This is a genomic window from Actinokineospora lacus, assembly GCF_053813445.1.
In genome coordinates, this window is sequence record NZ_JBQERA010000012.1 from 115344 (window position 1) to 170156 (window position 54813).

59 protein-coding genes (1 of these 59 cut by a window edge) are annotated in these 54813 nt (G+C 72.7%); 21 read left to right on the forward strand and 38 right to left on the reverse strand.

The window, feature by feature from the left end:
• From ACTG9Q_RS26485 to ACTG9Q_RS26520, 8 genes are all read right to left on the reverse strand, one after another.
• Positions 1-1726, reverse strand: the 5' portion of a protein-coding gene (locus ACTG9Q_RS26485) for a glycoside hydrolase family 48 protein (RefSeq protein ID WP_455575622.1). 1214 nt of this gene lie to the left of the window's left edge; only the first 1726 of its 2940 coding nucleotides appear in the window; the start codon lies at positions 1724-1726; its stop codon lies beyond the left edge, outside the window.
• A 127-nt stretch (positions 1727-1853) separates the two neighbouring features.
• Positions 1854-4532: a glycoside hydrolase family 9 protein gene (locus ACTG9Q_RS26490; protein ID WP_455575623.1), complete on the reverse strand. Its 2679-nt coding sequence runs from the start codon at positions 4530-4532 to the stop codon at positions 1854-1856.
• A gap of 248 nt (positions 4533-4780) precedes the next feature.
• On the reverse strand, positions 4781-5356 hold the full coding sequence (locus ACTG9Q_RS26495) for a hypothetical protein (protein ID WP_455575624.1): 576 nt from the start codon (positions 5354-5356) through the stop codon (positions 4781-4783).
• A 61-nt stretch (positions 5357-5417) separates the two neighbouring features.
• Positions 5418-6734 (reverse strand): lytic polysaccharide monooxygenase, encoded by a 1317-nt coding sequence (locus ACTG9Q_RS26500; protein WP_455575625.1) that lies wholly within the window; start codon positions 6732-6734, stop codon positions 5418-5420.
• 188 nt (positions 6735-6922) lie between these two features.
• Positions 6923-8011, reverse strand: coding sequence for a GDSL-type esterase/lipase family protein (locus ACTG9Q_RS26505; protein ID WP_455575626.1), 1089 nt, complete (start codon positions 8009-8011; stop codon positions 6923-6925).
• Between the two features lie 93 nt (positions 8012-8104).
• A complete protein-coding gene (locus ACTG9Q_RS26510) occupies positions 8105-9724 on the reverse strand; it encodes a cellulase family glycosylhydrolase (protein WP_455575627.1) in 1620 nt (539 codons plus the stop codon).
• A 278-nt stretch (positions 9725-10002) separates the two neighbouring features.
• The gene (locus tag ACTG9Q_RS26515) at positions 10003-11016 is read right to left on the reverse strand and encodes a LacI family DNA-binding transcriptional regulator (RefSeq protein ID WP_455575628.1); all 1014 of its coding nucleotides are present in this window, start codon (positions 11014-11016) and stop codon (positions 10003-10005) included.
• A gap of 88 nt (positions 11017-11104) precedes the next feature.
• Positions 11105-11980 carry a LacI family DNA-binding transcriptional regulator gene (locus ACTG9Q_RS26520; RefSeq protein WP_455575629.1) on the reverse strand — a complete coding sequence of 292 codons (876 nt, stop codon included), beginning with the start codon at positions 11978-11980 and terminating at the stop codon, positions 11105-11107.
• Positions 11981-12045: 65 nt separating this feature from the next.
• Between ACTG9Q_RS26520 and ACTG9Q_RS26525 the strand changes: the two genes are divergently transcribed.
• The 4 genes from ACTG9Q_RS26525 to ACTG9Q_RS26540 all read left to right on the forward strand — a co-directional run bounded on the left by ACTG9Q_RS26525 (position 12046) and on the right by ACTG9Q_RS26540 (position 14641).
• The gene (locus ACTG9Q_RS26525) at positions 12046-12684 is read left to right on the forward strand and encodes a TetR/AcrR family transcriptional regulator (protein ID WP_455575630.1); all 639 of its coding nucleotides are present in this window, start codon (positions 12046-12048) and stop codon (positions 12682-12684) included.
• The gene (locus ACTG9Q_RS26530) at positions 12677-13324 is read left to right on the forward strand and encodes an NIPSNAP family protein (protein WP_455575631.1); all 648 of its coding nucleotides are present in this window, start codon (positions 12677-12679) and stop codon (positions 13322-13324) included. Before ACTG9Q_RS26525 ends, ACTG9Q_RS26530 begins: the two co-directional genes overlap by 8 nt.
• A 133-nt stretch (positions 13325-13457) precedes the next feature.
• On the forward strand, positions 13458-13853 hold the full coding sequence (locus ACTG9Q_RS26535; protein WP_455575632.1) for an ATP-binding protein: 396 nt from the start codon (positions 13458-13460) through the stop codon (positions 13851-13853).
• The gene (locus ACTG9Q_RS26540) at positions 13850-14641 is read left to right on the forward strand and encodes a SigB/SigF/SigG family RNA polymerase sigma factor (protein ID WP_455575633.1); all 792 of its coding nucleotides are present in this window, start codon (positions 13850-13852) and stop codon (positions 14639-14641) included. The genes ACTG9Q_RS26535 and ACTG9Q_RS26540 overlap by 4 nt, the downstream gene beginning before the upstream one ends.
• A gap of 12 nt (positions 14642-14653) precedes the next feature.
• On the opposite strand, the gene ACTG9Q_RS26545 is transcribed toward ACTG9Q_RS26540, so the two are convergent.
• On the reverse strand, positions 14654-15016 hold the full coding sequence (locus tag ACTG9Q_RS26545; protein WP_455575634.1) for an STAS domain-containing protein: 363 nt from the start codon (positions 15014-15016) through the stop codon (positions 14654-14656).
• A 138-nt stretch (positions 15017-15154) separates the two neighbouring features.
• Here ACTG9Q_RS26545 and ACTG9Q_RS26550 point away from each other — a divergent pair, with 138 nt between their 5' ends.
• Both ACTG9Q_RS26550 and ACTG9Q_RS26555 read left to right on the forward strand, forming a co-directional pair.
• Positions 15155-15655: a DUF6328 family protein gene (locus tag ACTG9Q_RS26550; protein WP_455575635.1), complete on the forward strand. Its 501-nt coding sequence runs from the start codon at positions 15155-15157 to the stop codon at positions 15653-15655.
• Positions 15656-15673: 18 nt separating this feature from the next.
• Positions 15674-16573 carry a universal stress protein gene (locus ACTG9Q_RS26555; RefSeq protein WP_455575636.1) on the forward strand — a complete coding sequence of 300 codons (900 nt, stop codon included), beginning with the start codon at positions 15674-15676 and terminating at the stop codon, positions 16571-16573.
• A 28-nt stretch (positions 16574-16601) separates the two neighbouring features.
• Here ACTG9Q_RS26555 and ACTG9Q_RS26560 read toward each other — a convergent pair whose 3' ends face one another.
• From ACTG9Q_RS26560 to ACTG9Q_RS26575, 4 genes are all read right to left on the reverse strand, one after another.
• A complete protein-coding gene (locus tag ACTG9Q_RS26560) occupies positions 16602-17207 on the reverse strand; it encodes a flavodoxin family protein (RefSeq protein ID WP_455575637.1) in 606 nt (201 codons plus the stop codon).
• 12 nt (positions 17208-17219) lie between these two features.
• Positions 17220-17636: a CBS domain-containing protein gene (locus ACTG9Q_RS26565; protein WP_455575638.1), complete on the reverse strand. Its 417-nt coding sequence runs from the start codon at positions 17634-17636 to the stop codon at positions 17220-17222.
• 144 nt (positions 17637-17780) lie between these two features.
• Positions 17781-18038 (reverse strand): DUF3618 domain-containing protein, encoded by a 258-nt coding sequence (locus ACTG9Q_RS26570; RefSeq protein WP_455575639.1) that lies wholly within the window; start codon positions 18036-18038, stop codon positions 17781-17783.
• Positions 18035-18430, reverse strand: coding sequence for a phage holin family protein (locus tag ACTG9Q_RS26575; protein ID WP_455575640.1), 396 nt, complete (start codon positions 18428-18430; stop codon positions 18035-18037). Before ACTG9Q_RS26575 ends, ACTG9Q_RS26570 begins: the two co-directional genes overlap by 4 nt.
• Before the next feature lie 190 nt (positions 18431-18620).
• Here ACTG9Q_RS26575 and surE point away from each other — a divergent pair, with 190 nt between their 5' ends.
• From surE to ACTG9Q_RS26590, 3 genes are all read left to right on the forward strand, one after another.
• The gene (gene surE, locus ACTG9Q_RS26580; protein ID WP_455575641.1) at positions 18621-19382 is read left to right on the forward strand and encodes a 5'/3'-nucleotidase SurE; all 762 of its coding nucleotides are present in this window, start codon (positions 18621-18623) and stop codon (positions 19380-19382) included.
• 24 nt (positions 19383-19406) lie between these two features.
• Complete coding sequence (locus tag ACTG9Q_RS26585) at positions 19407-20636, forward strand: AGE family epimerase/isomerase (RefSeq protein WP_455575642.1); 1230 nt, start codon at positions 19407-19409, stop codon at positions 20634-20636.
• Between the two features lie 66 nt (positions 20637-20702).
• Positions 20703-21446 carry a GntR family transcriptional regulator gene (locus ACTG9Q_RS26590; protein WP_455575643.1) on the forward strand — a complete coding sequence of 248 codons (744 nt, stop codon included), beginning with the start codon at positions 20703-20705 and terminating at the stop codon, positions 21444-21446.
• Here the strand turns inward: ACTG9Q_RS26590 and ACTG9Q_RS26595 are convergent.
• The 3 genes from ACTG9Q_RS26595 to ACTG9Q_RS26605 form a co-directional block, all read right to left on the reverse strand.
• Positions 21439-22302: a hypothetical protein gene (locus tag ACTG9Q_RS26595; protein ID WP_455575644.1), complete on the reverse strand. Its 864-nt coding sequence runs from the start codon at positions 22300-22302 to the stop codon at positions 21439-21441. The two genes, ACTG9Q_RS26590 and ACTG9Q_RS26595, sit on opposite strands and share 8 nt — an antisense overlap.
• Before the next feature lie 60 nt (positions 22303-22362).
• Positions 22363-24024 carry a choice-of-anchor B family protein gene (locus ACTG9Q_RS26600; protein ID WP_455575645.1) on the reverse strand — a complete coding sequence of 554 codons (1662 nt, stop codon included), beginning with the start codon at positions 24022-24024 and terminating at the stop codon, positions 22363-22365.
• 232 nt (positions 24025-24256) lie between these two features.
• Positions 24257-24970 (reverse strand): maleylpyruvate isomerase family mycothiol-dependent enzyme, encoded by a 714-nt coding sequence (locus tag ACTG9Q_RS26605; RefSeq protein ID WP_455575646.1) that lies wholly within the window; start codon positions 24968-24970, stop codon positions 24257-24259.
• 115 nt (positions 24971-25085) lie between these two features.
• On the opposite strand from ACTG9Q_RS26605, the gene ACTG9Q_RS26610 reads away from it, so the two are divergent.
• Positions 25086-25829, forward strand: coding sequence for a hypothetical protein (locus tag ACTG9Q_RS26610; protein WP_455575647.1), 744 nt, complete (start codon positions 25086-25088; stop codon positions 25827-25829).
• A gap of 33 nt (positions 25830-25862) precedes the next feature.
• Here the strand turns inward: ACTG9Q_RS26610 and ACTG9Q_RS26615 are convergent, their stop codons facing one another.
• The 4 genes from ACTG9Q_RS26615 to ACTG9Q_RS26630 all read right to left on the reverse strand — a co-directional run bounded on the left by ACTG9Q_RS26615 (position 25863) and on the right by ACTG9Q_RS26630 (position 27635).
• The gene (locus tag ACTG9Q_RS26615; protein ID WP_455575648.1) at positions 25863-26033 is read right to left on the reverse strand and encodes a hypothetical protein; all 171 of its coding nucleotides are present in this window, start codon (positions 26031-26033) and stop codon (positions 25863-25865) included.
• A gap of 22 nt (positions 26034-26055) precedes the next feature.
• Positions 26056-26547: a hypothetical protein gene (locus ACTG9Q_RS26620; protein WP_455575649.1), complete on the reverse strand. Its 492-nt coding sequence runs from the start codon at positions 26545-26547 to the stop codon at positions 26056-26058.
• A 64-nt stretch (positions 26548-26611) separates the two neighbouring features.
• Entirely contained in the window at positions 26612-27019 is a 408-nt protein-coding gene (locus tag ACTG9Q_RS26625; protein ID WP_455575650.1) for a hypothetical protein, read from the reverse strand.
• 124 nt (positions 27020-27143) lie between these two features.
• Entirely contained in the window at positions 27144-27635 is a 492-nt protein-coding gene (locus ACTG9Q_RS26630; protein ID WP_455575651.1) for an NADPH-dependent FMN reductase, read from the reverse strand.
• A gap of 100 nt (positions 27636-27735) precedes the next feature.
• Between ACTG9Q_RS26630 and ACTG9Q_RS26635 the strand changes: the two genes are divergently transcribed.
• On the forward strand, positions 27736-28065 hold the full coding sequence (locus tag ACTG9Q_RS26635; protein ID WP_455575652.1) for a PadR family transcriptional regulator: 330 nt from the start codon (positions 27736-27738) through the stop codon (positions 28063-28065).
• On the forward strand, positions 28062-28955 hold the full coding sequence (locus tag ACTG9Q_RS26640; protein ID WP_455575653.1) for a hypothetical protein: 894 nt from the start codon (positions 28062-28064) through the stop codon (positions 28953-28955). The genes ACTG9Q_RS26635 and ACTG9Q_RS26640 overlap by 4 nt, the downstream gene beginning before the upstream one ends.
• Before the next feature lie 18 nt (positions 28956-28973).
• On the opposite strand, the gene ACTG9Q_RS26645 is transcribed toward ACTG9Q_RS26640, so the two are convergent.
• Positions 28974-29471: a gluconokinase gene (locus tag ACTG9Q_RS26645; RefSeq protein WP_455575654.1), complete on the reverse strand. Its 498-nt coding sequence runs from the start codon at positions 29469-29471 to the stop codon at positions 28974-28976.
• Positions 29472-29550: 79 nt separating this feature from the next.
• Positions 29551-31092, reverse strand: a complete 1542-nt coding sequence (locus ACTG9Q_RS26650) for a deoxyguanosinetriphosphate triphosphohydrolase family protein (protein ID WP_455575655.1) — start codon at positions 31090-31092, stop codon at positions 29551-29553.
• Between the two features lie 3 nt (positions 31093-31095).
• Here ACTG9Q_RS26650 and ACTG9Q_RS26655 point away from each other — a divergent pair, with 3 nt between their 5' ends.
• Together ACTG9Q_RS26655 and ACTG9Q_RS26660 are read left to right on the forward strand one after the other, a co-directional pair.
• The gene (locus ACTG9Q_RS26655) at positions 31096-32289 is read left to right on the forward strand and encodes a lycopene cyclase family protein (RefSeq protein ID WP_455575656.1); all 1194 of its coding nucleotides are present in this window, start codon (positions 31096-31098) and stop codon (positions 32287-32289) included.
• A gap of 171 nt (positions 32290-32460) precedes the next feature.
• Positions 32461-34185, forward strand: a complete 1725-nt coding sequence (locus ACTG9Q_RS26660) for an EAL domain-containing protein (RefSeq protein ID WP_455575657.1) — start codon at positions 32461-32463, stop codon at positions 34183-34185.
• Between the two features lie 62 nt (positions 34186-34247).
• Here the strand turns inward: ACTG9Q_RS26660 and mug are convergent, their stop codons facing one another.
• From mug to ACTG9Q_RS26705, 9 genes are all read right to left on the reverse strand, one after another.
• Positions 34248-34790, reverse strand: coding sequence for a G/U mismatch-specific DNA glycosylase (gene mug / locus ACTG9Q_RS26665; RefSeq protein ID WP_455575658.1), 543 nt, complete (start codon positions 34788-34790; stop codon positions 34248-34250).
• Positions 34791-34979: 189 nt separating this feature from the next.
• Positions 34980-35411 (reverse strand): metal-sulfur cluster assembly factor, encoded by a 432-nt coding sequence (locus ACTG9Q_RS26670; RefSeq protein ID WP_455575659.1) that lies wholly within the window; start codon positions 35409-35411, stop codon positions 34980-34982.
• A gap of 4 nt (positions 35412-35415) precedes the next feature.
• Positions 35416-35853 carry a Fe-S cluster assembly sulfur transfer protein SufU gene (gene sufU / locus ACTG9Q_RS26675; RefSeq protein WP_455575660.1) on the reverse strand — a complete coding sequence of 146 codons (438 nt, stop codon included), beginning with the start codon at positions 35851-35853 and terminating at the stop codon, positions 35416-35418.
• The gene (locus ACTG9Q_RS26680) at positions 35853-37157 is read right to left on the reverse strand and encodes a cysteine desulfurase (protein WP_455575661.1); all 1305 of its coding nucleotides are present in this window, start codon (positions 37155-37157) and stop codon (positions 35853-35855) included. The genes sufU and ACTG9Q_RS26680 overlap by 1 nt, the downstream gene beginning before the upstream one ends.
• A 34-nt stretch (positions 37158-37191) precedes the next feature.
• The gene (gene sufC, locus ACTG9Q_RS26685; protein WP_455575662.1) at positions 37192-37965 is read right to left on the reverse strand and encodes a Fe-S cluster assembly ATPase SufC; all 774 of its coding nucleotides are present in this window, start codon (positions 37963-37965) and stop codon (positions 37192-37194) included.
• 18 nt (positions 37966-37983) lie between these two features.
• On the reverse strand, positions 37984-38304 hold the full coding sequence (locus tag ACTG9Q_RS26690; protein WP_455575663.1) for a non-heme iron oxygenase ferredoxin subunit: 321 nt from the start codon (positions 38302-38304) through the stop codon (positions 37984-37986).
• Positions 38301-39446, reverse strand: a complete 1146-nt coding sequence (sufD, locus tag ACTG9Q_RS26695; protein ID WP_455575664.1) for a Fe-S cluster assembly protein SufD — start codon at positions 39444-39446, stop codon at positions 38301-38303. Before sufD ends, ACTG9Q_RS26690 begins: the two co-directional genes overlap by 4 nt.
• Positions 39447-40889: a Fe-S cluster assembly protein SufB gene (gene sufB, locus ACTG9Q_RS26700; protein ID WP_455575665.1), complete on the reverse strand. Its 1443-nt coding sequence runs from the start codon at positions 40887-40889 to the stop codon at positions 39447-39449. It lies immediately after the preceding gene.
• The gene (locus tag ACTG9Q_RS26705) at positions 40886-41635 is read right to left on the reverse strand and encodes a helix-turn-helix transcriptional regulator (protein ID WP_455575666.1); all 750 of its coding nucleotides are present in this window, start codon (positions 41633-41635) and stop codon (positions 40886-40888) included. The genes sufB and ACTG9Q_RS26705 overlap by 4 nt, the downstream gene beginning before the upstream one ends.
• Before the next feature lie 106 nt (positions 41636-41741).
• Between ACTG9Q_RS26705 and mptB the strand changes: the two genes are divergently transcribed.
• From mptB to ACTG9Q_RS26725, 4 genes are read left to right on the forward strand one after another with little or no spacing between them, the layout of a single operon-like run.
• Positions 41742-43328 (forward strand): polyprenol phosphomannose-dependent alpha 1,6 mannosyltransferase MptB, encoded by a 1587-nt coding sequence (mptB, locus tag ACTG9Q_RS26710; protein WP_455575667.1) that lies wholly within the window; start codon positions 41742-41744, stop codon positions 43326-43328.
• A gap of 11 nt (positions 43329-43339) precedes the next feature.
• Positions 43340-44251, forward strand: coding sequence for an ABC transporter ATP-binding protein (locus tag ACTG9Q_RS26715; protein ID WP_455575668.1), 912 nt, complete (start codon positions 43340-43342; stop codon positions 44249-44251).
• 53 nt (positions 44252-44304) lie between these two features.
• Positions 44305-45012, forward strand: a complete 708-nt coding sequence (locus ACTG9Q_RS26720; RefSeq protein WP_455575761.1) for an ABC transporter permease — start codon at positions 44305-44307, stop codon at positions 45010-45012.
• Positions 45013-45028: 16 nt separating this feature from the next.
• A complete protein-coding gene (locus tag ACTG9Q_RS26725; RefSeq protein WP_455575669.1) occupies positions 45029-45838 on the forward strand; it encodes an SDR family oxidoreductase in 810 nt (269 codons plus the stop codon).
• 194 nt (positions 45839-46032) lie between these two features.
• Here the strand turns inward: ACTG9Q_RS26725 and ACTG9Q_RS26730 are convergent, their stop codons facing one another.
• Genes ACTG9Q_RS26730 through ACTG9Q_RS26740 form a run of 3 tightly spaced genes read right to left on the reverse strand, consistent with a single transcriptional unit; the run spans position 46033 to position 48042 of the window.
• Positions 46033-47121 (reverse strand): MAB_1171c family putative transporter, encoded by a 1089-nt coding sequence (locus tag ACTG9Q_RS26730; RefSeq protein ID WP_455575670.1) that lies wholly within the window; start codon positions 47119-47121, stop codon positions 46033-46035.
• Positions 47111-47617 carry a toxin gene (locus tag ACTG9Q_RS26735; protein ID WP_455575671.1) on the reverse strand — a complete coding sequence of 169 codons (507 nt, stop codon included), beginning with the start codon at positions 47615-47617 and terminating at the stop codon, positions 47111-47113. Before ACTG9Q_RS26735 ends, ACTG9Q_RS26730 begins: the two co-directional genes overlap by 11 nt.
• Entirely contained in the window at positions 47614-48042 is a 429-nt protein-coding gene (locus tag ACTG9Q_RS26740; RefSeq protein ID WP_455575672.1) for a helix-turn-helix domain-containing protein, read from the reverse strand. The genes ACTG9Q_RS26735 and ACTG9Q_RS26740 overlap by 4 nt, the downstream gene beginning before the upstream one ends.
• Positions 48043-48378: 336 nt before the next feature.
• Between ACTG9Q_RS26740 and ACTG9Q_RS26745 the strand changes: the two genes are divergently transcribed.
• The gene (locus ACTG9Q_RS26745) at positions 48379-49308 is read left to right on the forward strand and encodes a COX15/CtaA family protein (RefSeq protein ID WP_455575673.1); all 930 of its coding nucleotides are present in this window, start codon (positions 48379-48381) and stop codon (positions 49306-49308) included.
• On the opposite strand, the gene ACTG9Q_RS26750 is transcribed toward ACTG9Q_RS26745, so the two are convergent.
• A complete protein-coding gene (locus ACTG9Q_RS26750) occupies positions 49293-50159 on the reverse strand; it encodes a GNAT family N-acetyltransferase (RefSeq protein WP_455575674.1) in 867 nt (288 codons plus the stop codon). The genes ACTG9Q_RS26745 and ACTG9Q_RS26750 overlap by 16 nt on opposite strands.
• Positions 50160-50224: 65 nt before the next feature.
• Complete coding sequence (locus tag ACTG9Q_RS26755; protein ID WP_455575675.1) at positions 50225-50527, reverse strand: hypothetical protein; 303 nt, start codon at positions 50525-50527, stop codon at positions 50225-50227.
• Positions 50528-50617: 90 nt separating this feature from the next.
• On the opposite strand from ACTG9Q_RS26755, the gene ACTG9Q_RS26760 reads away from it, so the two are divergent.
• The gene (locus tag ACTG9Q_RS26760; protein ID WP_455575676.1) at positions 50618-51586 is read left to right on the forward strand and encodes a quinone oxidoreductase family protein; all 969 of its coding nucleotides are present in this window, start codon (positions 50618-50620) and stop codon (positions 51584-51586) included.
• A 37-nt stretch (positions 51587-51623) separates the two neighbouring features.
• Here the strand turns inward: ACTG9Q_RS26760 and ACTG9Q_RS26765 are convergent, their stop codons facing one another.
• Positions 51624-52061 carry a MarR family winged helix-turn-helix transcriptional regulator gene (locus tag ACTG9Q_RS26765; RefSeq protein ID WP_455575677.1) on the reverse strand — a complete coding sequence of 146 codons (438 nt, stop codon included), beginning with the start codon at positions 52059-52061 and terminating at the stop codon, positions 51624-51626.
• Between the two features lie 84 nt (positions 52062-52145).
• On the opposite strand from ACTG9Q_RS26765, the gene ACTG9Q_RS26770 reads away from it, so the two are divergent.
• Positions 52146-54203, forward strand: coding sequence for an MMPL family transporter (locus ACTG9Q_RS26770; RefSeq protein WP_455575678.1), 2058 nt, complete (start codon positions 52146-52148; stop codon positions 54201-54203).
• 16 nt (positions 54204-54219) lie between these two features.
• On the opposite strand, the gene ACTG9Q_RS26775 is transcribed toward ACTG9Q_RS26770, so the two are convergent.
• Positions 54220-54768 carry an FKBP-type peptidyl-prolyl cis-trans isomerase gene (locus ACTG9Q_RS26775; protein WP_455575679.1) on the reverse strand — a complete coding sequence of 183 codons (549 nt, stop codon included), beginning with the start codon at positions 54766-54768 and terminating at the stop codon, positions 54220-54222.
• Positions 54769-54813 lie beyond the last annotated feature (45 nt).

Consider the following 54813-nt stretch of genomic DNA (forward strand, 5'->3'; position numbering starts at 1 on the left):
TCGCCATGTAGGCGACCTGGACGGCGCGGGCGTCGGCGTCGGGGGCGTTGGTGTACTTCCACTGCTTGGCGTAGGTGGCGTCCCCGGTGAACAGGTCGAGGAAGCCGTTGGGCCCACCGTGGGCGAAGGTGTCGCACGAGGGCTGCGGGATGGTCTCCCACACCGACTCCTGCGAGCCGCGCTGGTAGGTGTTGATGTACGCCGGGGCGGCGTCGGACTCGTCGCCGCAGCGGCCGAAGCCGAGGGTGTTGTCGACGTCGAGCAGCCAGTGCATGCCGTAGATGTCGCTGTTGCCGTACGCGGTGCGCAGTTCGCCCGCGATCGGGTCCTGGCCGACGGGCACGTTGGCGTTCAGCTGCGAGGGGTACAGCGACGGGTGCGCGTGCTCCGGGGCGTACGTCGCCGGCTTCGCGGGGTCGTAGCGGGCGGCGTTGGGCTGGTCGGCGGCGGCGGGGATGATGAACTTCTCCAGCGACTCCCACGACTTGTTGAACGGCGCCCAGTCACCGGAGATCCGGCCGTAGGCGGCTTCCAGCCACACGTAGTAGCTGTAGGCCTCCGAGGTGGTCTGGTGACCGTGGTCGGGCGCCTCGACGAGCAGCGTCTCCACCGAGTGGTAGGGGACGAGGAGCCCGCCGATGTTGCGGAAGTACCCGCTGTTCGGGTCCTTGATCTTGTTGTACTGCGCCAGGAACGCCGCGGTGTAGTCCGAGGTGTCCGCGGAGAGCTCGCGGGCCTGGATGGTGGCCGAGGTGTACCCGGTCGCCGTCGCGGTGAACGTGGCGGTGCCCAGGGCGCCGCCGTTGTTCGCCGAGGTGATCGTCACCGGCTTCTCGGTGTTCCAGTCGGTCGCGGTGAACGACAGGCTGGCGGGCGTCGCGGTCAGGTCGGTGCTGCCCGCGCTGCGGGCGATGGCGACGGTGACCGGACCCGATGGCTGGGTGGCGAGCTTGACCCCGACGCGCCCGGTGGTGCCCTGGCGGATCGCCACGGTCGCCGGGGAGGCGACGATGGTCGGCGCGCTGATGACCGTCACCGCGATCGGGGTGGACAGCGCCGACGCGCCGCGGTTGTCGTGGGCCCGCGCGGCCAGCGAGTGCTGCCCGACCGGCGCGTTGGCCCATTCCGCGGTGTAGGGCGCGGTGGTGTCGGTGGCGATGAGCGTGGTGCCGTTGAAGAACTCGACGCGGTCGACGGTGCCGTCGGTGTCCGAGGCGGCGGCGGCGAGGGCGATCGGCCTGCCCACGGCGTGCTGGGAATTGTCCGCCGGGGAGGTCATCGACACCGTGGGCGCCTTGTTGGCGCCGGTGCAGGGGGTGCCGTTGACGGCGTAGTCGACCGGCGCGCGGTTCTGGCCGGTCCAGCTGGCGTTGAACCCGAAGGCGACGGACCCGCCCGTGGGGACGTTGCCGTTCCACGCCTCGTTGGTGATGGTCACCGCGGCGCCGCTCTGGGTGTAGCGGCTGCTCCAGGCCTGCTGGATTCGCTGGCCGTCCTGGAAGGTCCAGGTCAGCCGCCAGCCCGCCAGGGCGTCGCCTTCGTTGCGCAGGGTGACGTTCGCGGTGAAGCCACCCTGCCATTGGTTCGTCGTATACGTCACCGAGCAGGCCACGGCGGCGTGCGCCACGGTGGCCAGGGGAACCATGGCGCCGGCCGCGAGGGTGGTCGCCGCGAGGGCGACCCCCAGGGGCCCTGGCCGGGCTCGGCGGGACAGGACGGATCGCATCGTTACAGGTCCTCCAATTCGCACACAGGGGCACCGCCGGCCTTGGGGGGAACGACCGTCGGGGGTTCCGGCCAGGGGCGCGCCTTGCCGAGCGCGCCCCTGGCCGGGGCTTTGTCGCGTTGTGCGCCTAGGGTTCGGTGCCCCAGGCCAGGGTGGCGCCGGTGTGGGCCGTGACCCGCGGAGCGTCGCGGTAGGCGGCGGTGGCGCCTGCGTAGCTGTGGTCGTCGGCCTGGTTGAGCGGTGACCAGTCGGACTTGGCGACCCGCAGCTGGATCTCCCCGGAGTCCTGTCCCGGTTGGACGGTCCCGCCGGTGAACGCGATCTGGACGTAGTGGTCGGCGCCCGGTTTGGCGGCGGGCAGTTTGACCACGCTCACGCGGACGTTGGCGCAGCCGACGCGGGCGTAGTCGCACCAGGCCTGCAGGGGCTGGGCGCCGTCGGCGGTGAGCCAGTAGCGCACGGTGGTCCCGGCCAGGTTCAGCGGGGCCGTGCCGGTGTTGCGGACCAGCACCGCGCCGCGGATCTGGTTCCCGGTCGGCGAGGAGTCGGCCGTCCGGTGCTGGACGGTGAGGGCGCCGGGCGGGTCGGGGTCGGGACCGCCGCCGGTCGTGGTGACGGTCAGCGGGGCCGACGCCGGGGAGGCGTTGCCCGCGCCGTCGCGGGCCCGCACGGTGAAGGTGTAGGCCGTCGCGGGTGTCAGTCCGGTGACCGAGAACGAGGTCGTCCCGGTGCGTCCGACCACTGTGGACCCTCGGAGCACCTCGTACTCGCTGACGCCGATGTTGTCGGTCGACGCCGTCCAGGCCAGGGTGGCCCCGGTGGAGCCGACGGTGGTGGCGCGCACCCCGGTCGGGGCGGTGGGCGCCTGGTTGTCGGGCACGGGCTCGCCCGGGGTGGTTCCCCACAGGACACCGGACGCGTCCGCGATCACGATGCGGTTGGTGGTGGCCTGCGTGGTGCTGCCGGTGGGCAGGCCCTGGTAGGACCAGTCGTTGGCCGGGTCCCAGGTGCCGGTGCTGGTCAGGCGCAGCTGGATCTCCCGCCGCCAGGCGCTCTGCCCGGCGGGGGCGATGTCCCCGGCGCAGCGGACCTCCACGTAGTACACCTGACCCGCCACCGGGCGCGGCGCGGACGGTGTGCCGCACTGGTTGTAGTTGGCGGTGGCCGTGACCTGGCTCGCCTGGGTGGTTCCGTCGAGGGTGAAGTAGTAGCGCACCACGCCGTCGCGGACCGCGCGGGCCGGGAAGGAGGAGCGGTTGTAGGCGAACATCTTGACCTCGGTGAAGGTCGTCGACGCCTGGCTGACGCCGGCCTGGACGTAGATCTCGTCCATGTCGACGGGTTCCACCGGCGGGAAGCTGGCCAGGGGCGTGCCGCCGAACTCGTCGTACACCTTCACCAGCGCGCTGGTGAACCCGGCGTTGTAGTCGATGGCGACTTCGTTGGCGACGTAGTCGGAGCGGTCGTCGGTGTAGGCGTCGTTGTTGGTCGACGGGCCGCCGACGAGCGCGCCGTAGAGGACGTGCCTGCTGAGCGCCGGGGTCTGGATGTTGTCCAGCCACGCCCCGTGCGCGGTGCGGTGGTGGGGGTTGCGCGGCGGGTTGGCGCCGAAGCCGATGACGTAGCTGGAGTTGCGCGGGTTGTCGCCGAGGATGTAGTTGATCTGGCGGACGCCGAAGTCGTGGTAGCGCGCCTTGCGCACCGAGTCGGTGACGTTCTCGGCGTGCACCATGGCCACGAAGGCGGTGTTCGCCGCGTAGCGCAGGGAGCCCCAGGTGTCGAGCACCGCCTGCCCGCCGGGGGAGTACCGGATTCGGTTGCCGTTGTGGCCCACCGTCCAGTAGTCCAGCCAGCGGTTGGCGTCGGTGAGGTAGCGCTCGGCGCGGGTCAGTTCGGCGAGCAGGACGTAGGCGCCGTAGGACTTGTCGTCCCAGGCGATGGTCCAGCGGTAGGAGCGCTCGGTGCTCTGCGGCTCGGTGGAGAGCTTGGTGTACTCGGTCTCGGCCTTGGCCAGGTAGTTCGCCTCGCCGGTTGCCTTGTGCAGCCAGATGGCGCCCCAGACCAGCTCGTCCTGGTAGCCGCTCCAGGAGCGGTAGAAGCTCTGCGCGTCGGTGATGCAGTCGCTGTACTTGCCGCGGTAGGTGTCGGCGAAGGCGTAGAGCTGGCGGGCGTGGGTGAGCAGCGTGCCCGCGTACGCCGGGTCGCTGTCGCGGAAGACCAGCGAGGCGGCGGCCATCGCCGCGGCGTACTCCCCGGCGAGGTCGGAGCCGGGGCAGCTCGCGTCGACCTTGTACGACGGGCGCCCCATCGGCATGACCTCGGCCGGGCCCCACCAGCGGTGGTCGTCGTCGCCCTTGCCGACCTGGCCGTAGACCACGTTGGGCGACGGGTGCGCCTTGATGATCCAGTCGGTGCCCCACTTGAGGTTCGCCTTGAGGTGGGCGAGCTGGCCGGAGCGGGCGTAGGCGGTGGGCTCCTCCAGCGCGCCCCACGCCAGCATGGTCATCGACGCGGCGAAGGGCAGGCCGAACTTGACGTGGTCGCCCGCGTCGTAGAAGCCGCCGGTGAGGTCGGTGCCCACGTCGGCGCCGTCGGTGAGGGCGGAGTCCCCGCGCCACGAGACCCGGTTGTTCTGCGGCAGCCTGCCGGAGCGCTGGGCGTCGTAGAACCACAGGGACTTCTGCAGCGCCTCGGCGTAGTTGAACGCCGGGGCCGCGGTGGCCTCGCCCGCGAGCGGGACGGCCACCGTCGCGGCCAGCACCGCGGCGAGCAGGCCGCGCACCAGGCGCGGCAGACGATTCGTCACAGCAGCTTCCTCCTTGAAGCATCACCGTGTGGGCATCGCCGATGAGCGACTTTTGGGAGCGCTCTCAGCAGACTGTAGCCCCCGTCACTCGTGTTGTGAACAGGGAAAGTGGCGGGTCCACCAATGGCCTAATCGAGCAGGGCCAAACGGCGGTGTGTGACGGGATATCGGGAAGGCGGAACCGCCCGCCGTGTAAGAGCGCTCCCAGTCTCTCGGCGGGCGGTTCCGGTCTCAGGGCCGCAGGGCCGTCATTCGTGGTGGTGGAAAGCGGCGAACACGCAGCCCTCCACATCGGACGGCACCGTCACGGCGGCCGGGATGTCCTCCGGCGTGCACATCAGGTAGCGCAGACCGAGCCGCTCGACGCCCAGCGGACCCGCGGTGATCGCGAACCCGTTGCCGAAGGCCCAGTCGGGGTTGTTGCGGTCCTGGCCGTCGCCCAGCGCGGCGACCCAGGACTTCTGGAAGGCGACCTGGGCGTCCGGGGCGAACACGACCAGGCCGATCTTGTCGTACGGCTCCACCCCGCAGGTGGCCCACTCGCCGACATAAGACTCATACCATGGAAACCGGGTCGGGCCAAGGTATTCGGCCAACTCCCGCTCGGTGGCGGGCTCGGCGTCGTCGCACTCGTCGGTCGCCTTCCCCACCCAGCGGATCAGGGCTTCCAGGTCGCTGATCGGCTGGCCGAGGGCCGCCGCCCCGCGTTCGCCCGCCGGGATGAGCATGGGGTCGTCGTGGTGGCCCGTCGAGCCGCCGCACGCGCTCAGCCCGGCCGCCACCACGGCGGCCACGGCGGCGGCGCGCACCCGGCTGGTCACCATGGCTGTCGACTCCTCACGGTTGGGGACGGGGTGGGCCGTGCCCGGCCCACCCCGCCATTCATCAGGAAAGGGCGCACGCCGTGCCGTTGAGCGTGAACCCGCTCGGCGCCGACGCACCCTGCTGCGCCGTGCCGTTGAATCCGAACTCGACGGTCGCGCTCGGCGCGATGGACCCGTTCCAGGACACGTTGCGCGCGGTGACCGCGGTGCCGGACTGGCTCACCGTGGCGTTCCACGCCTGGGTCACCTGCTGGCCGCCGCCGTAGGCCCAGTTCAGCGTCCAGCCCGAGACCGCGGACGTGCCGGTGTTGGTGATCCGGACCGTGCCGGTGAAGCCGCCGCCCCACGAGGTGGAGACCGCGTGCGAGATCCGGCAGGTCGAGCCGCCCGGGTCGCCGGGGTTGCCCGCGGAGGTGGTGAAGGAGCCCGGCGACGAGGCCGCGGAGCGGTTGCCCGCGGCGTCCTTCGCCACGACGTAGACGCTGTAGGCGGTGCTCGCCGTGAGCCCCGAGAGCGTCGCCGATGCCGACGTGGTCGAGGCGAGGAGGGTGTCGTTGGCCCCGGCCTCGCGGTAGACGTCGTAGCCGCTGACGCCGGTGTTGTCCGAGGCGGCCGTCCAGCTCAGCCGCGCCGAGGAGGCGGTGACCCCGCTGGCGGTCGGCGTGCCAGGCGCGGTGGGCGCGACGGTGTCACCGCCTCCCGTGCCGCCGCTGAACACGACGTCCGAACAGTTGTAGAACGCCTCCGGGCTGTCGGAGCGCTGCCAGATCGAGTAGATGATGTGCCTGCCGGTCTTGTTCGGCAGGGTCACCGGCCACGCGTACTCCGCGCCCTCCGCGCCGCCGCTGCCCAGCGGCGGGTTGGTCACGCTGTCGAAGGGGGCGGGCTCCAGGTCCGACCACTTCAGCGGCTGCGAGGGGTCCCAGCCGTTGCGGGTGACGTACTGGGACCAGGTTCCCGGGTGCGGGGCCCAGGCGTTGTACCGGAAGGTCACCCGGGAGTTGGCCTGCAGGGCCGTCGTGGGCCACGCCGAGTGGGCGATGTTGAAGCCGTCGTACTTGGCGGTCGGGCCGCAGAGGTCGCCGTCGGCGATGATCTCGCGGTGTCGCCCGCCCGCCAGGCTGATCAGGTTGCCGAACCAGTCCCACAGGGGCTGCTTCCCGCTGACCGCGATCGCGGCCTGGCACGCCGCGTTCTGCGGGTTCAGGTCGCCGCCGCCCCCGCCCGCCCGGCCGTCGACGTAGCAGGCGTAGGTCCGGGTGGCCGGGAAGGTCATGCCGCCGTGGGCTTGCGCGGCCGTGGTGGGGACGAGCACTCCACCGGCGGCCAGCACGCCGACCAGGCCCGCGAGCAACGCACCGTTGCGTCGTGTTCGCACGGGTCATCTCCTTTGATGGTCCAAGAGCGACCCCTCCGTTGAGAGCGCTCCCAGAACTAGGGGAGCACTCAGCCCCCGACTTCGTCAAGGGTCGGTGTTTTCCTCACTGGCGGTGAAAGTTTTCGGGCACGGCGACGCGGCCGTGCCCCGGCAGGCACGGCCGCGACGCTCTGTCACCGGCTTCGGTGTCAGCCGGTGGCCGAGCACACCCCGCTCGGGCTCCAGCCCGCGGTGTCCCCGGAGACGATCATCCCCGCGGTGGTCGACCCGGCGGGCGCCACCGCGCCGTTCCAGCCGACGTTCTTCGCCGTGACGTCCATTCCGGACACGCTCGCCGTCGTGTTCCATGACTGGGACAGCGAAATCCCCGCGCGCAGGGCGAACCGCACGCTCCAGCCCGCGATGGCGGTCCGGCCGGGGTTGGTGACGACGATCTCCAGCTGCCCGCCCCCGGACCAGCGGTTCACCACGCGGACGGTGGCGGTGCAGCCCTCGACCGGCGGCGGACCGGTGCTCGTGGTTGGCGTCGTCGGTGTCGTCGGTGTCGTGGTCGTGATCGGCGGGGTGCTGGACAGGGCGTCCAGCAGCGCCGGGTACCACTTGTCGGCGATCTTGCGGTCACCGGCGGCGTTGGGGTGCACGCCGTCGTAGGTGTCGGTCGCGGTGGCGAACCCGGCCCACTGGTCGACCACCGTCACCGGCGACCGACTGGTGTGCTTGGCCGCCGCCCAGCCGGGGATGGCGGCGTTGAGGTTGGCCACGCGCTGCGCGCATTCGGCGCAGTTGGCCGGGTTCATCGGGATGATCTTGGCGACCAGGACGCGCGTGGCCGGGTTGCTCGCGCGCATCTGGGCGACCAAGGTGTCGAAGGCGGCCAGGATCTGCGCCGGGGTGCGGTTGTTCCACACGTCGTTGGTGCCGAAGTGCATCATCACCACGTCCGGCCGGGCGGCGGCGAGCCAGGGCGGGAGCTGATTCTGCGCGGCGACGTTCGTGGCGAGGTAGCCGCCGTGGCCCTCGTGCTCGCCGTCGTAGGCGAAGCCGCAGCCGTCCGGTGAGAGCGTTCCGACGAAGTCCACTTCGGAATTGCGCCCGGCCTGCCGCAGCTTGTCCCAGAGCAGCGCGCGCCAGCAGCCCGGGGAGCCGGTGATCGAGTCGCCCAGGGCCATGACCCGCAGCGGGGCGGCGGGCGCGGAGTTGCCCGGCGCGGCGACCACCAGGGTCAGCGCGGCGATCAGGGCGGCCATGACCGCCGGGAGCAGTGCCTTGCGGAGCACGTGTCCTCCACTGGTGTCAGGGGGTGTGGTCCGGTCCCGGGGCGGCGGGGCAAGGAGCTGTGAGTGGGCCGCCGCCCCGGGACCGGGGTCGGGTCAGCCCACCGTGCAGGACGCGCCGTTGAGCGTGAACGCGGTGGGTGCGGTGTTGCTGCCGTTCCAGCTGGCGATGAAGCCGAAGCCGGTCGAGCCGCCAGGGGCGATACCGCCGTTCCAGGCCACGTTGGTGGCGGTGACCTGGGTGCCGGACTGGCTCGCCGTGGCGTTCCACGCCTGCGACACCGTCTGTCCATTCGCGAACGACCAGCGCAGGGCCCAGCCCGACACCGCGGCGGTGCCGGTGTTGCGGACGGTGATGTCACCCTGGAAGCCGCCCTGCCACTGGTTCGTCACGCGGTAGGTGACCGCGCACGAGCCGGTGGGGTTCCCGCCGGTCGTGGTGACGCTGACCGTGGCCGAGCGCGCGGACCGGTTGCCCGCGCGGTCCTTGGCGTACACCGCGAAGGTGTAGGCGGTGGACGCGCTCAACCCGCTGACGGTGGCGGAGTTGGTGGTGCTGGAGCCCGCCGCGGACTCGGTGCCGCCCGCGACGCGGACGACGTCGTAGCCGGTGACGCCGACGTTGTCGGTCGAGGCCGCCCACGAGAGGGAGACGCTGCTGCTGGTGATGTTCGACGCGCTCGGGGTGCCCGGCGCGGTCGGCGGGGTGGTGTCGCCGACGGTGCCGCCGTAGATGGTGGCCTCGCGCGAGGTGGCCTTGATCCCGTTGGCGCCGTTGACCGCGCGCTGGCCCCAGCTGGTGAGCTGGGCGGGGTTGAACGCCGTCACCATGTCCAGGTACTCGACGCCGCCGCCGTTGCCGCTCCACGACCACGTCAGGTAGCCCAGGCGCAGTTGCTGGGTGGTGGCGAAGATGGCGTTCTCGTCGGGGTTGCCGTCGGAGTGGTCGTGGCCGAACTCGCCGACCAGGATCGGCAGGCGGGCGCTGACGAAGGCGTTGAGGTAGGCCGAGACCTCCGCGGCGGTGTCGAACACGCCGTACATGTGGATGGAGAACATCGTGTTGCCGGTCGGGTCGGCGGCGTAGACCTGCGCGGCGTTGTCGCGCATGGTGAACGACCAGTCCTGGCCCCAGTTCGGGGCGTCGACCATGATGACGTGGTCGTAGCCGCCCGCGCGCAGCCTGCCGATCGCCTGGCTGGTGTGCGTGGTCCAGTTCTGGTGCCCGACGTTGCCGAACGGCTCGTTGCCGATGTTGAGGATGACGTAGTTCTCCTGGCCCGCCAAGGCGCTCTTGATGTCCGCGCTGAGCCAGTAGTCGGCGGCCTGGGCGAGCGTCGCGGCGCCGCTCTGCTCGCCGTAGCCGGTGGTGTCGTGCACCTCCAGCACGCAGATGAGCTTGTTGGCCTTGCACAGGGAGATCACGTTGCTGACGTCCGCGCCGCTGCTGCGGGTCCAGCGGGTGCCGTTGGAGAGCACCACGCGCACGGTGTTGGCTCCGGTGGCCTTGATGTTGGCGAAGGAGCTGGTTTCGCCGGGGTACCAGGTGTGCGCGTGGTTGACCCCGCGCATCACGAACTCGTTGCCATTGCTCTCGTAGAGACGCCCGTTCTGCACGCGCAGTCCGGTCGCCGCCGAGGCGGTCGGAACCACCACGAGCAGCGTCAAGACCAAGGCGGCGAGCGTGGTCAAGGCCACGGCCAGCCTTTTCCTCATGGAACACCTCTCTGCTGAATCGTCGACGTTGAACAATTCGGGTGTTTTCGCCCGTACGTCAAGCGGTCTAGGACGATCCACAGTGGATGGTCGCGGGACAGGGAGCGGACATGACGGTCTCCTCGGACGCACGGGCGTGCTGTCCGCCTGACCGCGGAGCCGCTCCCACACCGGACCTGAGCGGGCCGGGGTGTCTCCGCCGAGAGGAAGGACGGATCACACTGAACCAATTAACCGATTAAGTGTCAAGCATGGTGACGCGCTGTCACGAGGACTGCTCAGCTTGTCGGGCCGGTCGTCCCGCGCAGGATCAGTTCCGGGTCGGCGGTCCGCAGGTGCCCTACCGCGCCGCCGTCGATGACCTCCAGCAGCAGCCGCACCGCCGCCGCGCCCCGCTCGACGATCGGCCTGCGCACGGCGGTCAGCGCGGGCCGGACCAGGCTGCACAGCGCCGAGTCGTCCCAGGCGACCAGGGAGAGGTCGCCCGGCACCGACAGGCCCAGCTCCTGGGCGACACCGAGCGCGGCCACGGCCATCACGTCGTTGTCGAACACCAGCGCGGTCGGCGGCTCGGGCGCGGTCAGCGCCTCGCGGGTCGCCGCGGCCGCGGTCTCGGCGCCGTAGTCGGCGGTGTAGATCGGCGCGGCCGCCAGGCCCAGCGCGGCGGCCTCGGCGGCGAAGACCCGCGACCGCGAGCGGGTGTGCACGAACTCCAGCGGGCCGCCGACCCTGCCGATCCTGCGGTGCCCGAGCCGGGCGAGGTGGCGGAGCACCTCGACCATCGCGACCGCGTCGTCGGTCCACACGCACGGCGGGCCGTCGGCGGCGACCGGCTCGCCGAAGATCACCGCGGGCAGCCCGAGCTCGGTGAGCAGGGCGACCCTCGGGTCCTCGGCGCGCAGGTCGACCAGCAGCACGCCGTCCACCCTGCGCTCGGCCCACCAGCGGCGGTAGAGCGTCAGCTCGGTCTCGGCGTTGTCGGTGACCTGCAGCAGCAGCGCCGTGGTGCCGTCGGCGAGCGCGTCCTGGATGCCGGAGACCAGCTGCATGAAGTAGGGCTCGACGCCGATGGCCCTGGCGGGCCGGTCGATCACCAGGCCGATGGCGCCCGCCCGGCCGTCGGACAGCGCGCGGGCGGCGCGGTTGGGCGCCCAGCCGAGCTGGTCGGCGATGCCGAGGATGCGCGCCCTGGTGGTCTCGGAGACGCCGGGGCGGTTGTTGAGCGCGTAGGAGACCGCGCCGGTCGACACCCCCGCCGCCCTGGCGATGTCCGCGATGGTGGGCCGCTTCACGGATTCCCGGCGCTCCTCGCGATAGGGCAGTGGGGCTGTCTGGGCTGGTCGGCGGTGTCGGCGTCTCCGGGTTCGGGACGCCAGTGTCTCACCCGGCGCGGGCCGGACCGGTGCTGCCGCGCACGTCCAGCCGCGCGGCAGGCGACCAGCGCTCGGTCACCGGCTCGCCCGCGAGCAGGTCGAGGACCGAGTCGGCGACGACGCCGCCGAAGCGGTGCACGTCCACGCTCATCGTGGTCAGGTCCGGGGAGGCCAGCCTGCACAGGGTCGAGTCGTCCCAGGCGATGAGGCTCAGCTCGGCGGGGACGGCGACGCCGAGTTCCTTGGCCACGCCCAGGCCCGCGACGGCCATGACGTCGTTGTCGTAGAGGATCGCGGTCGGCGGGTGCTCCGCGCGCAGCAGCTGCGTGGTCGCCTTGACGCCCGCCTGTTCGGAGTAGTCGGCCTCGACCGTCACCGGCTCGATGCCCGCGCCCGCGCACACCTCGGCCAGGGCCGCGGCGCGGGCCCGGGTGTGCAGCAGCGTGTCCGGGCCGCTGACCCTGGCGATGCGCCGGTGGCCCAGCTCCAGCAGGTGCGTGGCGGCGGCGCGGATCGGGGCGGTGTCGTCGGTGCGGACCGCGGGCAGCCCCGCGGCGGGCTCGCCGACGAGCAGCGCGGGCAGGCCCAGCGCGACCAGTTCGGCCGGGCGCGGGTCGTTGACGGCCCGGTTGACCACGACCGTGGCGGCGACGAGCTTCTGCCCGGCCCAGCGGCGGTAGGCGGCGATCTCGGCCTCGTGGTCGGCGACCACGTGCAGCAGCAGCGACAGGTCGCGCTCGGCCAGGCGTTCCTCGATGCCCGCGATGAACTCCATGAAGAACGGCTCGGCGCCCAGCAGCCGGGCGGGCCGGGCCAGCACCAGACCCACTGGGCCGGTGGGCTGCCCCGTGGACTGCCCGGTGGGCTGCTCAGTGTCGGACAACTTCGGACTCCCTACGCCACGGCTGGGCGGAGTGTAGCCGGTGAACCGATCGGTACATTTGCGTCATGGCGACCCTACCCAGGACCGAGCGGGGCAGGCGGGCGCGGGAGCGGATCGTGCGCGCGGGCGCCGAGCTCTTCCGCGCGCGGGGCGTGCGCGCGACCGGCGTGGAGGACGTGCTGGCCCGCGCCGAGTGCGGCAAGAGCCAGCTGTACCACTACTTCGACGGCAAGGCCGACCTCGTCGCCGCGGTGCTCGACCACCAGCTCGACGAGCTGCTGGCCGAGCAGGCCGAGCACCTCGCCGACCTGGACACGTGGCCGGGCATCCGGCGCTGGCTGGACGCGCTGCCCGGGGCGTTCACCGCCGCAGGCGGGATCGCGGCGTGCCCGCTCGGCGCGCTCGCCGCGGAGCTGGCCAGCTCGGACGAGGATCTGCGGCACGCCCTGATCGCCGCCTTCGACCGCTGGTCGGGACATCTGGCCGCCGGCCTGAGGGCGCTGCGCGCGCGGGGGGAGCTGGCCGCCACCGCCGACCCGGAGCGCCTGGCCCGCGCGACGATCGCGGCGCTCCAGGGCGGTCTGCTGATGGCGAGGACGTACGGCGAGACCTCCGCGCTGTCGGACGCCCTCGACGCGGCGTACGCGGGGCTGCGGGTGTTTGAAACTGTACCGAACGGTCCGTACAGTTCTCCACATGACTGATTGGCCCGTGGTCGAGCTGCGCCAGTACACCCTGCGCCCCGGCGGGTTCCCCGTGCTCGCCGACCTGTTCGACCAGGTGTTCACCGACGAGCTCGAGGCGTGCGGGATGCGGGTGGTCGGCCAGTTCGCCGACCTCGACGACCCCGACCGGTTCGTCTGGCTGCGCGCCTTCCCCGACCTGGAGCGCCGCACCGCCGCCCTGCGCGAGTTCTACGAGGACGGACACGCCTGGCGGACCCACCGCGAGGCCGCCAACGCGACGATGACCGACTCCGACGACGTGCTCCTGCTGCGCCCGGTCCAAGGCGACCTCCCGGAGACCGCAGGCCACGCGATGATCACCGCCACGGTCTGCCTGCTCCCCCGGCCGGTGGACGACGCGGTCCGCGCCCACGCCGCCGAGCACGCCCCGCCGGGCACGCCGCTGGGCCTGCTGGAGACCGAGCCCGGCCCCAACGGCTTCCCTCGCCTGCCGGTGCGCGAGGGCGAGAACGCGATCGTGTGGCTCACCGGGCACACCGAGGCCGAACCAGGCCCTTTCGGCCCGCCAGACCCCTTCAGCGCGGACCTGGCCCGGCGCTGGGACGCCAGGGTTGCCCGGCTTCGGCTCGCGCCGCTGGCGCGTTCGCGAATGGGCTGAGGAACCTTGGTCGAAACGGTGTAATCGCGCGGCGACGGGGTACCTCCTTGGAGTGACTGACTGGACGCACGTCGGCTGGTGGCCGGAACCGGCGGGACTGGTGACCAATGCCGATTCGAAGACGGTTGATGCGATGACGCAGGGCGAACTCGTCGAGCTTCGGGTCGACGCCGAGCTGGACAGTCTCCCCTTGGTCCGCACCATGGCAGGCGCGGTCGCCATGCGCGCCGACTACGACATCGACGCGATCGCCGACCTGAAGCTGGTCGCCGACGAGATCTGCACCATGCTCATCCGGCGGGCAGCGCCGGGCGGCAGGCTGTTCGGCCGGTTCTCGCTGCTGCCGCACTCGCTGACCTTCGGGGTGTCGGTCGAGGTCGAGGACACCGCGCCCATCCAGCCGGACTCCCTCGGCTGGCGGCTGCTGACCGCCCTGGTCGACTCGATCGCCACCGCCGTGCGCACCGACAGCGCGCAGGCCGAGCTGGCGATCGAAGTGCTGATCACCCGAAAGAGCGGCGCCCGGTGACTCAGCCGCACCTGACCACCCACGCCCGCCGCGAGACCGGGACCTACGCCGACCTCGCTCCCCTGTTCGAGCAGCTCGCCGAGCTTCCCGACGGCGACCCCCAGCGCGCCGAACTGCGCACCCGCCTGGTGACCGGGCACCTGCCGGTCGCCCAGCACATCGCCCAGCGCTTCGCCAACCGTGGCGAGCCGCAGGACGACCTGCTGCAGGTCGCCACGGTCGGCCTGATCAACGCCGTCGACCGGTTCGACCCGACCCGCGGCACCGACTTCCTGTCCTTCGCCATCCCGACGGTCATGGGCGAGGTCCGCCGCCACTTCCGCGACACCTGCTGGTCGCTGCGCGTGCCCCGCAGGCTCAAGGAACTGCACCTGGCGGTGAGCACGGCCAGCGCCGAGCTGTCCCAGCGGCTCGGGCGCGCCCCCACGCCCAGTGAGATCGCCACGCACCTCGGCGAGCCGATCGAGGACGTCTACCAGGGCCTGGAGGCCGCGGGCGGCTACCGCTCCCAGTCGCTGGACGAGGTGCTGGGGCCGAACGAGGACTCCGCATCGGTCGGCGACCGCATCGGCTTCGAGGACCAGGCCCTCATCGAGGTCGACCAGCAGGAGACCCTGCAGCCGCTGCTGGCCGAACTCCCCGAGCGCGAGCGGCGCATCCTGATCCTGCGCTTCTACGGCAACATGACCCAGACCCAGATCGCGGAGAAGGTCGGCCTCTCCCAGATGCACGTCTCCCGCCTGCTGAGCCGCACCCTGCGCCGCCTGCGCGAGCGGATCTCCGACTAGCCAACAGCCTGGCTAGGGCATCTCGGACAGCGGCGCCCGCAGCGCCGAGTTCAGGTCGTCGGCCATCGTCAGCACCCGGTCGAGACCGGTCAGCTGCAGGGACCGGCGGGCCGGGCCCGTGGGCGCGGTCGCCACGACGAGCCGCTGGCCCCGTTCCCCGCACTCATCCGCGGCGCTGACCAGCACGCCCATGCCCGCCGAGCCGAGGAAGCGCACCTCGACCAAGTCGGCCACGACCAGGCCCTCGCCCACGGCGATGGCCGCGTGCAACGCGTCGGCCAGCTGCGGCGCGGTCGCCATGTCAATCTCGCCGTCGGCGTAGACCACGACGGCGTCATCGAAGGTTCCCTGACGAAGCGTCAGCAAAGTGCTCACCGGTCGTCACTCCTCGGTTCAGTGGCGTACACCGGTAGGGACGAGCCCACTGTAGCCGCATCCGCCCGCGGCCGCGCACGGTTGACCACCAGCGCGCCGGGGTACGTCGCTGGCATACCAGGAGGTCAGGAGGCACATGTGGGTACGGAATCGCCAGAGGCGCAGTTACGGCGCAATATCAACGAACTGCTCCAGGAACTGCGGGTCGCCCAAGGCGGGGTGCAGATCCTGTTCGGGTTCCTGCTGGCGGTCACCTTCACCCAGCCCTACCTCAACGGCACCGATTTCCAGCACGCCGTGCACTTGGTCACCGTCGGGCTCACCGTCATCGCGGTCGCCCTGCTGACCGCGCCCGCCGCCTGGCACCGAGTGCTGTTCCGCCAGGGCCAGCGCGACCGCATCCTGCGGATCTCCAACCGCTTCGCCCTCTACGGCCTGTCCGCCCTGGCGAGCGCGATCACCGGAACGGTGCTACTCCTTGTGGACGTCATCGCCGGGATGGTGCCCGCGTTCATCGCCGCGGCCGTCGTCCTGGCGCTTTTCGGCGTCCTGTGGTTCGCCATGCCGCTGCGCCACCACGACTCCGACGAGGAGGGCCCGGAACCCGTCGACAGCCGTTCGGTGGAGAACGGCTCGTGACCGAAGTGGGAGGCACCTGTGCGCGACCGCGCGGTTGTGGTGGGGTACGACGGCTCGCCGGCCGCCCGTGACGCCGTCCGGTGGGCGGCCGCCGAGGCCCGCCGAACCGGTGGTCCGCTGGTGGCCGTCTTCGCTGTCGACCCCAACCCGGTGGCCCCCGCGCTGACCGGCCCCGTGCCCACCGAGGGCATCGACGAGGAGCAGCTGCGGGCCGCGGCGTCCTCGATCATGGCGGAGCTGGAGCAGGTGCTGCGGGAGAAGGCGGGCGATGTGGCCGTCGACACCCGCATCCCGCTCGGCCCGCCGGTCCCCGGGTTGCTGAAGGTGGCCGCCGAGGTCGACGCCGGGGTTGTGGTCGTCGGCGCCACCGGGCACAACGCGGTCGCTCGGGCGGTCCTGGGATCGACCACGGCCGCGCTGTTGAGGACGGCCCGCCTGCCGGTGGTCGTGGCCCGGGGCGTTGGGACAGTGGGTGACGCCAGGGGTGACGTCGTGGTGGGCATCGCCGACGACGAGTCGAGCGCCGCGGCGGTGGAGTTCGCCGCGGCGTACGCGGCGCGCCACGGGTTGCGGCTGCGGGCGGTGCACGGCTGGTCCCCGGAGCCGGTCCCGGGTTTCGGCGTGGTGGAGCTGTGGGGCAGCGACACCGAGCGCGGCGCGGACATCGCCGGCGAGCTGCTGCGGGGACCGCTCGCCGCGGTGCTGGAGGCGCACCCCGCGGTGGAGGTCGAGGTCGAGGCGGTCCCGGAACCTCCGGGCCAGGTGCTGCTGGAGCGGGCCAAGACCGCGGCGCTGCTGGTGGTGGGGACCCACGGCCGCGGCGCGCTGCGCCGGATGCTGCTGGGCTCGGTGAGCCACCGGGCCGCGCACGTGGCGCCCTGCCCGGTGGCTGTCGTCCACGGCCAGTGCGACATCTAGTGCCCCACCGAGTCCGTCATCACAACCATCACTGATTCGATGGGATCGGGTTGCGGCGCAGTGCCTCGGCGACCGAGTACAGGTTGTGGGCCATCGACCGCGCGGTCTTCTCCGACCACTCGTGTCCGTGGTCGGTGTCGCTGTAGGACGGTCCCGGCCCGGGACCCATGTTCCAGTACGTCCACGCCTGGCCCGGGATCGTGTACCCGATGTCGACGAGCGCTCCGCTGATCTCGCTGATCACGTGGTGGGCGCCGTCCTCGTTGCCGGTGACCACCACCCCCGCCACCCGGTTGTACGCCACCGGGGACCCGTCGTCCGCGGTCTCGGAGATCATCGCGTCCATGCGCTCCAGCGCCCGCTGGGCAAGTGACGACGGCCTGCCCACCCAGGTGGGCGAGGCGAAGATCAGGATTTCGGCGGCGAGCAGGTCCTCGTGGACCCGCGGCCACTCGTCGCCCGACCCCGCCTCGGTGACCACACCCGGCGGTATCGACAGGTCGGCCAGCCGGTGCACCGTCGTCGCGCAGCCCCGCTCACCGAGGGCGCTGAGCACCACGTCCGTCAACAGCTGGGTGTTGGACGGCTCCGACGACGAACTTTTCAACGAGCAGTTCAGCACGACGGCGCGCACCGGTCAGTCCCCTCAGTCGCTGGAGATGTCGGCGAGCAGCGCGCCCACGGTCTGCTTGGGCAGGGCCCGGGCGACGTCGGCCTGGGCGATGATGCCGACCAGGGTGTGGCCGTCGATCACCGGCAGGCGGCGCACGTCGTGGGAGGCCATCGTGCGCAGGACGGTCTCGGCGTCGTCGTCCGCGCCGACGGTCACGGCCTCGCCCTGGGCGAGTTCACCGACGTGGACGGCCATCGGGTCCTTGCCCTCGGCCAGCACCTTCACCACGATGTCGCGGTCGGTGATCATGCCCTTGAGCTTGCCGTCCTCCCCGCAGATCGGCAGGGAGCCCACCGAGGAGGACGCCATCTTCCGCGCGGCCTCGCGGATGGTGCTGGAGCTGTCCACGCATACCGGGTCGGGCGTCATCAGTTCTCGTGCCGTGGTCATGCCCTCTCCTTTCCAGGCGATTTCCCTGACTACTTCCCTGACTACCCGCGCACCGGCCGGGCAAACCCGGTCCACATCGGACTGGACTTCGCCGGGTGCCGGAATGGGTCGCCGCAGCACCCGGCGCCGCAGATCATCGGGGGCTCAGACCGTCAGGCCGCGGGCCAGCGCTCCGATGGCGCCCGCGCCGAGCACGGCGGCCACGGCGACCGGCACCGGGTCGCGCTTGACCGCCTCCGCGGTGCGCCTGCCCGCGACGGTGGCGCGCTCCCGCAGCTGCCCCGCCTTCGCCGAGGCCCGCCCGCGCACGTCGGTCTTGGCGACCAGCGCCTCGACGGTGTCGGCCAGCTCGGCGCGGGTGTGCGCGATGTCCTCGCGCAGGGCCTTCTCCTCACGGGTCACCGGTGTGCCCCTTCCTTGACGGCGGCGACGTCGCGCCGCGTGCTCTCGATGGCTTCTTCCGGAACCGGCGGGCTGCCCTTGCGGACGTCGCCGACGCCGACGGCGGCCAGCACGCCCGCGGTCAGCAGCAGCGCGCCCGCCACGATCAGCGCCGCCGCCCACACCGGCAGCACCAGGGCGAGCGCGGCTCCCGCGGCGACGAGCAGGGCGGCGAGCCCGAACCAGGCCAGCACCCCGGCCGCGCCGCCCAGCGCCACGCCGGTGCCCAGGCGCTTGCCCTTCTGGCGCAGTTCGGTCTTGGCCAGGGCCAGCTCGTCGCGGACCAGCCTGCTGACCTGGTCGCCGACCCGGCTGATGAGTTCAGCTGTGGTGGGTTCGGTCGGTGCGTTCATACCTGTGACTACCCCGTTCGGGCGAGGGTCAAGCAGGCAGCGTCGGCGGTGGTCGCGCGGCCGACGCGCGCCAGAGGTCGCCCCGTCCTCAGCACAGGCCGAAAGCACCGGACCGAAAGCACAGGGTCAAAAGGTTTGTCCACACTGGACAAAGGGTTGACGGGCGTGGGTTCGGGGTAGGAACAGGGGTATGACGACGGTCGTGATCACCAACGACGACGGCATCGACTCCCCCGGTCTGGCCGCGCTGGCCGCCACGGCGGTCGCCGCGGGATTCCAGACGGTGGTGGCCGCGCCGCTGTCGGAGTCCAGTGGCACCTCGGCGGGCCTCACCGCGTCCGCCCAGGACCGGCGCGTGATCATGAAGGAACGCACGCTGCCCGGGCTGCCCGACGTGACCGCCTTCGGTGTCGACGCCCATCCCGGCCTGATCGCGCTCGCGGCCTGCCACGGCGCCTTCGGCCCGGTCCCCGACCTGCTGCTCTCCGGCATCAACCGCGGCGCCAACGTCGGCCGGGCGGTGCTGCACTCGGGCACCGTCGGCGCCGCCCTCACCGCGGGCATCAACGGCACGCGGGCCATGGCGGTCTCCCTGGACGTCGCCCTGGAACCGGTCGACGAGCTGCACTGGGACACCGCGGCGCGGGTTGTCGCCGACCTGCTGGGGTCCCTGGCGGAGGCGCCCCCCGACACCGTGCTGAACGTCAACGTCCCGGACCGGGCGCCCGCCGACCTCCTCGCCCTCCGCTGGGCGCACCTGGCCCCGTTCGGCTCGGTGCGCGCCCGCGTCGAGCGGACCGAGGACGGCGCCATCGAGGTCGGGTCGGTGATCGGGAACGATCCCCCCGAGCCCGACTCCGACGCCGCCCTGCTCTACCGGGGCCACGTCACCCTCACCGCCCTGCGTTCGGTCGGGGTGGACGACCGGGTGCAGGGCACATTGACCGCTTAACCGATTTAGTCCTAGGGTCGGGCCGTGACGACCGAGCCGGATTCCCCGACCCATCACGCCTGGTTGGCGACCCAGCGGCGGGCCCTGGCCGCCTTCGCCGCGGGTTCGCAGGTGCCCGGCGGCTTCGCCTGGCTGGACGCGGGCGGCGCTCCGCAGCCCGGCCAGCCCGTGGCCACCTGGATCACCTGCCGGATGACCCACGTCTTCGCCTTGGCCGACGGCCTCGGCGAGGCGGTCGGCCCCGGCGTGAACGCTTGCGACCTGGTCGACCACGGCGTGGCCGCCCTGCTCACCGGACCCCTGCGCGACGCCGAGCACGGCGGCTGGTTCACCAACACGGAGAACACCGTCAAGGACGGCTACGCCCACGCCTTCGTTGTCCTGGCGGGCGCCGCCGCGGCGTCAGCAGGCCGTCCGGGCGGGGCCGACCTGCTGAGCGAGGCCCTGCACGTCCTCGACCGCCACTTCTGGGACGACGACGCGGGCATGGCCCGCGAGACCTGGGACGCCGCCTGGACGGCGACCGAGCCATACCGGGGCGTCAACAGCAACATGCACCTGGTCGAGGCCTACCTGGCGGCAGGCGACGTCACCGGCGACCGGACCCTGCACGAGCGCGCCCTGCGCATCGCCGACCGCGTGGTCCACCAGGTCGCCGCGGCCCACGACTGGCGCCTGCCCGAGCACTTCACCGCGGGGTGGGAGGTGGACCTGGACTACAACCGGGACCAGCCCGACCACCCGTTCCGCCCCTACGGCGGCACCATCGGCCACTGGCTGGAATGGTCGCGCCTGCTCCTGCACCTGAACGCCACCCTGGGCGCGGACGCCCCGCCCTGGCTGCTCACCGACGCCCGCGCGCTGTTCGACTCGGCGATCACCCGCGGCTGGGCCACCGACGGCAACCCCGGCTTCGTCTACACCCTGGACTGGCAGGACCGCCCCGTGGTCTCGGCCCGCATGCACTGGGTGGTGGCCGAGGCCATCCTGGCCGCCTGGGCCCTGCGCGCCCAGACCGGGGACCCCGCCTACGCCACCTGGTACACCCGCTTCTGGGACTACGCGCGAAACCACCACATCGACGCCGAACGCGGCAACTGGCACCACGAACTGACCCCGGACGGCACACCGGCCGCCACCACGTGGGCGGGCAAACCGGACACCTACCACGCCTACCAGGCCACCCTGTTCCCCATCCTCGCCCTGAGCCCGGCCCCGGCGGTCGCCGTGCACCAGGCCACGCGGAACCGCTGATAGGAACCCCACAAACGCCATCACCGCCCCAGCCCAGGTGGGAGACTCCCACCGGGAGGACCACCCATGGCGGCACGACCCCTCGACCGCGCGCACGCGCGACCGCTCTGGCGGCAACTCCAGGACGACCTGCTGGAGCGCCTGCGCACCGGCGACTTCGCCGCGGGCTTCCCCGGTGAACTCGCCCTGGTCGAGGACTACGGCGTCAGCCGCCACACCGTCCGCCAGGCCCTGCGCAAACTCCGCGCCGACGGCATGGTCACCGCCGAACGCGGCCGCCAGCCCCGGGTCTCCCCTGCGGCCGACATCGAGCAGCCCCTGGGCGTCCTCTACAGCCTGTTCTCCTCGGTGGAGGCCCGCGGCCTCCCGCAGCGCAGCTCCGTGCACACCCTCGGCATCCGCGCCGACGCCGTGGTGGCCGACCGACTGGGCCTGGAGGGCTCCACCCCGCTGGTCCACATCGAGCGGACCCGGTTCGCGGGCGACGAGCCGCTGGCGATCGACCGGGTCTGGCTGCCCGCCGAGGTCGCCGAACCGATCCTCGGCGCCGACTTCACCCGGACCAGCCTCTACAGCGTGCTGGCCGAGCGCACCGGGGTGCGCCTGGACCGCGGCGAGGAGACCATCCGCGCCGTCCTCCCGACCGCCGGTGAGCGCGCGCGGCTGCGCACCACACCCGAGCAGGCCGCGCTGTCCATCCACCGCCTCGGCCACGCGGGCGAGCGGGCGGTGGAATGGCGCCACACCCTGGTCCGCGGCGACCGCTTCGCCCTGACCGCCGAGACCACCTACCGCATCACGCCTAGGTGACCATCACCGTCATCGCCGCCGTGTGCACGGTCCCGCCCACGTTGAACTCCAGGAACAGCCGGTACTCGCCGCGCTCGGCGAACGCGGCCCGGAAGGTCAGCTCCCCGTCGATCAGCGGCGTCCCCGCGGGTTCCACCGGGTGCAGGTGGGTGGCCGAGAGCAGCAGGGTGTGGAACCCGGTCATGTGCCCGCTGGCCCCCAGGTGCGGGGCCACCTGCCGCACCGGGGTCCCCGCCGCGTCCCGGATGGCGAGGCGGAGCACAGTGGGCCGGCGGACCGGCAGTTCCTTGGTCCCGTCCAGCCTCGTCACCGTGTAGCCGGTGCCGGTGTCGGCGGATTCGGCGGGCGCCGGGAGCGCGTTCAGCGCGGTGTCGCCGGGGATGGCGAACGGCAGGCCCAGGACGATCGGGTGCGCGGGATCGGCGGAGTCGAACGGGATGAACTCGGCGAACATCCGGTAGGCGCCGCCGTCGGGCAGGTCGACGGCGGTGCGCCAGGTGTCCCCGGACAGCTCCGGGTGGACGTGGCCGAAGACGAACATGTCGTCGCGCACCACGAAGAAGTGCACCTTCTTGGTCTGGTTGGGCTGGAAGTCGGTGACCGCCTCCCCGTCCGGGCCGACGATCCGGAACGCGACCGGCAGGTCCGCGCCGCGCTCGGCGGGGATGGTCACCGGGTCGAAGCGGTAGCCGTTCTCGGCGTCGGACAGCCCGTCGCTGTGCGCGGCGGGGACGACCGCCATCGGCATGGTGTGCGCGGGGGCGCTGGGCGTCAGCACGATCACCAGCAGCAGGCCGAGTGCCACCACGGCCGCGATGGCGACCGCGACCCACTCATACACACGCAGGGCGCGCATGGGAATTCCTCTCCGCGAAGGGCCCGGGGCACGCAGGCGCCCCGGGCCCGGTCACGCCGTTCAGAACTGCAGGTGCCACGCGTCGATGTAGCCGGTGTCGCTCTGGTAGACGTCGCGGACCTGGAGCTTCCAGGCGCCGTTGGCCACCTCGGTGGACGCGTTCACCGTGTAGGTGGCGATCACGTTGTCGGCGGAGTCGCTGGAGCTGGAGTTCTTCAGCCGGTAGGCGGTGCCGTCCGGCGCGACCAGGTCGATGACCAGGTCACCGCGGTAGGTGTGCTTGATGTCCACGCCGACCGACAGGGTCGACGGCGCGTTGCCCGCCACCCCGCTCACCGTGACGCTGCTGGTGATCGCCGAACCGGCGTCGGGGATGGTGACGTTGTTCGCGTTCTCGAACTTGCCACCCGGCTCGGGATCGGGGCCGGGGCCGCCGCCGAGGTTCGGCTGGACGACGACGAGGCCCTGCTCGATGCCGTTGACCACCACGACACCGCTGGGGAAGTACGGGTAGGTGCTCCACGCGCCGTTGAACTGCGCGCCGTCGGAGGACTCGTAGATGTCGAAGTAGCCGACCTCGCTCAGCTGCGCCGAGCCGACGTTGGCCAGGTCGAGGATGCGCAGCCCGGCCCGGTAGTTGGCCTGGTAGGCGTAGTTGCCCTTGACGTAGAGGTTGTGGTCGATGGCCTTGACCGGCGAGGTGTAGGTGCCGATGTGCTGCGGGCTGTCGAGGTTGGCCAGGTCCCAGATGTAGGTCTTGGTGTTCACCCCGCTGCGCTGCTCGTCCAGCTCGTCGTCGAGCAGGAAGTAGCGCTGGTTCTCGGTCAGCCAGCCCTGGTGGGAGTACTGCGCGCCGCTGTAGCCCTTGCGCGCGATCTGCACCGGGTTCGACTTGGTGGTGACGTCGACGATGGTGAGGGTGTCCTCATTGGAGTTGAAGCACAGCTCCCGGCCGCGGTAGTCGGCGTCGGGGCCGCTGTAGATGACGCACTGGGTGTCGTGGGTGTAGCCGTCCTGGCTGACGCACCCGGCGTACACCGGCGACTTCGGCGTGCGGATGTCGACCATGTGCGGGCCGCCGCCGCAGGTGTTGGAGCCGATGGCGTAGGCGTAGCCGGTCGCCTCGTTGATCGCGATGTTGTGCGCCGGGCCGAACCGGGTGTACATGGTGTCGGCCCTGAAGGTCTGCGGCGTGGTCACCGTGCGCAGCCGGGTCAGGTCGAAGACCTGCATGCCGTGCCCGGAGATCAGGTCGGCGACGATGAAGGCGTGGTCCTTGTAGACCTTCATGTCGCGCCAGGTGCTGCTGCCGCCGTTGGACGGCAGGTTGCCCAGGTAGCGCGGGGAGGTCGGGGTGCTGATGTCCACGAACGAGGTGCCGTTGGTGCGGCCGACGACCGCGTACTCCTTGTTCGTCTGCGGGTCGGTCCAGCCCCAGATGTCGTTGCCGTTGCCGCCGCCCATGCTGGCCAGGGGCAGGACGCTGAGCAGGTCGACGTTCTTGCAGGGGTACTTGTCCGCCTTGCCGTTGACGCACGGGACGCCCGCGGCCGTGCCGACCAGCGGGGCGCGCCGGTCGGCGGGCTGGTGGTCGGCCATGAACTTCTGCATGGCCGCGACGCCCTCGGGGGTGTTCGGGTCGTGGGCGGCCGCTGGGGTCAGGGACAGCGCCACCGCCGCGGCGGCCATGACCGCCAATCCCGCTGATCGCAGGTATTTCATGTGGGGACCTCTCGGTGGAGTCAACCGGGCGCGGCGGTAACCCACGGGCACCACATCGCCCAGTCGCAGGGACTCCGGGCAGGGGTGATCGCCTTCGCGCGACCACTGCGCGAAGTGTAAAGGCGCTGTTCAGCGCGTCGACACCGACGAAGAGGGGGTAATCCGCCGGTATCGGCGCGAGTTATTCCCAGTTGCCATCGATATAACCTGGGACCGCAATACGGTGAATTGCCTAGAACGGCGTCCTGGCGAGAAAATCAGCCAGGACGGCGGGCTCGCCGAATACCTCGACCCGCTCGGCGGGCAGGCGGCGCAGCAGCACCAGCAGGAGGTCCATCGCCGGGCCGCGCACGGCCGCGGTGGCCTTGGCGTGGCCGTCCTCCCAGACCACGCGGTCGCCCTCGCGGCGCAGCGTCCACTCCCCCGCCGCGTCGGTGGCGTGCAGGTGCAGGGTGGCGCCCTCGTCGAGGGCGGGCGCGCCGACGCCGTTGATCAGCGAGAGCCACTCGGACACCCCGTCCGCGGCCAGCGCCGGGTCCACCTCGACCGGCTCGCCGAGCGCGATCAGCGCGTCGGCCCGGTGCACCAGCACCTCGTGCAGGCGCCTGCGCACCCACCACTGGGCGGGCTTGGGGCCGGTGAACGTCCACACCGGGGCGTCCGGGTCGGCGGCGACGGCGTCGAGCAGGAGCCGCGGCCCCGCGGTGAGCCAGTCGAGCGCCCCGTCGGCGGGCGGCTTGCCGTCGGCGACCGTGCGGGGGTCGACCGGCGCCTCGGCGCGGGTGGCCACGATGGTGGCCGCCCAGCGGTCGCCGCGGCCGACGTGGGTGAGCAGGTCGCGCAACGTCCAGCCCGGACAGGCGGGCACCGCGGTGTCCAGGTCGGCCGCCGCGAGGATGTCGGCGAACGAGCGGTTCTGCGCGGCGAACGCGGCGGCGTTGTCCATGGCGCCCAACCTATCGCCGCGGCGCCGATCCCCACAGCCCGCCGGAGGTGATCTTCATCGTGCCTGGTCCGAGGCGGTGGCCACTCGAATGGGTGAACGGCTACGGTAGGGACCCGTGTCGGAATCCCCCGTGGTGCCCAAGTTCCCGCCTCGGCCCAGTGAACCTCCCAAGTTCCCGCCGCGGCCCAGTGAACCTGGAGCGCTGATCCTCAGCTCGCTGCCGGAGGAACTGCCCGCCGCCCTGCGCACGCCCCCGGTCGCCGAACCCCGCAAGCCGCGCCGGGTCCGGGGTCCCGTGCTGGGCGCCGCCGCGCTGGTCGTGCTGCTCGCGGTGGCGGGCCTGGTGTGGTGGCAGGTCGAGAGCGAGTCGCCCGCGCCCGCCCCGCCGCCCGCGCCCGCCCCGGAGTTCGAGTTCGCCCGGGCGCCGGAGACCGCCGAGGCGGCCCTGGACAGCGACTGCGCCACGCACGCCTACGGCGAGACCAGGAAGTTCCTCACCGAGACCCCGTGCGCCCAGCTGACCCGGGCGCTGTTCACGACCGCGACGTGGGACGGGCGGACGGTCTTCACCTCGGTCGCCGTCGTGCGGATGCGCACCGCGGAGGACGCGGCCCGCCTGGGGGACCTGGTGAGCGCCGATGGCACCGGCAGCGTGAACGACCTGCTGCGGGACCAGGTGGCCACGGTCCCCGGCCTGCCCCGCCTCAGCCGCGGGGGCTTCGCCGCCACGGTGGACGGGCGCGAGGTCGTCGTCGCCGAGTCGGACACCGCGTCCCCGGTTCCCGACCCGCTCGCCCACGAGGCGGAGATGAAGCGGGTCAGCACCGAGGCGCTGGCCTTGGGAATCGGCCTGAGCTGACCCCGCCGCACCGCCTCCGGGTCGGTCTCTTGGTCAGTCTCTCTTGGTCAGCAGGTTCGGACCGAGGATCTTGCGGGCGATGCGGCGCATGGTGCTCTTCTGCCGGACCTGGGGGACCTCGGGCGGGAGGGCGGGCACGATCCGGAGGCGGACGGTCGGGGGTTCGGCTGACGGTAGCTGCTGGGGTTCGCGGCTGGCGGTCATGTGCCCTGATCTTGCCAGGGGGTCAGCAGAAGGAATCCATCCGGTCCAGGGCGTCGGTGGTCTTCTCGCGGTTCGCCGGGGTGTCGCCGCCGTCGAGGGACTCCAGGAGGTCCTTGCCCGCCTGCCTGCACTTGGTCAGCTCGCCGACCTTGGTCTCGGCGACCCTGCGGTCTTCCTCGGCCTTGGCCAGCTGGTCCTCTGTTTCGCCGACCTTCTGCTGGCTGGCGCTCAGTGAGCGCTCCCGCTCGGCGAGGGCCTCCTGCGTGGTGGTGTGCTCGCCGCGCTCCATCATCCAGAGGGTGACGAATGTCCCAGTTCCGATGACGGCGAGCACCAGCAGCACCACGAGGACCACGACCGGGCCGCGGCCCGGTTTCGGGGTCCGCGCCGGGGTCTGCGCCGGGATCGGGGCCGACGGCGGGTACTGGCCGTACTGCTGCCCGCCCGCCGGTGTCGACAGGCCCTGGTACGGCGAGTTCGGGTAGCCGCCGGACTGGTCCTGGCCGTAGGTCATCGAAGTCCCCCTCCACGAGTTTCCGCCCTGGGACGCCACGGGCGCGGGCCTGGTTCCGGTGTCGTCAGTACTTGTCCCCGCCGAAGAACATCTCCTCCAGCTGGTCGCCCGTTCCCGCGAGCAGGGCGAGGGGCTCGGTGAACTCGTGGATGTCCAGGGTGGCCAGCGGCAGGGAATGGCGCAGGACGACGTGCTCGCCCATGATCGCCGCGCCGCAGGCGATGGTGGAGTGGCCCACCTCGGTCAGCAGCGCGAGCAGGTCGGCCTTGGCGGCCTCCCCGATGGGGGTGGCGATCTGCACCCACTCGTGCTTCTCGTCCAGGACCTCGCGCACCAGGATGACGACCTGGGTGCGCTCGTCCTCCTCGTCGTAGTGCTCGAAATCGAACAGAATCCGGATCTCGTCCTCGGACTCGGAGAGCACTTCGTATTCCTCGCGCACGTACTCGGCGAGGTCCGCCCATGTCGACATGTGATCAGCCTAGCCGGCCGGACCTCAGCCCAGGGCGAGCATGACCGGGGTCACCGTGGTCGCCGGTTCGCCGGGCAGGTCGGGGCCAATGGTCATCAGGTCGGTGCTGAACCAGGGGCGCGATTTACGCGGCGCGCACCGGGATCGCGGCGGCGACGGCGGTGAGGGCGGCGTGCAGGGGTTCGAGGACGGCCTGGTGCTCGGACAGGAACAGCGTCGGCAGGACGTGCGCGCCCAGTGCCGCCAGGGCGGGCCGGATGGCGTGGTCGAGGACCCTGGCGTGCGCGGCGAAGGAGCCGGTGGCCACCGGCAGGGCGGGCACGCCCGCGAGCCCCGGCAGCAGGTCCACCAGACTCTTGAGCAGCCCGCTGGTCGACGCCCGCGCCACCGGGGCGAGGAGGATCAGGGCCTCCGCGCGGCCCACCGACCTGAGCACCGCGGCGATCGCGGGGTCGGCGGCGTCGGCGCGGAGCAGCGCTGTCGTGGGCAGGTCGCGCACGCCGATGACGGCGGACGCGTGGCCCCGCCGGGCGAGGCGCGCGGCGGCGTGCTCGGCGAAGACCGCGGTGGGCGCGGTCGGGGACGGGCTGGCGGACAGGATGGGGATGTAGGCCATCTTCGACCTCCGTCGGATCACGGCCAGCCTGGCCGATCCCGCTGACACCGCACCGACATGAGTCTGGCGATATATTCTGTTGGCCGATATATTCGGCGGCATGAGTGTTCGGAGCATGTCGGAACAGGCGTTCCTGGTGCTGACCGCGCTGGCCGGGGAACCGCTGCACGGCTACGCGGTGGTGCAGGCCGTGGAGACGCTGTCGGAGGGCCGGATGAGCTTGCGCGTCGGCACCCTGTACGGGGTGCTCGACCGCCTGGTCGCCGACGGGCTGGCCGAGCGGGACCGCGAGGAGGTCCACCAGGGCAGGCTGCGCCGGTACTACCGGCTGACCGACGCGGGGGTGCGCGCGCTGGCCGCCGAGGTGGCCCGGCTGCGCGCCAACGTCCGCGCCGCCAGCGCCGTCCTGCGCGCCAGGGAGGCCCGGTGAGCACCCGGCTGGAACACCGCTACCGCGCCCTGCTCAGGGTGCTGCCCCGCTGGTACCGCGCCGAGCGCGAGGAGGAGATGGTCGCCAGCTTCCTCGACGGCCGGGCCGGGCACGCCGACGCCGACCTCGACGCCGAGCACGGCTGGCCGGGCTGGGCCGAGGCGGGCGCGACCCTGGCGCTGGCGGCGCGGACCCGGCTGGCGGGCCGCTCCGGCACGGGTGAACTCGGCGCGTCGGTGCGCCTGGCCGGGCTGTTCGGCCTGCTCACCGGGATCGTGATGGCCGCGGCGTCGGTGGTGTCGGCCATGGGGATCGCACCGTTCATGTCACTGTGGACACTCGTGCACGCCGCCTCGGCCGCCGCGCTGATCGCCCTGGTGCGGGGGGCGTGGCTGGAGGCCAAGATCCTCGCCGCCGTGCCCGCACTGCCCGGTCTGGTCGCGGTGGTCCTGTCCTTCGGGCCGGGTGGCGCGCCGTGGGCCCCCGCGCTGACCGTCGCGTTCGTACTGCCCGCTGTCGCCACGGCGGTGTTCCTGTCCCTGGCCTTCACCGCCGATGTCCGCACCCGGCCCGACTTCCGCTGGCTGTGGGCGGGCGCGGGCGCCGCACTGACGGGCGCGCTCTTGGTGCTGCTGCGGATCGAACCACTGGTCGTCGCCCCCGCCGCCCTCCTCACGGTGGCAGCACTGCGCGTCAGTCGCGTGTGGACAGTCGCGGCGGCACTGTGCGCGGCGGCGATGCTGCCGTACGCCGTCCTGCTGGCCGCGATACCCGGAATCCCCCCGTGGCCACGCTGGACACTGGTCACCGCCGCCGCCTGCCTGGCACTGGTGACCAGTTCCCCGGCCTGGACCGCGGCACGCGCGCCAAGAGCGACGGCGGTCAACTGAGCCAACGAGGGGCGGCGGTCAGGGGGCGATGCCCAGGGCGGCGACGGTGTCGGTGACGATGCGGTCCACGTGGTGGGTGACGTCGGCGGTGTGGCCCGGCTCGTCGGGGGTCAGTGGCTGGAGGTCGGCGAACTGCGAGTCCAGCAGGGACGGGGGCATGAAATGGCCGCTGCGGCCGGACATCCGCTCGGCGATGACCTCCTGGGTGCCGTGCAGGTGCAGGAACCAGGCGGGGCCGCCGGAGCGCAGCAGGTCGCGGTAGTCGCGCTTGAGGGCGGAGCAGGTGACCACGCCGCCGGTCTCGGCGTGCTCGCCGATCCACGCCGCTATCGCCAGCAGCCAGGGCTCGCGGTCGGCGTCGGTGAGCGGGATGCCCGAGGTCATCTTGTCGATGTTGGCCTGCGGGTGGAACTCGTCGGCCTCGGCGTAGGGGACGTCCAAGGCCGTGGCCAGCGCGGTCCCGACCGTCGTCTTGCCTGAACCGGACACGCCCATCACGACCACCACGACCGTCATTCACCCTCCAGAGTTCCGAATGCCTGACCGGAGTCAAGCCCAAAAGCCGGACTTAATCAAACGCCGCGGAGAGCGGCGGTCACAGGACGAGCGCGTCCGACCAGAACCGGCCCTCCCTGCCGCTGAGCGCGTCCAAAAGGGACACGCTCTGGCCGTCGGTCAGCGACGCCACGAAGTCGATCACGGCCCGGCCGCGGGCGAGCGCGGGGACGCTGACGTCGAGGTCGCCGCGGGGCCCGGTCAGGGTTTGCGGGTAGTCGGCGGCGAGCCCGGTGTACTCGGCGTGGGCCAGCTCCACCAGGTCGTACAGGCGGCGCGGCAGGCGGTCGGCCTCGAACGGGTCGGCCAGCCACTGGTCGAGGGCCTCCACCAGGGAGGACAGCAGCCGGGCCTGGCCGCGCTGGTGCAGGGCCAGGTCCGGGCGCAGCAGGACGAAGCGGCGGTGGACGAACTTGAGGACCTGCACCTCGTGCCACTGCTCGCACGCCAGCAGGACGTGGCCGGAGCGGGTCGGCGGGTCGGCGACGACGTGGATGCCCGCGACCAGGCGCCGGGTCCAGCCGGTGGAGAACGCGCCGAAGGCCTGCTCGGCGGCGACCGAGCCGTCGAAGGGGACGGCGAGCAGGGCGTCGACCAGGTCCTCGCGCACGCGGGTGACCGCGGCGGCGAAGGCGTCGTCGTCGACCATCCAGGCGTCGCGCAGGTGCAGGCGGCGGCGCAGGGCCTCGATGGAGCGGCCGGGCCTGCGGCGGTCGGCGGCCAGGTCGGTGTCCGACAGCGCGGCGAACTCCGCGCGCCCGCGCTCCCAGCGGCCCAGCTCGGCGGAGACCGGGGCGTGCTGCAGGACGCCGATGCGGTGGAAGTCCTCCAGGTCGTGGATGGCGTAGGCGATGTCGTCGGCGTTGTCCATCACCGAGGACTCCACGCTCTGCTGCCAGTCGGCGATCCGGCCCGCGAACGGCGCGCGGCAGTCGAGCAGGTCGTCCAGCTCGGTGACGTAGGCGGAGAACTTCGCCGACCCGGTGCCCGGCGCCTCGGGCGGCTCCGCCGCCCCGCGCGGCGGGTCGGCCATCGTGCTCGGGTGCGGGCTGGGGTGGGAGAACCGGGTCCACGGGTACTTGAGCACCGCGGCGCGCACGGCCGCGGTCAGGTCCAGCCCGGCCGCGCGCGGCCCGCGGGTGTCGGTGGTGGTGATGATCCGGAAGCTCTGCGCGTTGCCCTCGAACCCGTCGGCCAGGCCGAAGCGGTCCCGGGCGAGCCGGTCGAGCACCTGCTCGCCGAGGTGGCCGAACGGCGGGTGGCCCAGGTCGTGGGCGACGGCGGCGGCCTCGACGACGTCGGGGTCGCAGCCGCCGAGGTCCTCCAGCAGCGGCGCGGTCTCGGGGTCGGCGTTGACGCGCTCGGCGATCGCGCGGGCGATCTGGGCGACCTTGAGGCTGTGGGTGAGCCGGTTGTGCAGGAGGCCGGACCCGCCCGCGGTGACCACCTGCGTGACCCCGCCGAGGCGGGCGAAGAACGGCGAGGCGACGAGCCGGTCCCGGTCGCCGCGGAACGGCGTGGCGGCGAGGTCGCCCGGGGCGGGCCCCGGGTCGCGCCGCCCGGTGCGGTCATGGTCGGACATGCGGTGAGCCTATTACCCGCGTCGGGCTCGATCGGCGGGGCGCGGCGTGGTGGGATCGTCGGTGTGGCGGCTGTGGACGTGATCGTCGCGGGCAGCGGACCCGCGGGCTGGGCGCTGGCCGAGGCGTGCACGCGGCGCGGGCTGGCCGTGACGGTCGTCGCCCCGTGCCCGGACGCGCCCTGGTGGCCGACGTACGGCATGTGGGCCGACCAGGCGCCGTTGCCGCCGGGTACGCGCGTGGTGAGCGCGGTGCGGGCCGGTGGGCGGGCGCTCGGGCGGGAGTACGCCGTCCTCGACAACGCCGCCGCGGTGGCCGCTCACGTCGCGGGGACGACGCCGGTGGTGCGGGACAAGGTCATCGGCGCGAGCTACGGCGCCCGCGGCGCGACCGTCCACCTGGGCTCCGGCGGGGCGATCGCCGCCGCGGTGGTGGTGGACGCGACCGGGCACCGCCGCGTGCTCAGCGGCGGGCGCCCGGCGGGCGCTCGGGCGGAGCAGTCCGCGGTCGGGGTGGTCGTGCCCGACGCCACCGCGCTGGTGCCTGCGGGCTCGGCGGTGTTCATGGACGACTGGGACACCGCCGACGGGCTGGCCACTTTTCTCTACGCCGTGCCGCTGCCCGACGGGCGCACGCTGCTGGAGGAGACCTCGCTGGCCGCCCGGCCGGGCGCGCCCGCGGAGCCGCTGCGCGAGCGGCTGACCCGCAGGCTGGCCCGCGCCGGGGTTCCCGTGCCCGCCGACGCCCCGACCGAGCGGGTGCGGTTCCCGCTGGACCTGCCCATCCGCACGGGCACTGGCATGGGGGCGGTGGCCTTCGGCTCGGCCGCGGCGATGGTCCACCCGGCGACGGGCTACAGCGTCGGCGACGCGCTGGCCGCCGCGCCCGCCGTCGCCTCGGCGATCGCCGAGGCCCTGCCCGAGGGGCCTGCCGCCGCGGTGGCCGCGGCGCGGGCGGCGGTGTGGCCGCGTCCGGCGCGGGTGGTGCACGCGTTGCGCGGGCACGGGTTGCGGGCGCTGTTGGCGCTGCCGCCTGCCGAGGTGCCGGAGTTCTTCGCGCGGTTCTTCGACCAGCCGCAGGAGCGCCAGCGCGCGTTCCTCACCGGCCGGGCGGACCTGGCGGGCACCGCGACGGCGATGGCGGGCCTTTTCGCCGCCGCACCGTGGGGAATTCGCCGCAAATTGGCGGTGTTTCGGTAGGTTTTCACGCGCGATTATTCCCCATTGCGTGACATTCATTCCGCCATACGTGGAATGGGTTCGGCCAACCGGTGTCCGGGTGCCGACCGCGGGTCGTGAGCCGGACCACAGCTGAGTGAACAACCAGTGACAGGAGGCCACAAAGCCCTGTCCCACAGGCACACTGGCGAGGTGACCGTGGTGCCGGACGTCAGCTACGCGTTCCAGCCATTGCTCAGCACCCGCACCGGCGAGATCGTCGCGGTGGAGGCGCTGGCCCGCCCCAAGGACGGCACCGTATACGACTTACTGCGCCAGGCGGGAAAAGCGGGCAGGCTCACCGACACCGACATTTCCCTGGCCAGTGGCGCGCTGTTGGCGAGCAGCGGGCACAACGCCGCGGTGCCGGTGCACGTCAACATCCTCGCCGCCACCGCGACCCGCCCGGACGAGCTGGCCCGCTTCCTGCGCGCGGCGCTGGCCCGCTGCGGGCGCCACCCCCACGACGTGGTCCTGGAGATCACCCCGCCGTTCAGCCGGGTGCACCGGGCCGCGCTGGTGCGCGGCATCGCGGGCCTGCGCGAGCAGGGCTACCGCGTCGCCTTCGACGGCGTCGGCGACGGCGACCTGCCGCTGACCCTGCTCACCGACGTCCGCCCCGACCTCGTCAAGCTCGACACCGAGCTCATCGGCGGGCTTCCCGACGACGAGGCGTGCCTGGCCGTGGTGGAGTTCCTGGCCCAGTACTGCGCCAGGGTGGACGTGCGGCTGGCCGCGGTCGGCGTGGACAACGAGGACCAGCTGCTGTGCCTCAACCGGGCGGGGGTGCGGCTGGCCCAGGGCAACCTGCTGGCCTCCGCCTCGCGCGGCGGCGCGGTCGCCGCGGCGCTGTCCCGGCCGGTGGCCGAGATCATCGAGCTGAACGCCACCACGACCAGCGAGGGCGCCGGCGTCCCGATGGTCGCCGACTTCCTGCGCCCGGCGTCCACGCTGCCCGAGGACGCCACCGCCGAGGCCGCCCGGGAGCGCTTCGCCGACAACCCCGGCGTCAACGGCGTCGTCCTGGTCGACCCCCTGGGCAAACCGCGCGCGACGCTGACCCGCAGCCGGTTCCTGCTCGCCGTCACCGGTCCGTACGGCCACGCCCTCAACGCCAAGCGCCCCGCGGCGCGCCACGGCGAGACCCCGCGCGTGGTCGGTGTCGACGCCACCGGCCTGCAGTTGCTGGAGGCCGTCGACGACACCGACTGGGATCGCTCCACAGAGGACATCGTGGTGGTCGACGCGCGCGGCGTGTGCCAGGGCGTCGTCCGTCTCGGCGAGGTCGTGCGCGCGGTGGCCGCCGTCCGCGTCGAGCAGGCGGCCGCCCTGAACCCCCTGACCCGCCTGCCCGGCAGCGACGTCGTCGACCGCGAGATCGACCGCCGCGTCCGGCGCGGCCAGATGTTCGTCGCCGCCTGGCTCGACGTCGACGGGTTCAAGGCCGTCAACGACACCGTGGGCTTCGCCGCGGGCGACGACCTCATCCGCGCCATCGGCCGCGAGCTGTCCCGGGCCCAGGCGGAACTGCCCGGCGTGCGCGTCGGCCACGTCGGCGGCGACGACTTCCTGGTGGTCGCCGAGGTGGACGAGATCGCCGCCCTGGCCGCCCGCGTCGTGGACCGGCCGTGGTCGACCGAGGGAATGGTGGTGACGGTGTCCCTGGCCTCACTGGTGTGCGGCGTGGGCGCCATCTCCTCCTACCGCGAGGCGTCTCGGCAGCTGGCCCCGCTGAAGCAGCGCGCCAAAGCCGTGCCCGGCTCCAGCTGGGTCCTCACCCGCGCGGGCAGCGACCGCGTCGAGGTCCTCCGCGGCCGCGCCCCGGACAGCGGTCGCGCCCCAGCGCCGGTGAACCGCTCCCCCGCCCACGCGGGCTAACACACAGCAGCGTGGACTCCGGCTCGACCGGCGTCGCCCGCCGAACCGATCTCGGGCAGGGATCAGGACACGGCGCGGCGCAGCGCGGCGAATTCCGCGGCGATGTCGGGGAGTTGGTAGTGCGCGTTGAGGCCGCTGGGGTTGGGCAGCACCCACACCGCGGCATCGGCCACCCGCTCCTCCCGCGCGCCCACCTTGGCCTCGGCGATCCCGAACGCCACCCGGTAGGCCGTCACCCCGACGACGGCCACCACCTTCGGCCGGTACCGCGCCACCCGCGCGCGCAGGAGGGCGCCGCCCTCGACCAGTTCGGCCGGGGTGAGCTCGTCGGCCCGCGCGGTCGCCCGGGCGACGAGGTTGGTCACGCCCATGCCGAAGCCGGGAAGGAGGGACTCCTCGTCCGGCAGCAGCAGGCGCGGGGTGAAGCCGGACAGGTGCAGGGCGGGCCAGAAGCGGTTGCCCGGCCGGGCGAAGTGGTGGCCGGTGGCCGCGGAGTACAGGCTGGGGTTGATCCCACAGAACAGCACGGACAGACCGGGCGCGATGACATCGTGGACGGTCCGGTCGCGCGCGGCGTCCAGATCGGCGCGGGTGGGGCGGGGCACACCCCCACCCCAGCAGAAGCTGATCACTCGTGCCACCGCAGGCTTGCCGCCTCCGGCCGACCGACCTCACCGCACCCTTTTCGAGCCCCAGCAGATCAGCGGGCCGCCGCAACCCTTCTCGCATTATCCAGATAGCTGAAAGCAGATCGTAAAAAGAACCCGTCCCCGGCGGGACGGGTCCTCAGCGAGTCAGACGGTGAAACCGAGCGCGCGCAACTGCTCGCGGCCGTCATCGGTGATCTTCTCCGGACCCCACGGCGGCATCCACACCCAGTTGATCCGGAAGTCCGACACCAGCCCGCCCCCGGCGCCGCCGGTCAGCGCCGCGCGGGTCTGGTCCTCGATGACGTCGGTCAGCGGGCAGGCCGCCGAGGTCAGGGTCATGTCGACGATGGCGGTCCTGTCGTCCTCGACCCGGATGTCGTACACCAGGCCGAGGTCCACCACGTTGATCCCCAACTCGGGGTCGACCACGTCGCGCATGGCCTCCTCCAGGTCGTCCAGCGTGGGCAGGTCGGCCCGGGGGGCGGCCTCGGGCAGGGCCGCGGCGCCGCGCTCGACGGTGCCGACCGCCTCATCGGTGTCGACAGTGCCTGCCGTGTCGGCTGTCTCGTCGGTCATGTCTTCAGGCTCCTCCGGTGCGGGCCAGCGCGTCCTTGAACGCCATCCAGCCAAGCAGGGCGCACTTCACGCGGGCAGGGTACTTCGCCACACCCGCGAAGGCGATGCCGTCCTCCAGCACGTCCTCGTCCGGCTCGATCCGGCCGCGCCCCTGCATCAGTTCGACAAAAGCGTCCATCTTGGACATCGCGGACGTCACATCGCGGCCCACCACCAGATCGGTGAGCACCGACGTGGATGCCTGGCTGATCGAACAGCCCTGCCCGTCGTAGGACACGTCCTCGACAACGCCGTCGGACACCCGCACCCGCAACGTCACCTCGTCCCCACAGGTCGGGTTGACCTGGAAGGACTCGGCGTCGTACGGCTCGCGCAATCCACGCCCGTGCGGGTTCTTGTAGTGGTCCAGGATGATCTCCTGGTACATCTGCTGCAGCTGCATCACGCCACCCCGAAGAACTTCTGCGCCGTCCGCACCCCGTCGAGGAGGGCGGCGACGTCGTCGAGGTCGTTGTACAGGTAGAAGCTGGCCCTGATGCTCGCGGGCACGCCCAGGTGCCGGTGCAGCGGCCACGCGCAGTGGTGCCCCACCCGCACGGCCACGCCCTCGTCGTCGAGCACCTGCCCGGCGTCGTGCGGGTGCACGCCGTCGATGACGAACGACACCGCGCCGCCGCGATCGGCCACCGCGCCCGAGGCGTCGAGCACCGGGCCGAGCAGCCGGACGCCGGGGATCTCGGCGAGCCCGGCGAGCGCGGCCACCGTCAGCGCGTGCTCGTGCTCGGCGACCCGGTCCATCCCCACCGCGTTCAGGTAGTCCACGGCAGCGCCGAGACCGACGGCCTGCGAGGTCATCGGCACGCCCGCCTCGAAGCGCTGCGGCGGCGGGGCGAAGGTGGACTTGGCCATCTCCACCGTCTCGATCATCGACCCGCCGGTCAGGAACGGTGGCATCGCCGCGAGCAGCTCGCGCCGCCCGTAGAGCACGCCGACACCGGAGGGTCCGAGCATCTTGTGCCCGGAGAACACCGCGAAGTCCACGCCCAGCGCGGTGAAGTCGACCGGCGAGTGCGGCACCGACTGGCACGCGTCGAGCACGGTCAGCGCGCCGACCTCGCGGGCGCGGGCCACGATCGCGGCGACCGGGGTCACCGTGCCGAACACGTTGGACTGGTGGGTGAACGCCACGACCTTGGTGCGCCCGGTGACCAGGGTGTCCATGTCGGACAGGTCGAGGCGCCCGTCGCCGGTGAACCCGAACCAGCGCAGGGTGGCCCCGCTGCGGTGCGCGAGCTGCTGCCAGGGCACCAGGTTCGCGTGGTGCTCCATCTCGGTGACCACGATCTCGTCGCCGGGGCCGAGCACGAACCGGGCCGACTCCGGGCCCGCGGTGGCCGCGTTGGCCATCGCGTAGGCGACCAGGTTGATGCCCTCGGTCGCGTTCTTGGTGAACACCACCTCGTCCGGGGCGGCGCCGACGAACGCGGCGATGCGCGCCCGCGCCGCCTCGTAGGCGTCGGTGGCCTCCTCGGCGAGCTGGTGCGCGCCGCGGTGCACGGCGGCGTTGTGCCGCTCGAGGAAGTCGCGCTCGGCGTCGAGCACCTGGCGCGGGCGCTGCGAGGTGGCCCCGGAGTCCAGGTACACCAGCCGCTTGCCGTCGCGGACGGTGCGGCGCAGGATCGGGAAGTCGGCGCGCAGCGCGGCGACGTCGAGCGGGGCGGTCACCGCACTGTCGGAAAGACTCATCACCGGAAGCACCTCCATACGGCTCAGTACAACGTCAGGACGCGCTGTTCGCTTCCGTCTTGCCCGCGTACTTCACGTAGCCCTCGGACTCCAGCACGTCGGCCAGTTCCTTGCCGCCGGACTCGACGATGCGGCCACCGGCGAAGACGTGCACGAAGTCGGGGGTGATGTGGCGCAGGATGCGGGTGTAGTGGGTGATCAGCAGCACACCGGACTCGCCGGACTCGCGGAAGCGGTTCACGCCGTCGGACACCACGCGCAGCGCGTCGACGTCGAGGCCGGAGTCGGTCTCGTCGAGAATGGCGATCTTCGGCCGCAGCAGCGCCAGCTGCAGGATCTCGTGGCGCTTCTTCTCACCGCCGGAGAAGCCCTCGTTGACGCTGCGCTCGGCGAAGGCCGGATCGATCTCCAGCTCGCCCATCGCCGACTTGACCTCCTTGACCCAGGTCCGCAGCTTCGGCGCCTCGCCGCGGACCGCGGTGACCGCGGTGCGCAGGAAGTTCGACATGGACACGCCGGGGACCTCGACCGGGTACTGCATGGCCAGGAACAGGCCCGCCCTGGCGCGCTCGTCCACGCTCATCGCCAGCACGTCGACCCCGTCGAGGGTGACCGACCCCGAGGTGACGTCGTACTTCGGGTGCCCGGCGACGGCGTAGCTCAGGGTCGACTTGCCCGAGCCGTTGGGGCCCATGATCGCGTGCGTCTCGCCGGACTTCACGGTCAGGTCGACGCCCTTGAGGATCTCCTTGGGACCCTCGTCGGTGGCCACCGAGACGTGCAGGTCCTTGATCTCCAGCGTGGACATTGCGGTTCTACTCCAAAGTCAGTTCAGCGTGGTGGTGGTGTCGACGCGCACGTCGCCCGCCTCGACGGTGACGGCGTAGACGTCGACGGGTTCGGTCGCCGGTGGGGAGGAGGGCCTGCCGGTGCGCAGGTCGAAGCACGACCCGTGCAGCCAGCACTCGATGCCCTTGCCGGTCATCTCGCCCTCCGACAGCGCGAGTTCGGCGTGGGAGCACTCATCGCGCAGCGCGTGCACCTCGTCGCCCTGGCGCACCAGCACCACGGCGATGTCGTCGACCTGGACGGCGAACGGCTTGCCGTCGTCCAGGTCCGACAGGGCGCAGACCCGCGTGCCGCTCATCCGCCGACTGCCGCGAGTTCGGCCTCGATCGCCGCCTCGAGGCGCTCGCGCACCGACGGGACGGCGATCTTCATCAGCAGCTCGTGGAAGAACCCGCGCACCACCAGCCTGCGGGCCTGGTCCTCGGGGATGCCGCGGGCCTGCAGGTAGAACAGCTGCTCGTCGTCGAAGCGCCCGGTCGCCGACGCGTGCCCGGCGCCCGCGATCTCGCCGGTCTCGATCTCCAGGTTCGGCACCGAGTCCGCGCGCGCCCCGTCGGTGAGCACGAGGTTGCGGTTGAGCTCGTAGGTCTGGGTGCCCTCGGCCGCCGCGCGGATCAGCACGTCGCCGATCCACACGGTGTGCGAGTCCTCGCCCTGCAGCGCGCCCTTGTAGACGACGTTGGAGGTGCAGTTGGGCTGCGTGTGGTCGACGAAGGTGCGGTGTTCGAGGTGCTGGCCCGCGCCCGCGAAGTACAGCCCGGTCATGTCGACCTCGCCGCCGGGACCGGCGAAGGCCGCGGTGGGCGAGATCCGCACGACGTCGCCGCCGAGGCTGACCACGATGTGCTTGAGCAGCGCGTCGCGGCCGATCGTGGCGTGGTGCGCCGAGACGTGCACCGCGTCGTCGGCCCAGTCCTGGATGGACACCACGGTCAGCTTCGCGCCGTCGGCCAGCACCAGCTCGACGTTGTCGGCGTAGACCCCGGAGCCGCGGTGGTCGATGACCACGATGGCCTCGGCGAACAGCTCGGCGCGCACCTGGATGTGCCCGTAGGCGACGGAACCGGCGCCCGGCCCGGTGACGGTGACCATGGTCGGCGCGGACGCCCGCGTCTCCTTCGGCACCGTGAGCACGGTGGCCTCGGTGAAGGCCGAGTACGCCTGCGCGGCGACCCGGTCGGCGGGGGTGCCCGCCGACCCGAGCCGCGCGTCGGAGCGCTCGACGGTCTCCACCGTGACCTCGGGCGCGGCCTCGACCGCGACCGAGGCCGTGCCCGAGGCCGCCGCGCCGGTGTGCAGGCCCGCGAGCCGCTTCATCGGCGTGAACCGCCAGATCTCCTCGCGCCCGCCGGGGACCTCGAAGGCCGCGACGTCGTAGGAGGTGAACCAGTCGGCCCGCGACGACTTCGGCGTCACCGGGCGGTCAACAGAGACGGTCATTTAGCCGACCGCTCCTTCCATCTGCAGCTCGATCAGTCGGTTCAGTTCCAGCGCGTACTCCATGGGCAGCTCGCGCGCGATGGGCTCGACGAACCCGCGCACGACCATCGCCATGGCCTCGTCCTCAGTCAGGCCGCGCGACATCAGGTAGAACAGCTGGTCGTCGCTGACCTTGGAGACGGTGGCCTCGTGGCCCATCTGCACGTCGTCCTCGCGGATGTCGACGTACGGGTAGGTGTCCGAGCGGCTGATCTGGTCGACCAGCAGCGCGTCGCACTTCACCGTGGACCGGGAGTGGTGCGCCCGCTTGTTGACCTGGACCAGCCCGCGGTAGGAGGTGCGCCCGCCGCCGCGCGCCACCGACTTCGACACGATGGTCGAGGAGGTGTGCGGGGCCATGTGGACCATCTTCGCGCCCGCGTCCTGGTGCTGGCCCTCGCCCGCGAACGCGATCGAGAGGACCTCGCCCTTGGCGTGCTCGCCCATGAGGAACACGGCCGGGTACTTCATGGTGACCTTGGAGCCGATGTTGCCGTCGATCCACTCCATGGTCGCGCCCGCCTCGGCCTTGGCCCGCTTGGTGACCAGGTTGTAGACGTTGTTCGACCAGTTCTGGATGGTGGTGTAGCGGCAGCGGCCGCCCTTCTTCACCACGATCTCCACGACCGCCGAGTGCAGCGAGTCCGAGGAGTAGATCGGCGCGGTGCAGCCCTCGACGTAGTGCACGTAGGCGCCCTCGTCGACGATGATCAGGGTCCGCTCGAACTGGCCCATGTTCTCGGTGTTGATCCGGAAGTAGGCCTGCAGCGGGATCTCCACGTGCACGCCCTTCGGCACGTAGATGAACGACCCGCCCGACCACACGGAGCCGTTCAGCGCGGAGAACTTGTTGTCCCCGTGCGGGATGACCGAGCCGTAGTACTCCTCGAACAGCTCGGGGTGCTCGCGCAGCGCGGTGTCGGTGTCGAGGAAGATGACACCCTGCTTCTCAAGCTCCTCGTTGATCTTGTGATAGACCACTTCGGACTCGTACTGGGCGGCGACACCGGAGACCAGGCGGGCCTTCTCGGCCTCGGGGATGCCCAGGCGGTCGTAGGTGTTCTTGATCTCCTCGGGCAGGTCCTCCCACGACTGGGCCTGCTTCTCCGTGGAGCGCACGAAGTACTTGATGTTGTCGAAGTCGATGCCCGACAGGTCCGCGCCCCAGGAGGGCATGGGCTTGCGGTCAAAGAGGCGGAGTGCCTTGAGTCGGGACTCCAGCATCCACTCAGGCTCGCTCTTCTTGGAAGAGATGTCCCGCACGACGGCCTCGGACAGGCCACGCTGTGCCGTGGCCCCCGCGGTGTCGGCGTCGGACCAGCCGTACTCGTATCGCCCGAGCGTGGCAATGGTCTCTTCCTGGGACAGCGGCGTGGTGGTGCGCTGCTCGGCAGCGGCAGTCATTCGGACTTCCCTCCATCAGGAACCGGTGGTGCGGTCGCCTGGGGCGCGGTGGCCGGGGCGACTTTGGCCAGGGGCACATGTGTTGTGCACACGGCGTCCCCGTTGGCGATGGTCGCCAGCCGCTGCACGTGGGTGCCCAACAGCGCCGCGAAGGCCGCTGTCTCCACCTCGCACAGCTCGGGGAACTCGGCGGCGACGTGCGCCACCGGGCAGTGGTGCTGACACAGCTGCTCCCCCGCGCCGACGGTGCGGGTCGAGGCAGCGTAGCCCTCCCGCGTCAGCGCGGTGGCCAGGGCCTTGGCCCTCGCCCCGGGGTCAGCCGGGCTGGTCACCGCGTCGCGGTGGCGATCGACCAAGGTGGCCACCCGGCGCTCCGCGAACGCCCGCACCGCCTGCTCCCCGCCGCTCTCGGCGAGGAAGCGCAGGGCGGCGATGGCGAGATCGTCATAGGCGTGGCCGAAGCGGGCGCGGCCCGCCTCGGAGAGCAGGAAGAGCTTGGCGGGCCGTCCGCGGCCCCGGTCTCCGCGGCGGGGGGCGTCACGCGTGCCCGCCTCGCCATCGGTGACCAGTGCGTCCAGGTGCCTGCGGACGGCGGCCGGGCTCAGCCCCAGCGCCTCGGCGATCGCGGCCGCCGTGATCGGCCCCTGCTCCAGCAGCAGGCGGGCGACACTCTGGCGAGTGCGCCCGTCCGCGTGCTGCGCGGGAGCCCCGTCAGGGGTCCGCGGCGCGGGGGCGGTCTTTTTCACAACACAAGTGTGTCTTATTTCCGGCCGACAGGCAAAGTCGGGTGATCGGGGTCACCGGCAGAGCGCACGGACGGGGCTTTGCGGCCACCCGGATACGCTTCCCGCCGTGGTGGCCGGAGAGACGGAGCGGGTCGGCGCGGTGGGGTCCACCGGGCTGGACGCCGCCGAGCGCAGGCAGCTCGACGTCATCCGCCGGTTCGGCACGGTGGGGGCGCTGCTGCTGCTGCTCGGCTCCCTGGGGGCGGGCGCGGCGCCGGTGTTCAACCCGGTGCTCCGGCTGCCGGTGCTGAGCCTGTTCAGCCGGATGCCGACGGTGTCCATCGCGGTGGGCTTCACCGGGGTGTTCATGCTGGCCCTGGCCTGGCTTGCGTTGGGGCGGCTGTCGCGGCCCTCGCGCGAGCGGGTCGTCTCGCTGCCGCAGATGGCGCGCACGCTGGTCATGTGGATCACCCCGCTGGTGTTCACCGTGCCCAGCTTCAGCCGCGACGTGTACAGCTACCTGGCGCAGAGCGAGATCGCCGCGCTGGGCATGGACCCCTACACCGAGGGACCCGCGCAGGCGCTGGGCGTCGACCACCCGCTGACCAAGGGCGTGCCGACGGTGTGGCGGGAGACGCCCTCCCCCTACGGGCCGCTGTTCCTCTCGCTCGGTCGGATCGTGAACTGGCTCACCGGCGGGCACGTGGTGTGGGGCGTGGCCATGCACCGGCTGCTGGCGCTGGTCGGCCTCGCCATGATCATCTGGGCGCTGCCCCGGCTGGCCCGGCGCTTCGGGGTGCACCCGGTCAGCGCGCTGTGGCTGGGCGCGGCCAACCCGCTGGTGCTGTTCCACCTGGTGGTGGGCGTGCACAACGAGTCGCTGGCCATCGGGCTGATGCTGGTCGGGTTCGAGCTGGCGCTGCGCAGGATGCCGTGGGTGGGGCCGGACGGCCCGTTCCCGCCGTGGCAGCCCGGGGAGCTGGTCGGCTACGCCACGGGCGCCGCGGTGATCACCCTGGGCGCGGCGGTGAAGATCCCCGCGGCGCTGGCCCTGGGCTTCCTCGGGGTGATGATCGCGCGACGGCTGGGCGGGAAGTGGTCGCACCTGTTCGCGACGGCGGGCGGGCTGTTCGTGGTGTTCGCGGTGGTGCTGACCGCGGCGTCGCTGGGCAGCGGCCTGGGGTACGGCTGGGTGGCGACGCTGAACACCGCGGCCACCATCAAGAGCTGGCTGGCGCCGATGACCGCGCTCGGGTTCGCCGCGGGCGGGCTGGGCATCCTGCTCGGCCTCGGCAACCACATCGACGCGGCGATCACCGTCAGCCGGACGGTGGGGGCGGTCATCGGGCCGCTGATCGCCGCGAAACTGCTCTTCGACAGCTTCCAGTGGAAGCTGCGCCCGCTGACCGGGCTGGGCGTGGCGCTGGGCGCGGTCCTGGTGTTCGGCGCGACCGTGCAGCCGTGGTACCTGCTGTGGGCGGCCGTGCCGCTGGCCGCCGCCGCGGGCGACACGAAGTTCCGCGCGGCGGCCACCGGGATCAGCGTGGTGCTCGCGGTGGTGCTGAACACGACCGGCTCGCCGTTCGACGGGCGCACCTTCCAGCTCCCGTACGCCTACGCCGCGGCGATCGTCGCCACCGGCCTCGCCGTCCTGATCGCCCGGCGGCACCTGCTCGGCCTGCCCGCCACCCGCGTGACCAGCGGCACGGCATAGGCTTCCGGCTCGTGAGCGAGTCCGCCGTCGAGGTCCGCGACGTGGTCAAGCGCTACGGGTCGACGACCGCGGTCGCGGGGGTGGCCCTGACGCTGCCGCGTGGTCAGGTGCTGGCCCTGCTCGGGCCCAACGGGGCGGGCAAGACGACCACTGTGGAGATCTGCGCGGGCTTCCTGCGCCACGACTCCGGGTCGGTCCGGGTGCTCGGGCTGGACCCGATGGCCGCCGCGCTGCGGCCCAGGGTGGGCGTGATGCCGCAGGGCGGCGGGGCGTACCCGGGGGTGCGGGCGGCGGAGATGCTGCGGCTGGTGGCCGCGTGCGCCCGCGACCCGCTGGACCCGGCCTGGCTGCTGGACGTGCTGGGACTGACCGGGGCGGCGCGCACCCCGTACAAGAGGCTCTCCGGTGGGCAGCAGCAGCGCCTGTCGCTGGCGTGCGCCCTCGTCGGGCGCCCGGAGCTGGTGTTCCTGGACGAGCCGACCGCGGGCCTGGACCCCCAGGCCCGCAGGCTGGTCTGGGACCTGGTGTCCGCGCTGCGCGCCGACGGGGTGAGCGTCCTGCTGACCACGCACCTGATGGACGAGGCCGAGACGCTGGCCGACCAGGTGGTGATCATCGACGCGGGCCGCGTGGTCGCCGAGGGCACCCCGCGCGCGCTGACCTCCGAGGACCAGCTGCTGCGCTTCCGCACCCGTCCCGGCCTGGACCTGACGCTGCTGAGCGCGGCGCTGCCCGAGCAGTGCGCGGTGTCCGAGCCGTCGCCGGGGGCGTACGTGGTGAGCGGGGTGGTGGACCCGCAGGTGGTGTCCGCGGTGACGGCGTGGTGCGCCCAGCAGGGGGTGCTCGCCGAGGAGCTGCGGGTGGGTCGGCGCAGCCTGGAGGACGTGTTCCTGGACCTGACCGGACGGGAGCTGCGCTCGTGACCTTCCCCGCAGGCACCTTCACCCCCGCGCCGGGCGCGGGCCGTCCACTGCGGATGCTGCTGGCGCACGCCCGCACCGAGGCGACGCTGACGCTGCGCAACGGCGAGCAGGTGCTGCTGACGCTGCTGATCCCGCTGGCGCTGCTCGTCGGGCTGACGCTGGTGCCGGTGATCGAGCTGCCCGCCCCGCGGGTGGACGCGATCACCCCGAGGGTGCTGGCGCTGGCGGTGCTCTCCTCGGCGTTCACCGGGCAGGCCATCGCCCTGGGGTTCGACCGGCGCTACGGCGTGCTCAAGCGGCTGGCGGCGACGGCGCTGCCCCGGTGGCTGCTGGTGCTGGGGCGCGTGGTGGCCGGGCTGGTCGTGGTGGCGGTGCAGGCGGTCGTCGTCTCGGTGGTGGCGCTGCTGCTGGGCTGGTCGCCGAGCGGTCTGCTGTGGATGGTCGCGCTGCTCGCCCTGGGAACGCTGTGCTTCGGGGCGCTGGGGGTGCTGCTGGGCGGGGCGCTGAAGGCCGAAGTGGTGCTGGCCCTGGCCAACGTCGTGTGGTTCGTGCTGCTGCTGGCGGGCGGGGTGGTGGTGGCGACCTCGGCGCTGCCCCCGGCGATGGCCTCGGTGGTGTCCCTGCTGCCCTCCGCCGCCCTGACCGACGGGCTCACGACCGCGCTGGCCGGGGGCACTCCCCCGCTGTCGGTGTGGCTGACGCTGCTCGCCTGGGGCGTGGGCGCGGGCGCCTTGGCCACGCGCACAACCCGGTTGACGTAGCGGGAAGCATGGGGGCATGGCCTCCCTCCACGGACGCGTGGCGCTGATCACCGGCGTCAGCAGGCGCGCGGGTATCGGCTACGCGATCGCGCACCGGCTGGCCGCGCTCGGCGCCGACCTGTTCCTGCACCACTACTCGCCACACGACGAGGACCAGCCGTGGGGCGCGGACCCCGGCGGCCCGGACGCGCTCGTCGACGGGCTCGCCGTCCACAAGGCACGGGTCCGGCACGGCGAGTTCGACCTGGCCGAGCCCGAGGCCCCGCGGCGGCTGGTGGAGGCCGTCGCCGAGGCGTTCGGGCACCTGGACGTCCTCGTCTGCAACCACGCCCGCAGCGGCGGCGACGGGCCCCTGGAGGCCGTGGACGCGGCCATGCTCGACGCGCACTGGGCGGTCAACACCCGCTCGACACTCCTGCTGGCCCAGGCCTTCGCCGCCCAGCACGACGGCAGGCCCGGCGGGCGGGTCGTCTTCATGACCTCCGGCCAGGACCTCGGCCCCATGCACGGCGAGGTGGCGTACGCGGCGAGCAAGGGCGCGCTCGCCTCGATCACCCGCACCCTGGCCGACCACCTCATCGACCGGGGGATCACCCTCAACACCGTCAACCCCGGCCCGGTCGACACCGGCTACGCCCCGCCCGAGGTGCACGAGGTCGTCCGCGCCCACTTCCCGCGGGGCCGCTGGGGCACGCCAGACGACCCGGCCCGCCTGATCGCCTGGCTGGCCACCGACGACGCCGCGTGGATCACCGGCCAGACCATCAACACCGAGGGCGGTTTCCGGCGCTGGCCGAACCCGGTCGGCCGGGAGACCCCCGACTGACGCCGTGCCGACGGCAGGCCGGATGACGATGCGGCTCGTCCGAAATTCCAGTGACGGATCACCGGCCGCGTCGCCTGCAGCAGATCACCAGCACCGGGTCACCAGCACCAGATCACCAACAGCGGTCACCAGCAGCGCATCACCAGCACCAGGTCACCAATAGCGCGTCACCAGCAGCGCGTCACCGGTACGGGTCACGGCAGTGCCGCGGCCACCCGTTCCAGCCACGCCACCTCCTCCGCCAGGTCACGGCCGCCGCGGCGCTCCTCGACAGCGGCGGCCAGCGGCGGTGCGCCCGTCCGCAACCGGGCCACGGCGGCGCTCAGGCAGGCCGCTTCGGCGGCGGCCGGGTCCGGTCCCGCCGCGGCGGCCACCGCCGGGTCGAGGTGTCCGCGCAGGGCGGCCCGGCCGTCGGCGATCTCGATGACGCGCCGGTAGAGCCGGTGCTCCACCCGCCACCACGGAACCGGCGCGGGCAGCTCGATGGCTGGGGCGGCCGCGCGCAGCATCCTCCACAGGGGACCGAGGCGGTGGTAGGAGCGCAGCCTGCCCGGCCAGGCCGCCAGCTCGGCCAGCCGAGGACCCCACGCGGGCAGCACGATGCCCGCCAGCCCGAGGAGCAGCCCCAGCGCGAGCAGCAGCATCGCCACCAGCCGGAAGTCGGTCGTCCTGCCCGCCATCGCCAGCGCCACCACCGCGACCTTGTACCCCGCCCAGCCGAGCAGCGCCAGCGCCGCCGCGGTGAGCAACCGCAGGCCCCGGCGCAGCCAGACCCGGTCGGCCATCCGCGCCCAGTGCGCCGTCAGCCGGGCGTTGCCGACCAGCCCGTGGGCCAGGTAGCCGAGGAACACCAGGTTCGCCGCCCCGGACCACGGCTGCGCGGGGAAGTCCGGGAACGCCCACACCGGGCGCTCCACCAGCACCGCCACCAGCCAGGCGGCGGTCATCACCACCAGCGCGGCGACGCTCAGCACCGCCTTGGACCGGACCGCCGCCGCCATGGAGCCGGGCGGGTGCGCCGAGCACAGGAAGAACAGGTGCAGGGCGAACACTCCCCCGAAGACGACGGCGTGCTGCGCCAGCCACACCAGCCCGGTCGCCCACACCCCCTCGGTCGGCACCCACCAGGTGTGGCCCAGCACCAGGGCGACGACCAGCAGCCCCAGCGCCACCGTCAACGCCACGCGGCCCGGCGCTGGCCGCCGCAGCAGGTCGACGACCCGGTCGACGGCCGCCGCCAGGGCGACCACGATCACCGCGAGGTGAACCAGCTCAGCGGTCATCGGCCAGGAGGTCGGCGAGCCGGTCGACGACCTCGGCGTCCGCGGGGGCCAGGGTGCGCGGGCGCCGGGGGGTCGCGCGGCCCGCCAGCTCCCAGATCAGGGCGGCGGCCAGTTCGGCCTCGCGCTCGCGGGCGTCGTCGTAGCCCGAGCGGGCGAGCATGCGGGCCAGGACCGCGGGGTCGAGGTCGGGGGTGAGGGCGGTGAGGTCGGCGCTCTGGTGTTCCAGGAGCATGTGGCCGAGTTCGTGGCAGATGATGTGCTCGGCGCGCAGGGCCGAGGTGTGGGCGTCGTAGATGATCATGTCCCAGTCGCGGCCCGCCAGCCACACGCCGTCGGGCGCGCCCGGGGGCAGCTCGATCGGCACCAGCCGCAGCGGTGTGCCGCGGTGGCGGGCCACCCGCTGGCAGAACTCGCCGACGTCCCACGGCCTAGGCACGCCGATCTCCTGGAGCAGCCCGCCGATCCGGTTCCGCAGCACGCGGTACGCGCGGGTCACCCGGCCCCCGTGGGCCTGCTCGCGGCCCGCTCGATGTCGCGCACCCGGATCGCCATTTCCAGCAGGGCGGCGCGGCCCGCCTCCGACAGCTCCCCCGCGCGCATCGCGATCGCGCGGACCTGGGTGTCGCGCCAGGCGGCGACCAGGTCCAGCTGCTCGTCCACCCTCGCGGACTCGGCGTCGTCGCTGAAGTACGCGATCGGCACGCCGAAGAACTTGGCCAGGGCGGCCAGGTGCCGGAAGCTCGGGTTGTCGCGGGTGCCGCGCCGCCACGCCGAGACGGCGCTGTGGGTCAGGTCCACGTGCTGCTCGTCGCGGATGGCCGCGGCGATCTCCTCATTGGTGTACGGCCCGCGACCGGCCGGGTGCACGGTGGCCACCAGTCGGTTGAGCTTCGCGGCCAGGCTGCCGGTCCCCAGTTCCATGACACCCCTTCCGGCGGCGTTCGACACCTGTCGAATGTCACCACCGGCGATTGCACCAGTGTTGAAACCCCTGCACAACCAGTATAGGTTTGCGCGTGAGGGGTGGCGCTACCGCCGGACGGTTCGTTGGGGGGAAGCGATCCGTCCGGCGGTAGCTGGGGGAAGGCGATGGGGGAGGCCGCCTTCCAGCGACGTAGTGTAGTGCCCCATGATCGGTACGTGGGGGCGAACCGCGAACATGGCCACACTTTTGCCATTGGCCGCGCGATGAGAGCCCGGACACGCTAAAGCAGCGCCGCTGACCACCCGCGCCGCGGCCCGTCCTACGATTCCCCGGTGCCTTCGCTGAAAGCCCGCGTCGAGACCATCCGCCCGTTCTCGCGGCGCGCGCAGAAGACGCTGGCCTGGGCGGTGGTCGCGACCCAGGGGCTCATCGCGGTCACCGGCTCCATCGTGCGGGTCACCGGCTCGGGCCTGGCGTGCCCGACGTGGCCGGAGTGCCACCCGGGCAGCATGGTCCCGGTCGAGCACCCGGAGTACGCCGACCTCAACCAGTGGATCGAGTTCGGCAACCGCCTGTTCACCGGCGTGGTCGGGCTGATCGCGCTCGCCGCCTTCGCCGCCGCCTTCCTGGAGCGACCGCGCCGCACCCGCTACTACCGGCTCGCCCTGGCCATGCCGGTCGGGGTGGCCGTCCAGGCGGTGATCGGCGGGCTGACGGTGCGCTTCGACCTGCTGTGGTGGACCGTCGCCGTGCACTTCCTGGCCTCGGCGGTGATGGTCTGGCTCGCGGTGCTGCTGGTGTACGCCGTGGACGAGGCCGACGGTCCCGCGCGCCCGGTGCAGCCCGCGCTCGGCAAGGCCATGGTGGCGATGACCGCCGTGCTGGCCTGCCTGCTCGTCGCGGGCACGATGGTCACCGGCTCGGGTCCGCACGCGGGCGACCCGCTCACCCCGCGCCTGGCGCTGCCGGTGGAGACGCTGGCGCACGTGCACGCGGCGTTCCTGTACGCGTTCCTGGCGCTGCTGGTGGCCGTGGGCGTCTTGTTGCGCAGGGACGGCACCGCCTCGCTGTGGCGGCACTACGCCGTGCTCGTCGTGGTCGTGCTCGCCCAGGGCGCGCTCGGCTTCACGCAGTTCGCGCTCGGGGTGCCGGAACTGCTGGTCGCCCTGCACGTCCTCGGCGCGATGGCCGCGATCGTGGCGACCGCCGCGCTGTGGAGCGCGGCGCACCCCCGCCCGGCAGTGGGTCAGGCGTCCCGGTAGAGGTCCCGGACCTCGGGGAGTGGCTGGAAGCCCGCCGACCTGTAGGTGGCGACGGCGCCGACGTTGGAGCTCGGGGTGCAGACGATCGCGCTCGACGAGCCCATCTCCTGCAGCGCGGCCGCCGCGGCGACGGTGATCGCCTGGCCGTGGCCGTGGCCCCGGTGGTCCCGGTGCACGCCCATGGGCTCGATCAGCCCCGGCTTTCCCGGCCCTGCCGACCACACCGTCACCGCCGCCACCGCGTTGCCCTGGTCGTCGTGGGCGACCAGGCACCGGGCGTCGGCGTAGGGCGATCCGGCCGCCATCGCGTGCCAGCGCTCGTCGGTGAACGTCGAGCCGTCGAAGGACGCCCGCTGCACCGCGGTCCGCACGTGCGCCCGCTCCGGCCCGATCACCTCGATCCGCACGGCCGGGTCCCGCACCCGCTCCGCGAGGTCGCGGCGCAGCGGCGTCCACGGCTCGGCGACGTTCCAGCCGTGCTCGGACAGCAGGTCCTGGACCAGCGCGCCCCGGGGCGCCTCGACGGAGACCTTCCCCGCCGTCAGCACGCCGCGCTCCGGCTCGGTCAGGTCGTGGGCCAACTGCCGCGCCAGGTCCTCGTCCCGCAGCGCGTCCGGCGCGATCGTCATGCGCAACAGGTCGGGTTCGTCCAGCAGCCCGACGGCGAGGACCCGCCCGTCCCGGCTCCAGGTCCGGACCGCCTCGGCGGTCGCCTCCGCGCCGAAGCGCCAGAACCAGCCCAGGTCCCCCGGGTGCAGCTGCATCGGCGCCCCGTCGTGCTGCCACTCCCGCAGCACACCCGCGGCCTCGCCCAACCCGTCGACTCCCGGCTTGTCCACCACGATCGCCATACCCCGATCCCACACCACCGCGCCCCACCCGGCACGCCGTTTTCGCCCGACCGGGCGGTGGCTCGCTAGCCGCGCGCGCGGGCGGCCATCTTGGCCCGGTGCGCCGCGCCGATCCTGGTGCTCTCCACGGTCTCGCGGTCCCACTCGGACGCGTCCAGCCCTTCGGTGCGCTCGATCAGCGCCTGCCCCGCGGCGGGGCTCGCGACCATCACATCGCCCATCGCGCCGTCCGCGCCGACGAGCACCACCCGGGCACCCGCGAGGCCGACGTTCCCGACGACCGCGCGCGCGGTCTTGCCGTGCGCGGCGACGAACGCGGCCGCGGCCTTCACCGCGGTGGGGCTGGGCTGCTGCCGGTCAGTGTCCATATGGGGAGCGTAGATCGTGCCCGCGGGGAACACTGGGCGGGCGTGATCGGTTCCACTTGCCGGAGAGTCCGACCACAGAAGGAGAGTGCCGTGCCGCAGGCAGTGCTGGTGTCCGAGACCGGTGGCCCGTCCGTGCTGGGCGTGAGCGACGTCGAGCCGAAGACGCCCGGCCCCGGCGAGGTGCTGGTCTCGGTCGCGGCGGCGGGGGTCAACTACATCGACACCTACCACCGCAGCGGCGCGTACCCGGTCCCGCTGCCGTTCGGCATCGGCGTGGAGGCCGCGGGCACCGTGACCGCCGTCGGCGAGGGCGCCGAGGCCGCGGTCGGCGACCGCGTGGCGTGGGCGGGGGTGTTGGGCAGCTACGCGGCCGAGGCCGTCGTCCCGGCGGCCGAGACCGTGCCGGTCCCCGACGGCGTCTCCGACGAGACCGCCGCCGCGGTGATGCTGCAGGGCTTGACCGCGCACTACCTGCTCACCTCCACCTACCCCGTCCAGCCCGGCGACACGGTCCTGGTGCACGCCGCCGCGGGCGGGGTCGGCCTGCTGCTGGTCCAGCTCGCCCGCGCCCGCGGCGCGCGGGTCATCGGCACGGTGTCCACCGCGGAGAAGGCCGACCTGGCGCGCGCGGCGGGCGCGGCGGAGGTGATCCGCTACGACGAGGTGGACTTCGCCCCGGTCGTGCGCGAGCTGACCGGCGGCGAGGGCGTGGCCGCGGTGTACGACGGCGTCGGCGCCACCACCTTCGACGGGAGCCTGTCGGTGGTCCGCCGCCGGGGCGTGCTCGCGCTGTTCGGCGCGGCCAGCGGCCCGGTCCCGCCGGTCGACCCGCAGCGGCTCAACCAGGCCGGGTCGGTGTTCCTGACCCGGCCGAAGCTCAACGACCACGTGGTCACCCCGGAGGAGCTGCGCGGCCGCGCAGGCGAGGTGTTCGCCGCCGTCCTCGCGGGCGACCTCGACGTCCGCGTGGGCGCGACCTACGGCCTGGACCAGGCACGGGCCGCGCACGAGGACCTGGAGGGCAGGCGGACGACCGGGAAGCTGCTGCTCATCCCCTAAGCCCCTGGTCGGTGAGAGTCGGGATCGGGGTTTGGGGTCAGGTCCTGGCGGTCAGCGAGGACACCAGGTCGACCAGCTGGAGCCGGAACGCCTCGTAGTCTCTGATCGCGCCCAGGACCACGGGGTCCTCGCGCTCGGCGCGCAGCACCTCGGCGTGCGCCTCGCGGCCGCGGTCGGTGATGGTGACCAGGGTGCGGCGCCGGTCGGCCGGGTCGACGCCGCGGCCGACCATGCGGGCCTTGGCCAGGCGCTCGACGGTGCGGCTCATGGTCTGGTCGGTGACCTTGGCGCGGCGGGCCAGCTCGCGCTGCGAGGACGGGGCCGCGACGAGCAGGTGCAGGGCGATCAGGCCCGCGTGGCTGAGGCCGCGGGTGGCCAGGAAGTCGTGCCAGGACTGCTCGACCAGGCGCGCGGCCACCGACAGCAGGCGGCCGGTGGGCCAGTCGGCGACCGGGTCGACGGGGTCCTCGGGCACGCGGCGTCCTCTCGGGCTATTGTTCAGCCTGCTGAACAAGTTGGAAGTCCGAGCGTGATTCTGCCGCGAAAGGCCCGCACGACGATGAATGCCACCCGAACGGCGCCACGGTGGGTCCTGCCCGCCCTCCTGCTCGTGCTCTGGCTGGCGGTCGGCGCCGTCGGCGGGCCCCTCCAGGGGCAGCTGTCGAGCGTGCAGGAGAACGACAACGCCGCCTTCCTGCCCGCTTCGGCCGAGTCTACGCGGGTCGCCGAGCTGCAGAAGTCGTTCAGCCAGGACAACCGGCTGCCCGCGGTGCTCATCTTCGAGCGCGCGAGCGGTCTGACCGACGCCGACCGGACCGCGATCGAGGCCGTCCTCGCCGACATCCCCGGCCAGGTCTCCCCGCTCCAGGTGTCCACTCAGGACAACCCACCCCAGGCGGCGCAGGCCGTGGTGGTCCTGCCCGCCGACACCGAGGCCGCGCGCGGCACCGTCGAGGACATCCGCGAGCGGCTCGCCGCGCTGCCGCAGGGCCTGGCCGGGCACGTCACCGGGCCCGGCGGGCTCATCGCCGACTTCGCCACCGCGTTCGGCGGCATCGACGGGATGCTGCTGCTGGTCACCGCGTCCGTCGTCGCGCTGATCCTGATCATCGTCTACCGCAGCCCGGTGCTGCCCCTGATCGTCCTGACGATGGCCGGGCTGGCGCTGTCGATGGCCGCGGCGGCGGTGTACCTGTTGGCCGACAACGACATCATCACCCTCAACGGCCAGAGCCAGGGCATCCTGTTCATCCTCGTCTTCGGCGCGGCCACCGACTACGCCCTGCTGCTCATCGCCCGCCTGCGCGAGGAGCTGCGCAGGCACGAGTCCAAGTACGCGGCCATGCGCGCGGCGCTGCGGGCCGCCGTCGAGCCGATCGTGGCCTCGGCGGGCACGGTGGTGGCGGGCCTGCTCTGCCTGCTGCTGTCCGACCTGCGCTCGAACTCCAGCCTGGGCCCGGTCGCCGCCATCGGGATCGTGGCCTCGATGCTGGCCGCGCTGACGTTCCTGCCCGCCGTGCTCCTGCTGCTGGGCCGCGCCGCGTTCTGGCCCGCCCGCCCGACCCACGGCAGCCCGACTCACGGCAGCCCGACCCACGGCAACGAGGAGAACGCGAAGAAGGGCCTGTGGCAGCGGATCGCCGGTGTCGTCGGCGCCAAGCCGCGCCTGACCTGGATCACCGCGACGGCGGTGCTCCTGGTCGGGGTGGCCTTCCTGCCCCAGCTCAAGGCCAACGGCATCAGCCAGAGCGACGTCTTCCTGACCGAAGTGGACTCCGTCGTCGGCCAGGAGGCGCTGGCCAGGCACTTCCCCGGCGGCACCGGCTCCCCCGCGGTCCTGGTCACCGCCGCCGAGCGCGCCGAGGAGGTCGTCCGCACCGCGGAGGGCACCGAGGGCGTGGCCGCCGCGGCGGTCCGCGGCGAGCCCAAGGACGGCAAGGTCATCGTCGACGCCGTCCTCGCCGACGCCCCGGACAGCGCCGCGGCGCTGGACACCGTGCAGCGACTGCGGACAGCGACCGCGGGCATCGGCGACACCCTGGTCGGCGGACAGTCGGCAAGCCAATTGGACGTGCGGGAGAACGCGCTGCGCGACCGCGCGGTCATCATCCCGGTCGTCCTCGTGGTGATTTTCCTGATCCTCGCGCTGCTGCTGCGCGCGTTGCTGGCCCCGCTGCTGCTGATCGGCACCGTGGTGCTGTCCTTCGCCGCGACGCTGGGCGTGGGCGCGGTCGTGTTCAACGACCTGCTCGGCTTCCCCGGCGCGGACCCCAGCGTGCCGCTGTTCGCGTTCGTGTTCCTGGTGGCCCTGGGCATCGACTACAACATCTTCCTGATGACCAGGGTGCGCGAGGAGGCCCTGCGGACGGGCACCCGCACCGGCACGCTGCGCGGGCTCTCGGTGACCGGCGGGGTGATCACCTCGGCCGGGGTGGTGCTGGCCGCGACGTTCGCCGCGCTGGCCGTGCTGCCAATCCTGTTCCTGGCCCAGATCGCGTTCCTGGTGGCCTTCGGCGTGCTGCTGGACACCCTGCTGGTGCGCTCGCTGCTGGTGCCCGCCCTGACGGTGGACATCGGCCGGGCCGTGTGGTGGCCCAGCAGGCGTATCGGCCCCTAGAGCAGGCCATGACGGCTCAGGTCAGGTCGACGGCGTCGATGACGAAGACCAGGGTCTCGTTGGGGGCCACGCCGTTGCCGCCCTCGCCGTAGCCCTTCTCCGGCGGGACGACCAGGAGCCTGCGCGCGCCCTTCTGGATGCCGACCAGGCCCTCGTTCCAGCCATCGATGACGCGGGCGTTGCCGAGGTTGGCCACCGGGAACGGCTCGCCGCGGTCCCAGGAGTTGTCCAGCACCTGGCGGTTCGACCACGTGGTGAGGTGGTAGTGGGCCAGGACGGTGGCGCCCTCCTCGGCCTTCGCGCCCGCGCCCGGCTTCAGGTCCTTGATCAGCAGCTCGGTCGGCGGGGAGCAGTTGTCGGGCAGGGTGACCTGCGGCTTGCTGTCCGCCTCGCCCTCGACCTTGATGTCCTCGGCGGTGCACTCCACCGCGGTGCTCATGTCCTGGGTGGTGGTGGTCGGGGCGACCGGGGCGGTGGGCGCGTCGCCCGGCGCGGCAGCCTCCTGACCACAGGCGGTGAGGGCGGTGAGGGTGACGGCGGCCAAAGCGGGACCGAGAAGGCGCATAACGGCGAACTCTAGGCGGCCACGGTGTGAGTACGCCGTGAGGGG

Coding starts and splice junctions, on each gene's coding strand:
- ACTG9Q_RS26740 (WP_455575672.1), bottom strand. CDS start 48,042: ATGGAACTGGGGACCGGCAGCCTGGCCGCGAAGCTCAACCGACTGGTG.
- sufU (WP_455575660.1), bottom strand. CDS start 35,853: ATGCAGCTGCAGCAGATGTACCAGGAGATCATCCTGGACCACTACAAG.
- ACTG9Q_RS26730 (WP_455575670.1), bottom strand. CDS start 47,121: ATGACCGCTGAGCTGGTTCACCTCGCGGTGATCGTGGTCGCCCTGGCG.
- ACTG9Q_RS26770 (WP_455575678.1), top strand. CDS start 52,146: ATGAATGCCACCCGAACGGCGCCACGGTGGGTCCTGCCCGCCCTCCTG.
- sufC (WP_455575662.1), bottom strand. CDS start 37,965: ATGTCCACGCTGGAGATCAAGGACCTGCACGTCTCGGTGGCCACCGAC.
- ACTG9Q_RS26750 (WP_455575674.1), bottom strand. CDS start 50,159: ATGGCGATCGTGGTGGACAAGCCGGGAGTCGACGGGTTGGGCGAGGCC.
- surE (WP_455575641.1), top strand. CDS start 18,621: ATGACGACGGTCGTGATCACCAACGACGACGGCATCGACTCCCCCGGT.
- ACTG9Q_RS26620 (WP_455575649.1), bottom strand. CDS start 26,547: ATGACCTACGGCCAGGACCAGTCCGGCGGCTACCCGAACTCGCCGTAC.
- ACTG9Q_RS26595 (WP_455575644.1), bottom strand. CDS start 22,302: ATGCGCGCCCTGCGTGTGTATGAGTGGGTCGCGGTCGCCATCGCGGCC.
- ACTG9Q_RS26615 (WP_455575648.1), bottom strand. CDS start 26,033: ATGACCGCCAGCCGCGAACCCCAGCAGCTACCGTCAGCCGAACCCCCG.
- ACTG9Q_RS26690 (WP_455575663.1), bottom strand. CDS start 38,304: ATGAGCGGCACGCGGGTCTGCGCCCTGTCGGACCTGGACGACGGCAAG.
- sufB (WP_455575665.1), bottom strand. CDS start 40,889: ATGACTGCCGCTGCCGAGCAGCGCACCACCACGCCGCTGTCCCAGGAA.
- ACTG9Q_RS26535 (WP_455575632.1), top strand. CDS start 13,458: ATGACGCAGGGCGAACTCGTCGAGCTTCGGGTCGACGCCGAGCTGGAC.
- ACTG9Q_RS26650 (WP_455575655.1), bottom strand. CDS start 31,092: ATGTCCGACCATGACCGCACCGGGCGGCGCGACCCGGGGCCCGCCCCG.
- ACTG9Q_RS26575 (WP_455575640.1), bottom strand. CDS start 18,430: ATGAACGCACCGACCGAACCCACCACAGCTGAACTCATCAGCCGGGTC.
- ACTG9Q_RS26600 (WP_455575645.1), bottom strand. CDS start 24,024: ATGAAATACCTGCGATCAGCGGGATTGGCGGTCATGGCCGCCGCGGCG.
- ACTG9Q_RS26525 (WP_455575630.1), top strand. CDS start 12,046: ATGGCGACCCTACCCAGGACCGAGCGGGGCAGGCGGGCGCGGGAGCGG.
- ACTG9Q_RS26625 (WP_455575650.1), bottom strand. CDS start 27,019: ATGTCGACATGGGCGGACCTCGCCGAGTACGTGCGCGAGGAATACGAA.
- ACTG9Q_RS26565 (WP_455575638.1), bottom strand. CDS start 17,636: ATGACCACGGCACGAGAACTGATGACGCCCGACCCGGTATGCGTGGAC.
- ACTG9Q_RS26775 (WP_455575679.1), bottom strand. CDS start 54,768: ATGCGCCTTCTCGGTCCCGCTTTGGCCGCCGTCACCCTCACCGCCCTC.
- ACTG9Q_RS26635 (WP_455575652.1), top strand. CDS start 27,736: ATGAGTGTTCGGAGCATGTCGGAACAGGCGTTCCTGGTGCTGACCGCG.
- ACTG9Q_RS26630 (WP_455575651.1), bottom strand. CDS start 27,635: ATGGCCTACATCCCCATCCTGTCCGCCAGCCCGTCCCCGACCGCGCCC.
- ACTG9Q_RS26670 (WP_455575659.1), bottom strand. CDS start 35,411: ATGACCGACGAGACAGCCGACACGGCAGGCACTGTCGACACCGATGAG.
- ACTG9Q_RS26530 (WP_455575631.1), top strand. CDS start 12,677: ATGACTGATTGGCCCGTGGTCGAGCTGCGCCAGTACACCCTGCGCCCC.
- ACTG9Q_RS26645 (WP_455575654.1), bottom strand. CDS start 29,471: ATGACGGTCGTGGTGGTCGTGATGGGCGTGTCCGGTTCAGGCAAGACG.
- ACTG9Q_RS26495 (WP_455575624.1), bottom strand. CDS start 5,356: ATGGTGACCAGCCGGGTGCGCGCCGCCGCCGTGGCCGCCGTGGTGGCG.
- ACTG9Q_RS26590 (WP_455575643.1), top strand. CDS start 20,703: ATGGCGGCACGACCCCTCGACCGCGCGCACGCGCGACCGCTCTGGCGG.
- ACTG9Q_RS26680 (WP_455575661.1), bottom strand. CDS start 37,157: ATGAGTCTTTCCGACAGTGCGGTGACCGCCCCGCTCGACGTCGCCGCG.
- ACTG9Q_RS26605 (WP_455575646.1), bottom strand. CDS start 24,970: ATGGACAACGCCGCCGCGTTCGCCGCGCAGAACCGCTCGTTCGCCGAC.
- sufD (WP_455575664.1), bottom strand. CDS start 39,446: ATGACCGTCTCTGTTGACCGCCCGGTGACGCCGAAGTCGTCGCGGGCC.
- ACTG9Q_RS26725 (WP_455575669.1), top strand. CDS start 45,029: ATGGCCTCCCTCCACGGACGCGTGGCGCTGATCACCGGCGTCAGCAGG.
- ACTG9Q_RS26755 (WP_455575675.1), bottom strand. CDS start 50,527: ATGGACACTGACCGGCAGCAGCCCAGCCCCACCGCGGTGAAGGCCGCG.
- ACTG9Q_RS26720 (WP_455575761.1), top strand. CDS start 44,305: ATGCTGCTGGCGCACGCCCGCACCGAGGCGACGCTGACGCTGCGCAAC.
- ACTG9Q_RS26510 (WP_455575627.1), bottom strand. CDS start 9,724: ATGAGGAAAAGGCTGGCCGTGGCCTTGACCACGCTCGCCGCCTTGGTC.